Source organism: Pseudomonas sp. NBRC 100443 (assembly GCF_030268185.1).
Lineage (GTDB): Bacteria > Pseudomonadota > Gammaproteobacteria > Pseudomonadales > Pseudomonadaceae > Pseudomonas > Pseudomonas citronellolis.
On record NZ_BSQE01000003.1, the window covers coordinates 327,444 to 383,457 of the forward strand.

General features: G+C 66.6%; 51 protein-coding genes and 1 tRNA gene (2 of these 52 only partly in view). 28 read left to right on the forward strand and 24 right to left on the reverse strand.

Annotated features, from left to right (window positions below; translation table 11 throughout):
• Positions 1–587, reverse strand: the 5' portion of a protein-coding gene (locus QSJ95_RS05715) for a Fic family protein (RefSeq protein WP_285640715.1). It extends 574 nt beyond the left edge of the window; only the first 587 of its 1,161 coding nucleotides appear in the window; its start codon is at positions 585–587; the stop codon falls past the left edge of the window.
• Positions 588–640: 53 nt separating this feature from the next.
• On the opposite strand from QSJ95_RS05715, the gene QSJ95_RS05720 reads away from it, so the two are divergent.
• On the forward strand, positions 641–868 hold the full coding sequence (locus QSJ95_RS05720) for a type II toxin-antitoxin system HicA family toxin (RefSeq protein WP_285640717.1): 228 nt from the start codon (positions 641–643) through the stop codon (positions 866–868).
• A gap of 28 nt (positions 869–896) precedes the next feature.
• A complete protein-coding gene (locus QSJ95_RS05725; protein WP_058073289.1) occupies positions 897–1,319 on the forward strand; it encodes a helix-turn-helix domain-containing protein in 423 nt (140 codons plus the stop codon).
• A gap of 24 nt (positions 1,320–1,343) precedes the next feature.
• On the opposite strand, the gene QSJ95_RS05730 is transcribed toward QSJ95_RS05725, so the two are convergent.
• The 6 genes from QSJ95_RS05730 to rpsU form a co-directional block, all read right to left on the reverse strand.
• Positions 1,344–2,114, reverse strand: coding sequence for a nuclease-related domain-containing protein (locus QSJ95_RS05730; protein ID WP_285640721.1), 771 nt, complete (start codon positions 2,112–2,114; stop codon positions 1,344–1,346).
• Between the two features lie 177 nt (positions 2,115–2,291).
• A tRNA-Ile gene (locus tag QSJ95_RS05735) sits at positions 2,292–2,368 on the reverse strand.
• 16 nt (positions 2,369–2,384) lie between these two features.
• Positions 2,385–6,119 (reverse strand): bifunctional diguanylate cyclase/phosphodiesterase, encoded by a 3,735-nt coding sequence (locus tag QSJ95_RS05740; protein WP_285640723.1) that lies wholly within the window; start codon positions 6,117–6,119, stop codon positions 2,385–2,387.
• 119 nt (positions 6,120–6,238) lie between these two features.
• Positions 6,239–8,089: an RNA polymerase sigma factor RpoD gene (rpoD, locus tag QSJ95_RS05745; protein ID WP_009615539.1), complete on the reverse strand. Its 1,851-nt coding sequence runs from the start codon at positions 8,087–8,089 to the stop codon at positions 6,239–6,241.
• A 78-nt stretch (positions 8,090–8,167) separates the two neighbouring features.
• Positions 8,168–10,177 carry a DNA primase gene (gene dnaG / locus QSJ95_RS05750; RefSeq protein ID WP_285640729.1) on the reverse strand — a complete coding sequence of 670 codons (2,010 nt, stop codon included), beginning with the start codon at positions 10,175–10,177 and terminating at the stop codon, positions 8,168–8,170.
• Positions 10,178–10,366: 189 nt separating this feature from the next.
• Positions 10,367–10,582 carry a 30S ribosomal protein S21 gene (rpsU, locus tag QSJ95_RS05755; protein WP_003085057.1) on the reverse strand — a complete coding sequence of 72 codons (216 nt, stop codon included), beginning with the start codon at positions 10,580–10,582 and terminating at the stop codon, positions 10,367–10,369.
• Between the two features lie 203 nt (positions 10,583–10,785).
• Here rpsU and tsaD point away from each other — a divergent pair, with 203 nt between their 5' ends.
• On the forward strand, positions 10,786–11,811 hold the full coding sequence (gene tsaD / locus QSJ95_RS05760) for a tRNA (adenosine(37)-N6)-threonylcarbamoyltransferase complex transferase subunit TsaD (protein WP_061560564.1): 1,026 nt from the start codon (positions 10,786–10,788) through the stop codon (positions 11,809–11,811).
• A gap of 93 nt (positions 11,812–11,904) precedes the next feature.
• Here tsaD and plsY read toward each other — a convergent pair whose 3' ends face one another.
• Positions 11,905–12,474 (reverse strand): glycerol-3-phosphate 1-O-acyltransferase PlsY, encoded by a 570-nt coding sequence (plsY, locus tag QSJ95_RS05765; RefSeq protein WP_058487631.1) that lies wholly within the window; start codon positions 12,472–12,474, stop codon positions 11,905–11,907.
• An 82-nt stretch (positions 12,475–12,556) separates the two neighbouring features.
• On the opposite strand from plsY, the gene folB reads away from it, so the two are divergent.
• Both folB and folK read left to right on the forward strand, forming a co-directional pair.
• Complete coding sequence (folB, locus tag QSJ95_RS05770) at positions 12,557–12,910, forward strand: dihydroneopterin aldolase (protein WP_009615564.1); 354 nt, start codon at positions 12,557–12,559, stop codon at positions 12,908–12,910.
• Positions 12,901–13,437, forward strand: coding sequence for a 2-amino-4-hydroxy-6-hydroxymethyldihydropteridine diphosphokinase (folK, locus tag QSJ95_RS05775; protein WP_061560565.1), 537 nt, complete (start codon positions 12,901–12,903; stop codon positions 13,435–13,437). The genes folB and folK overlap by 10 nt, the downstream gene beginning before the upstream one ends.
• Positions 13,438–13,662: 225 nt before the next feature.
• Here the strand turns inward: folK and QSJ95_RS05780 are convergent, their stop codons facing one another.
• The 13 genes from QSJ95_RS05780 to ltrA all read right to left on the reverse strand — a co-directional run bounded on the left by QSJ95_RS05780 (position 13,663) and on the right by ltrA (position 30,651).
• Complete coding sequence (locus tag QSJ95_RS05780; RefSeq protein WP_285640738.1) at positions 13,663–14,889, reverse strand: multifunctional CCA addition/repair protein; 1,227 nt, start codon at positions 14,887–14,889, stop codon at positions 13,663–13,665.
• 431 nt (positions 14,890–15,320) lie between these two features.
• Entirely contained in the window at positions 15,321–15,830 is a 510-nt protein-coding gene (locus QSJ95_RS05785) for a DUF4136 domain-containing protein (RefSeq protein ID WP_285640884.1), read from the reverse strand.
• A gap of 58 nt (positions 15,831–15,888) precedes the next feature.
• Positions 15,889–17,442, reverse strand: coding sequence for a SpoVR family protein (locus QSJ95_RS05790; RefSeq protein ID WP_285640739.1), 1,554 nt, complete (start codon positions 17,440–17,442; stop codon positions 15,889–15,891).
• Positions 17,439–18,710, reverse strand: a complete 1,272-nt coding sequence (locus QSJ95_RS05795; protein WP_043269296.1) for a YeaH/YhbH family protein — start codon at positions 18,708–18,710, stop codon at positions 17,439–17,441. The genes QSJ95_RS05790 and QSJ95_RS05795 overlap by 4 nt, the downstream gene beginning before the upstream one ends.
• 123 nt (positions 18,711–18,833) lie before the next feature.
• Positions 18,834–20,756 (reverse strand): PrkA family serine protein kinase, encoded by a 1,923-nt coding sequence (locus QSJ95_RS05800; RefSeq protein WP_009615576.1) that lies wholly within the window; start codon positions 20,754–20,756, stop codon positions 18,834–18,836.
• Positions 20,757–21,004: 248 nt separating this feature from the next.
• Positions 21,005–21,361 carry a thiosulfate sulfurtransferase GlpE gene (gene glpE / locus QSJ95_RS05805; RefSeq protein WP_285640744.1) on the reverse strand — a complete coding sequence of 119 codons (357 nt, stop codon included), beginning with the start codon at positions 21,359–21,361 and terminating at the stop codon, positions 21,005–21,007.
• A gap of 22 nt (positions 21,362–21,383) precedes the next feature.
• Positions 21,384–22,208: a symmetrical bis(5'-nucleosyl)-tetraphosphatase gene (locus QSJ95_RS05810; protein ID WP_043269293.1), complete on the reverse strand. Its 825-nt coding sequence runs from the start codon at positions 22,206–22,208 to the stop codon at positions 21,384–21,386.
• A complete protein-coding gene (gene apaG, locus QSJ95_RS05815; RefSeq protein ID WP_009615581.1) occupies positions 22,208–22,588 on the reverse strand; it encodes a Co2+/Mg2+ efflux facilitator ApaG/CorD in 381 nt (126 codons plus the stop codon). The genes QSJ95_RS05810 and apaG overlap by 1 nt, the downstream gene beginning before the upstream one ends.
• Positions 22,589–22,616: 28 nt before the next feature.
• Complete coding sequence (gene rsmA, locus QSJ95_RS05820) at positions 22,617–23,426, reverse strand: 16S rRNA (adenine(1518)-N(6)/adenine(1519)-N(6))-dimethyltransferase RsmA (RefSeq protein ID WP_058073272.1); 810 nt, start codon at positions 23,424–23,426, stop codon at positions 22,617–22,619.
• Between the two features lie 177 nt (positions 23,427–23,603).
• Positions 23,604–24,602: a 4-hydroxythreonine-4-phosphate dehydrogenase PdxA gene (gene pdxA / locus QSJ95_RS05825; protein WP_285640750.1), complete on the reverse strand. Its 999-nt coding sequence runs from the start codon at positions 24,600–24,602 to the stop codon at positions 23,604–23,606.
• Between the two features lie 132 nt (positions 24,603–24,734).
• Positions 24,735–26,027, reverse strand: coding sequence for a peptidylprolyl isomerase SurA (gene surA / locus QSJ95_RS05830; RefSeq protein WP_281688490.1), 1,293 nt, complete (start codon positions 26,025–26,027; stop codon positions 24,735–24,737).
• On the reverse strand, positions 26,008–28,806 hold the full coding sequence (locus QSJ95_RS05835; protein WP_285640755.1) for an LPS-assembly protein LptD: 2,799 nt from the start codon (positions 28,804–28,806) through the stop codon (positions 26,008–26,010). The genes surA and QSJ95_RS05835 overlap by 20 nt, the downstream gene beginning before the upstream one ends.
• A gap of 132 nt (positions 28,807–28,938) precedes the next feature.
• Positions 28,939–30,651, reverse strand: coding sequence for a group II intron reverse transcriptase/maturase (ltrA, locus tag QSJ95_RS05840; RefSeq protein WP_024128031.1), 1,713 nt, complete (start codon positions 30,649–30,651; stop codon positions 28,939–28,941).
• 1,272 nt (positions 30,652–31,923) lie between these two features.
• Between ltrA and QSJ95_RS05845 the strand changes: the two genes are divergently transcribed.
• The 3 genes from QSJ95_RS05845 to QSJ95_RS05855 are packed head-to-tail and all read left to right on the forward strand — an operon-like array spanning position 31,924 to position 34,370.
• The gene (locus tag QSJ95_RS05845; protein WP_058487624.1) at positions 31,924–32,940 is read left to right on the forward strand and encodes an aminoglycoside phosphotransferase family protein; all 1,017 of its coding nucleotides are present in this window, start codon (positions 31,924–31,926) and stop codon (positions 32,938–32,940) included.
• Positions 32,937–33,611, forward strand: coding sequence for an N-acetylmuramate alpha-1-phosphate uridylyltransferase MurU (gene murU, locus QSJ95_RS05850; RefSeq protein WP_058073268.1), 675 nt, complete (start codon positions 32,937–32,939; stop codon positions 33,609–33,611). Before QSJ95_RS05845 ends, murU begins: the two co-directional genes overlap by 4 nt.
• A complete protein-coding gene (locus QSJ95_RS05855) occupies positions 33,612–34,370 on the forward strand; it encodes a DnaJ domain-containing protein (protein WP_285640758.1) in 759 nt (252 codons plus the stop codon).
• A gap of 14 nt (positions 34,371–34,384) precedes the next feature.
• Here the strand turns inward: QSJ95_RS05855 and QSJ95_RS05860 are convergent, their stop codons facing one another.
• Positions 34,385–35,425: an alpha/beta hydrolase family protein gene (locus tag QSJ95_RS05860; protein WP_285640759.1), complete on the reverse strand. Its 1,041-nt coding sequence runs from the start codon at positions 35,423–35,425 to the stop codon at positions 34,385–34,387.
• 142 nt (positions 35,426–35,567) lie between these two features.
• Between QSJ95_RS05860 and QSJ95_RS05865 the strand changes: the two genes are divergently transcribed.
• From QSJ95_RS05865 to trpE, 10 genes are all read left to right on the forward strand, one after another.
• Entirely contained in the window at positions 35,568–37,991 is a 2,424-nt protein-coding gene (locus QSJ95_RS05865) for a PAS domain-containing sensor histidine kinase (protein WP_285640760.1), read from the forward strand.
• A 38-nt stretch (positions 37,992–38,029) separates the two neighbouring features.
• On the forward strand, positions 38,030–38,659 hold the full coding sequence (locus QSJ95_RS05870; RefSeq protein WP_009615596.1) for a response regulator: 630 nt from the start codon (positions 38,030–38,032) through the stop codon (positions 38,657–38,659).
• Positions 38,660–38,801: 142 nt separating this feature from the next.
• Positions 38,802–39,839 carry an ABC transporter substrate-binding protein gene (locus tag QSJ95_RS05875; RefSeq protein ID WP_141679871.1) on the forward strand — a complete coding sequence of 346 codons (1,038 nt, stop codon included), beginning with the start codon at positions 38,802–38,804 and terminating at the stop codon, positions 39,837–39,839.
• A gap of 345 nt (positions 39,840–40,184) precedes the next feature.
• Positions 40,185–41,294, forward strand: a complete 1,110-nt coding sequence (locus QSJ95_RS05880) for an ABC transporter ATP-binding protein (protein WP_009615598.1) — start codon at positions 40,185–40,187, stop codon at positions 41,292–41,294.
• Between the two features lie 41 nt (positions 41,295–41,335).
• Positions 41,336–42,394, forward strand: a complete 1,059-nt coding sequence (locus QSJ95_RS05885) for an ABC transporter substrate-binding protein (RefSeq protein ID WP_043319244.1) — start codon at positions 41,336–41,338, stop codon at positions 42,392–42,394.
• A gap of 174 nt (positions 42,395–42,568) precedes the next feature.
• Entirely contained in the window at positions 42,569–43,816 is a 1,248-nt protein-coding gene (locus tag QSJ95_RS05890; RefSeq protein WP_009615600.1) for an ABC transporter permease, read from the forward strand.
• Positions 43,817–43,829: 13 nt separating this feature from the next.
• A complete protein-coding gene (locus QSJ95_RS05895; RefSeq protein ID WP_058487620.1) occupies positions 43,830–44,657 on the forward strand; it encodes an ABC transporter permease in 828 nt (275 codons plus the stop codon).
• 230 nt (positions 44,658–44,887) lie between these two features.
• Positions 44,888–45,562 carry a ribulose-phosphate 3-epimerase gene (gene rpe / locus QSJ95_RS05900; protein WP_285640762.1) on the forward strand — a complete coding sequence of 225 codons (675 nt, stop codon included), beginning with the start codon at positions 44,888–44,890 and terminating at the stop codon, positions 45,560–45,562.
• On the forward strand, positions 45,562–46,386 hold the full coding sequence (locus QSJ95_RS05905; protein WP_043269269.1) for a phosphoglycolate phosphatase: 825 nt from the start codon (positions 45,562–45,564) through the stop codon (positions 46,384–46,386). Before rpe ends, QSJ95_RS05905 begins: the two co-directional genes overlap by 1 nt.
• 70 nt (positions 46,387–46,456) lie before the next feature.
• A complete protein-coding gene (trpE, locus tag QSJ95_RS05910) occupies positions 46,457–47,944 on the forward strand; it encodes an anthranilate synthase component I (RefSeq protein WP_285640765.1) in 1,488 nt (495 codons plus the stop codon).
• A 291-nt stretch (positions 47,945–48,235) separates the two neighbouring features.
• Here the strand turns inward: trpE and QSJ95_RS05915 are convergent, their stop codons facing one another.
• Together QSJ95_RS05915 and QSJ95_RS05920 are read right to left on the reverse strand one after the other, a co-directional pair.
• Entirely contained in the window at positions 48,236–48,544 is a 309-nt protein-coding gene (locus QSJ95_RS05915) for a pyocin activator PrtN family protein (RefSeq protein ID WP_043319249.1), read from the reverse strand.
• A gap of 129 nt (positions 48,545–48,673) precedes the next feature.
• Positions 48,674–49,432 (reverse strand): XRE family transcriptional regulator, encoded by a 759-nt coding sequence (locus QSJ95_RS05920; RefSeq protein ID WP_043269263.1) that lies wholly within the window; start codon positions 49,430–49,432, stop codon positions 48,674–48,676.
• Positions 49,433–49,828: 396 nt separating this feature from the next.
• Between QSJ95_RS05920 and QSJ95_RS05925 the strand changes: the two genes are divergently transcribed.
• The 10 genes from QSJ95_RS05925 to QSJ95_RS05970 form a co-directional block, all read left to right on the forward strand.
• Positions 49,829–50,038, forward strand: coding sequence for a TraR/DksA C4-type zinc finger protein (locus QSJ95_RS05925; RefSeq protein WP_043269261.1), 210 nt, complete (start codon positions 49,829–49,831; stop codon positions 50,036–50,038).
• Between the two features lie 17 nt (positions 50,039–50,055).
• Positions 50,056–50,415 (forward strand): PA0613 family protein, encoded by a 360-nt coding sequence (locus QSJ95_RS05930; protein WP_009615611.1) that lies wholly within the window; start codon positions 50,056–50,058, stop codon positions 50,413–50,415.
• Between the two features lie 40 nt (positions 50,416–50,455).
• Positions 50,456–50,962, forward strand: coding sequence for a GNAT family N-acetyltransferase (locus QSJ95_RS05935; protein WP_285640775.1), 507 nt, complete (start codon positions 50,456–50,458; stop codon positions 50,960–50,962).
• A 280-nt stretch (positions 50,963–51,242) separates the two neighbouring features.
• Complete coding sequence (locus tag QSJ95_RS05940) at positions 51,243–51,575, forward strand: phage holin family protein (protein ID WP_256514084.1); 333 nt, start codon at positions 51,243–51,245, stop codon at positions 51,573–51,575.
• A 28-nt stretch (positions 51,576–51,603) separates the two neighbouring features.
• On the forward strand, positions 51,604–52,122 hold the full coding sequence (locus QSJ95_RS05945; protein WP_058073258.1) for a hypothetical protein: 519 nt from the start codon (positions 51,604–51,606) through the stop codon (positions 52,120–52,122).
• Complete coding sequence (locus tag QSJ95_RS05950; RefSeq protein ID WP_285640782.1) at positions 52,119–52,682, forward strand: phage baseplate assembly protein V; 564 nt, start codon at positions 52,119–52,121, stop codon at positions 52,680–52,682. Before QSJ95_RS05945 ends, QSJ95_RS05950 begins: the two co-directional genes overlap by 4 nt.
• A gap of 100 nt (positions 52,683–52,782) precedes the next feature.
• Complete coding sequence (locus tag QSJ95_RS05955; RefSeq protein ID WP_285640784.1) at positions 52,783–53,109, forward strand: GPW/gp25 family protein; 327 nt, start codon at positions 52,783–52,785, stop codon at positions 53,107–53,109.
• Positions 53,106–53,996, forward strand: a complete 891-nt coding sequence (locus QSJ95_RS05960) for a baseplate assembly protein (protein WP_043319259.1) — start codon at positions 53,106–53,108, stop codon at positions 53,994–53,996. Before QSJ95_RS05955 ends, QSJ95_RS05960 begins: the two co-directional genes overlap by 4 nt.
• On the forward strand, positions 53,989–54,603 hold the full coding sequence (locus QSJ95_RS05965) for a phage tail protein I (protein WP_256514087.1): 615 nt from the start codon (positions 53,989–53,991) through the stop codon (positions 54,601–54,603). The genes QSJ95_RS05960 and QSJ95_RS05965 overlap by 8 nt, the downstream gene beginning before the upstream one ends.
• A protein-coding gene (locus tag QSJ95_RS05970) for a phage tail protein (protein ID WP_285640788.1) crosses the window boundary here: on the forward strand, positions 54,594–56,014 show its 5' portion. Its footprint extends 70 nt past the window's final position; 1,421 of the gene's 1,491 nt are visible here — the first part of the coding sequence; the start codon lies at positions 54,594–54,596; its stop codon lies beyond the right edge, outside the window. Before QSJ95_RS05965 ends, QSJ95_RS05970 begins: the two co-directional genes overlap by 10 nt.

Here is a 56,014-nt window from a genome sequence, read left to right on the forward strand (position 1 = left end):
AGCAGTGGGTCCAGAGCGGCATCGGCGCGGCTGCTGGCGAACCAGTCGAGAAAGGCCAGAAGCTGCACTTCCAGCCCCGCGCGTGGCGGTGCCTCGAAATGCACCGTGGGCCGGTCGAGCCGGCCAGAGACCACCTGCATTGGCTCGTCGCCCCGCAGATCGCCGACGTGGATTCGAGCATGTGGAGAGGTGTCGCTCAGTGGAAAAAGCAGGCGGTGCCAATGCAGCAGGCGCTCCAGCGTCAGCGGCTGGGCATGGCCGCGCGTGGCATCCAGCATCAACTCGGCCAGGCCCTCAGAGCGCGGCGTACCGCGCCCGCCACTCTCCAGGCCCAGCCGCCGCGCCAGAGAGGAACGTACTGACTCGACATTCAACTGCTCGCCCTCGATGGCGGAACTGGTGACGATGTTCTGCAACAAGGCATCCAGCGCATTCTCCGCATCACTGCCGGCATCGATCGTCCCAGCCATGCCCAGCAGACGCCCCTGGGCCTGGGCGCAACTGCGTAGTAGCGGCGCGAGACGCTCGGCCTGCCAGCGGAAATCCGGCCAGTCAGGCTGCTGCCAGATCCAGAGGGGCTCGTTCATGGCAAGTCTTCCAGGGGCGGTGAGCCGAATAAATGGATTATTCGGCTCATTGAATGAGCCGATTGTGCAAGCTATTCGGCTCAGCGTCCAGTCAGGTGGTGTCGTCCTGGTTGTTCATCTTGCTCCGCATGCCTCATTCGGTGCTGTCGGAGGCTGATAGTTTTGCCCGTACGGTGGTTTACTTCGGCGACAGCCAGACGATCTTCCCGGACCACGGTGCCAAGGAAATGAGCGAAGGGCTGAGGAAGAAAATAATCAAAGACTTGGGGCTCAAGGATTGAGATCCGGCCCTGCTAGAGGTGGCGAGCTATGTTTGACTATCCCGTGACCGTGCATCATGAGGCAGGCAGCGTGTGGGTCAGCTGTGATGACGTGCCCGAGTTGGCCAGTGCAGGGGATACGGAAGAGGAAGCGCTGCTGGATGCCATCGATGGCCTTGAGACGGCCTTGTCGATGTATGTGGAGCGCAAAGTACCGATTCCGCTTCCCTCGCGAGCTGCGCCAGGCCAGCCAGTGGTGTGCTTGCCTGCGCTTACTGCAGCCAAGGCTGCCCTCTGGAATGCCATGCAGGCACAGGGCGTGAACAAGGCCGAAATGGCTCGCCGGCTGGGGGTGAACCGTCCTCAGGTGGACCGCTTGGTGGATCTGCTGCACCGCTCGAAGATCGAGCAGGTAGAGCACGCGCTGGCGGTACTGGGCCAGCGGATTGCGCTGACAGTTATTGCGGCCTGATGGCGCAGGTTCCTGGCCCATCTCTCAAAGATTCTGCATCGTCCGGCACTTGGGAAAAGTCGAGCAGCCCCAGAACTGCTGCCCTGCTTTCGGGCCTGATTTCAACGTACGGATCACCAAGGCGCTGCCGCATTTGGGGCATTGCCGCTCTGCCGTTGGGTCGCTGCGCCGCTTGAGGTTCTGCACGTGCTCGCGGTGGGTGGCGTATGTCGGCGTGCGGCGCCCGGTTTGGAGGGTATTCAGCATGGCTTCGACTTCGGTCGTACTGAACACTGGTTGCCGGAATGACTTGATGTAGCGGATAAAACCGATGCCCTGGGTGACGTTGGCCGGCACTTCGGTTTTGAAGGTACTGCCGCCGACGAAGGTGATGACCGAATGCAGGTGCTCGGGGTTGACGCCAAGGGTGGCTTCCAGGGCCTTGAGGTGCTTGTAGTTCTGCCGCAGCGGGCTCTGGAATTTGAAGGTGCGTTTGTAGATCTTCTGCGTCCACTGCGCCTGCTTCTCGTTGCCGAAGATCCATCCGCTCATGTTCTTCGTTTCCAGCACGAAGATGCCGTAGGGCGAGAGGAATACGTGGTCGATCTGGGTGGTGCCGTCTGGCGTGCTCAGGGTGACATTGTGCAGGCGGCGGTAGGTCTGCTTGTCCAACTGCCAGTGGGCAAACAGCCGCACCAGGAGTTCGCCGATGTGGCCCTTGGCCCACGGCGACTTGAGCAGGCCGATCAGCAGTATCAGCGGGATGAACCAGGCGGCAGTGCCCCAGACCTGAGCAATGATGGGGGTGAAGTCCATTTCTTGACCTTCGGTGATCCTTTGATTGTGCGGATATTACCGAAAGTAAGCACGAAGGACTTCAAGGGCACGCTGGCGTAACGGTGCTGTACCGTTTTCGTACCTTGGGACCAAAGCGATGATCCAGATACCACGGCTGTAGAAAGCACAAAGCCGCGCAGTGCGCGGCTTTGAAGGTGGTGGGCCCACACGGACTCGAACCGTGGACCAAAGGATTATGAGTCCTCTGCTCTAACCGACTGAGCTATAGGCCCCCAGAAGGCCGGCGGATTATACCGGCGTCCCTTGCGCGGTGCCAATCGGATGCAGTGGGGTGAGGAAGCGGGCTGCGAACTGTTCCGCAGGCAGGGGCGGGCTGAGGGCGTAGCCCTGGACCTGGTCGCAGCCTTCTTCGGCGAGGAAGCGTTCCTGTTCTTCGCGTTCCACGCCTTCGGCGATGATGGTCAGGTTCATGCTGCGGCCCAGGGCGATGATGGCGCGGGCGATGGCGGCGTCGTGCGGGTCGTCCGGCAGGCCGTGGACGAAGGACTGGTCGATCTTGAGGATGTCCAGCGGCAGTTGCTTGAGGTAGCTGAGCGAGGAGTAGCCGGTGCCGAAGTCGTCGATGGCCAGTTGCACGCCCAGGCGCTTCAGGGCGTGCAGGGTGGTCAGGGCCTCGTCGGTCTGGTGCATCAGGAAGTTCTCGGTGATCTCCAGTTGCAGCCTGGGGGCGTGCAGGTTATAGCGCTGCAGCAGCTCGCGCACCTGGTCGACCACGTCGTGCTGGTAGAGTTGGGCGCCGGCCAGGTTCACCGACAGCGGGCCGAAGGCGGCGTGGCTCTGTTGCCAGCGGCTCATCTGCCGGCAGGCTTCTTCCAGTACCCAGGTGCCCAGGGGCAGGATCAGCCCGGTTTCCTCGGCTAGGGGGATGAAGCGGTCCGGGGGGATGGCGCCGTACTTGGGGTGGCTCCAGCGGATCAGCGCTTCGGCGCCGACCAGCGCGCCGGTATCCAGGGCCTGCTTGGGCTGGTAGTACAGCTGCAGCTGGTGGGTTTCCAGGGCGCGGCGCAGTTCGTGTTCCAGGGCCACGCGTTCGTTGGCCTGGAAGGTCAGCTCGCGGGTGTAGAACTCGACGCGGTTGCGGCCTTGGGCCTTGGCCCGGTACATGGCCGCGTCGGCGTTCTTCACCAGGGTGGCGACGTCCTTGCCGTCCACCGGGAACAGGCTGATGCCGATGCTGGCGCTGACGAAGAATTCCTTGTCGTCGGCGACGAAGGCGTGGCTGAAGCAGTTCAGCAGTTTTTTCGCCACGTGTTCGGCGTCGGCGCTCTGGTGCAGGCCGGGCAGCAGGATGATGAATTCGTCGCCGCCCTGGCGGGCTACGGTGTCGATGTCGCGCAGCTGTTCGCGCAGGCGCCGGGCGATGGATTTCAGCAGTTGGTCGCCGACCGGGTGGCCGAGGCTGTCGTTGATGTGCTTGAAGCGGTCCAGGTCGAGGAACAGCACGGCGCCCAGCTGCTGTTCTTCCTGGCTTTCCTTCAGGGCGGAGGTCAGGCGCGATTCGAACAGCAGGCGGTTGGGCAGGCCGGTGAGCGGGTCGTGGTGGGCCTGGTAGTCGAGGCGGGCCTGGGCGTACTTGAGCGTGGAGATGTCGGCGAAGACGCCGACGAAGTGGCTGGTTTCGCCGTTGTTGCCCCGCACGGCGCTGATGGTCAGCCATTCCGGGTAGAGTTCGCCGCTCTTGCGCCGGTTCCAGATCTCGCCCTGCCAGTGGCCTTCGGCGTTGAGGTGGTGCCACATGGCGACGTAGAAGCTGCTGTCGTGCTGCCCCGAGGCCAGCAGGCGCGGCGATTGGCCCAGCACTTCGTCCTCGCCGTAGCCGGTGATTTCGCTGAAGGCGCGGTTGACCGCGATCATGCGCTGGCTGGCGTCGGTGATCATCACGCCTTCGGCGGTGCTTTCGAACACGGTGGCGGCCAGGGTGAGCTTTTCCTGCATCTGCTGGCGTTCGGTGATGTCGCGGGCGATGGTCAGCAGGCAGTCTTCGCCGCTGATGACGATGTGGTGCGCCGAGAGTTCGCAGAGCCGGGCGGCGCCTTCGCGGGTGCGGATGAAGGCGGTGAAATCCTGCACCGTCGAGCGTTCGCGGATCATCTGCAGCAGGCGCTCGCGGTCCTGCGGGTCGGCCCACAGGCCCAGTTCCAGGGTCGAGCGCTCGCTGGCGCTCTCGCGGCCGTAGCCGGTGATGCGGGTGAAGCCTTCGTTGGCCTCCAGCAGCAGGCCGTCGCGGATGCGGGTGATGAGCATGCCGTCGGGGGAGGCGTGGAAGGCCTTGGCGAATTTTTCCTCGGAGGCGCGCAGTTGCTCCTGGGTCTGCTTGAGCTGGGAGATGTTGCGCGCCACCACCACCAGGGCGGGCGTGTCGTCCAGGGCCACGCGCTGGGCCGAGAGCAGGGCGGTGAAGCGGCTGCCGTCGCGGCGGCGCAGGCTGATCTCGATGTTGTTGAGGTTCTCGCCCTGCAGGCGTTCGAGCATGCGCGGGCCCATGCCCGGTTCGCTCCAGATGTTCAGCTCGGTGGCGGTCTTGCCCAGGGCTTCGCTGGCGGGGATGCCGACCTGCTGTTCGAAGGTGCTGTTCACCGCCAGCAGGCGCCCGTCGATGCGCCGGGCGAGGACGATGATGTCCGGGCAGTGGTGGAACACCGAGGCGAACTTCTGCTCGGACAGGCGCAGCGCCTGCTCGGTGCGCTTGGCCTCGGTGATGTCGATCATCAGGCCGCGCAGGATGAGTTCGTCGCCGTGGCGGATGAGGGTGACGATGTCGCGTATCCACACCACGCGGCCATCGGCGGCGAGCATCCGGTAGTCCAGGCTGTGGTTGCGCCCGGCCCGGCTTTCCGAGAAGCAGAAGCTCATGGCCTGTTCGGCATCGGCCGGGTGCAGGGTGCGCTGCCAGAAGCCCGGCTGCAGCCATTCGTGCTGCGGGTAGCCCAGCAGTTCCTGGGCGTGGGGCGAGACGTAGGTGAAGCGGTTTTCCGACAGGCGCATTTCCCAGGCGATGGCGGCCATGCTCTCGACCAGGCCGCGGAAGTGCTGCTCGCTGTCGCGCAGGGCCTGTTCGAGCCTCACTCGCCGCGCCACTTCGCCGCGCAGGCGGCGGTTCATCGCTACCAGGATGGCGACTATCGCCAGGCTCACCAGCAGGGCCGGCAGGCCGATGCTCAGCAGGTGGTGCGACCAGGCCGGGCGGTTGTCCAGCAGGCCGCCGACCCAGGGTGTCTGCAGGGCTTCGACTTCGTCGCTGCTGAGTTCGGCGAAGAGCTTGTCGAGGATGCCGGCGAGCATCGCGTCGCTGCGCGGCACCGCCATGGCCAGTTGGTAGCGATAGGGCGTTTCGCCGCTGATCTGGATGCCTTCGAGCTTGAGCTGGCGCAGGCTCCAGACGCTGGAGGCGAAGTCGCCGACGAAGGCGTCGACCTGCCCGGTGGCCAGGGCCTGCAGGGCCGCCGCGACGCTCGGCAGGGGCAGCAGGTTGAGGTCCGGGTGCTTGGCGATCAGCAGTTCATGGGGCGCGTAGTGGTCGACCACGCCGACCTTCAGGCCGTACAGCTCGCGCAGGTTTTCCGGGTTGGGGCCATCCTTGCGGGCGAGGATGACGATGGGGAAGTCCAGGTAGGGGCGGGTGAAGGTCAGGTATTCGCTGCGTTCGGGCGTGGCCATGATGCCCGGCAGCAGGTCGACCTGGCCGTTGCGCGCCTGTTGCAGGACTTCGTTCCAGCTGCTCGGTTCGCTGGGCTGCATGCCGACCTGCAGGCGGTCGCTGATCAGTTGCACGTAGCTGGCGGCGAGCCCCTGGTAGCGGCCCTGGTCGTCGCGGAACTCGAAGGGCGGCCAGGAGGCGTCCACGCCCAGGCGCAGCTGCGGGTGCTGGCGCAGCCAGGCCTGTTCTTCCGGCGTTAGGGTGAGCGCCTGCGCCTGGAGGACCCAGCATGCCAAGCACAACAGAAGAGCCTGCAGACGCGGCATGGGAGCCTCGGACCCGGGGAGTGGATATGCCGAAGTGTAGTCGGGCCCCGGCCGCTCCAGTAGCCCCCTGCCAGTATCCCTGAAAGAAAAACCCCCGGGCTGTGCCGGGGGTTCTTCGATCACTCGTCGAGGAAGGAGCGCAGGTGCTCGCTTCGCGACGGGTGGCGCAGCTTGCGCAGCGCCTTGGCTTCGATCTGGCGGATACGCTCGCGGGTCACATCGAACTGCTTGCCGACTTCCTCGAGGGTGTGGTCGGTGTTCATGTCGATGCCGAAGCGCATGCGCAGCACCTTGGCTTCCCGGGCGGTGAGGCCGGCGAGGACTTCGCGGGTGGCTTCCTTGAGGCTCTCGCTGGTCGCCACTTCGATGGGCGACTGCATGGTGGAGTCCTCGATGAAGTCGCCCAGGTGCGAGTCTTCGTCGTCACCGATCGGGGTTTCCATGGAGATCGGTTCCTTGGCGATCTTCAGGACCTTGCGGATCTTGTCTTCCGGCATGTCCATGCGTTCGCCCAGCTCTTCCGGGGTCGGTTCGCGGCCCATTTCCTGCAGCATCTGGCGGGAAATGCGGTTGAGCTTGTTGATGGTCTCGATCATGTGCACCGGGATACGGATGGTGCGCGCCTGGTCGGCGATCGAGCGGGTGATCGCCTGGCGGATCCACCAGGTGGCGTAGGTCGAGAACTTGTAGCCGCGGCGGTATTCGAACTTGTCCACCGCCTTCATCAGGCCGATGTTGCCTTCCTGGATCAGGTCGAGGAACTGCAGGCCGCGGTTGGTGTACTTCTTGGCGATGGAGATCACCAGACGCAGGTTCGCCTCGACCATTTCCTTCTTGGCGCGGCGGGCCTTGGCCTCGCCGATGGACATGGCGCGGTTGACGTCCTTGATCTCGGAGACCTTGAGGTCGACGTTGCTTTCCAGCGCGGACAGCTTCTGCTGGTTGCGGATGACGTCGTCCTTCACGCGCTCCAGGGCTTCGGCGTACTTCGGCTTGGCCTTGAGCACGCTGTCGACCCAGGCTTCGTCGGTTTCCCGGCCGGGGAACAGGCGCAGGAAATCGGCGCGCGGCATGCGGGCGTCACGCACGCACAGTTGCATGATGGCGCGTTCCTGGCGGCGCACCTGGTCCAGGGCGTCGCGCACGCGGGTGACCAGGGCGTCGAACTGCTTGGGCACCAGCTTGATCGGCATGAACAGCTCGGCCAGGGCGAGCATTTCCGCATCGGCCTGCTTGCTGCCGCGGCCGTGCTTCTTCAGCGCCTTCTTGGTCTTGTCCAGCTGGTCGGCGACCAGGCCGAAGCGGCGCGCGGCCTCTTCCGGGTCCGGACCGCCGTCGCCTTCGTCTTCGCTGTCGTCGTCGGACTCCTCGTCCTCTTCCTCGTCATCCTTGGCCTTGGCGTCGCCGCCCTTGTCCTTGAGGTCGAGTTCGACTTCCTCGGCGGGAACCGAGCCGTCGTCCGGGTCGATGTAGCCGCTGAGGATGTCGGACAGGCGGCCGCCTTCGCTGACCACCCGCTGGTATTCGTCGAGGATGCCGTCCACCGCGCCAGGGAACTGGGCGATGGCGCTCATGACTTCGCGGATGCCTTCCTCGATGCGTTTGGCGATTTCGATCTCGCCTTCGCGGGTCAGCAGTTCCACGGTGCCCATTTCGCGCATGTACATGCGCACCGGGTCAGTGGTGCGGCCGACGTCGCTCTCCACCGCGGCCAGGGCGGCGGCGGCCTCTTCGGCTGCGGCTTCGTCGGTATCGGTTTCGGCCAGCAACAGGGCATCCGCATCCGGGGCTGTCTCGAATACGTTGATCCCCATGTCGTTGATCATGCGGATGATGTCTTCCACCTGTTCCGGATCGGAAATATCCTCCGGCAGGTGGTCGTTGACCTCCGCGTAAGTCAGGTAGCCCTGCTCACGACCACGGCTGATCAACTCTTTGAGACGAGATTGCTGTTGCGCTTTTCCGGACATAACACCCTATCCACTGAAGGTCTTGGCGGGCTGAAATAAGCCGAGGATTATACCAGCTTCGAGGCTTCAGGCGCCAGTTCAGCTCTGGGGGCCTGGTGAAGAGGCATTGCTGAAGTGTTCCCTCAATAGAGCTTTCTCTTCGTCAGTCAGTTCACTGGGGCTCTTCTGCATCACGCTGCGCAGCCGCGCCTCGCGGCTGTTGTGCAGTTGACTGTGTGCAAGTGTAGTAATGGTGTCGCAGAACTGCTTTTCAAGATTGCCCTGGTCGATCAGCCATTCCTTTTCCGCCAGGGCCTGCAGCAGGCGTCCTTGCGGGGTGCCGTGCCAGCGCGCGATCAGTTGCATCGAGCGCTGCTTCGGGTTCTTCTGCAGCGCTTCGACGAGCGCTGCCAGCAGCTGCGAGTAGGTCTGCCCTTCGTTGGCGAAATGGCTGGCGTCCTCGACCTTCTGCGCCAGCTGCGGGTGGTGCAGCAGGGTGCGCAGCGCAGTCAGGGTGGGCGATTCGACGCTGATCTCGGTGCGCGGCTGGCGCGGGGCGAAGTCGCCGCGCTTGCCGCCCTTGCCACCTTTGCCGTCCCATTTGCGCTCGCCCTTCCAGGGCTTCTTGCCCGCTTTGCCGCCAGCGAAATCCGACGGCGCCTCGAAATAGCTGGCGCTGTCCTGGTAGCTGGGCTCGCCGTGATCGGCGAAGTGGCCTACATCGTAGTCGCTGTATTCATGCGCGTGGCTGTCCGGGGCGACGCTTGGCGTGGCTTGGCCGTGCCCTTGGCCACTACTGCTTGAGCGTGGCGCGTTCAGGTGGTTGAGCGCCTCGCCGCTCAGGCCGGTGAGCTGGCCCAGGCGCTGGCGCATCAGCAGGCGCAGGGTGTTGCCGGGGATCTTCTCCAGCAGCGGGCCGGCCAGGGTCGCCAGGTGCGCCTTGCCTTCCAGGGTGCTGGGGTCGGCTTCCTGCATCAGTTGCTGGAAGAAGTAGTCGGCCAGCGGCTGGGCTTGCTGCACCAGGCGCGCACGGAAGGCGTCGGGGCCTTCGGCGCGGACCAGGCTGTCCGGGTCCTCGCCCTCGGGGAGGAACAGGAAGCGGATCTTGCGGCCGTCCTGCAGGTTCGGCAGGGCCGATTCCAGGGCGCGCCAGGCGGCCTTGCGTCCGGCCTGGTCGCCGTCGAAGCAGAACAGGATGTTCGGCACCAGGCGGAACAGGCGCTTGATGTGTTCCTCGCTGGTGGCGGTGCCGAGGGTGGCCACGGCGTTGCGGATGCCCTGTTGCGCCAGGGCGATCACGTCCATGTAGCCTTCCACCACCATGATTTCGTCGAGGTCGCGGTTGTTCTTGCGCGCCTCGAACAGCCCGTAGAGTTCCTGGCCCTTGTGGAATACCGGGGTTTCCGGGGAGTTCAGGTACTTGGGCTTGTCGTCGCCCAGCACCCGGCCGCCGAAGGCGATCACCCGCCCGCGGCTGTCGCGGATGGGGAAGATCACCCGGTCGCGGAAGCGGTCGTAGCGCTTGCCGCTGTCGGGGTTCTCCACCAGCAGACCGGCGTCGAGCATGGCCTTGAGCTGCAGGTTGTCGCCGCCCAGGTGCTTGAGCAGGTTGTCCCAGCCCGGCGGGGCGAAGCCCAGGCCGAAGTCGCGGGCGATCTCGCCGGTCAGGCCGCGGCCCTTGAGGTATTCCACCGCGGCCTTGCGCGCCGGGTGGCTCTTCAGCGCCTGGCGATAGTAGTCGGCGGCGGCGCTCAGCAGCGGGTACAGCGGCGAGTCGGTCGGCTGCCGCGGCTTGCCGCGCCGGCCTTCCTCGCGGGGGATGTCCATGCCGGCGCGCTTGGCCAGGTCCTCCACGGCCTGGACGAAGTCCAGGTTGTCGTGGTCCATGATGAAGCCCAGCGCGTTGCCGCCGGCGCCGCAGCCGAAGCAGTAGTAGAACTGTTTGTCGGGGCTGACGGTGAAGGAGGGTGTCTTCTCCTTGTGGAACGGGCAGCAGGCGCTGTAGTTCTTGCCGGTCTTCTTCAGCTGGATGCGCGAGCTCACCACATCGAGGATGTCGGTGCGGTTGAGCAGGTCATCGATGAAGGATTGCGGAATCAGGCCGGCCATAGACTCGTCGGGACGCAGGATGGACCCAGGCATACACCCAAGGCTGGCTTGGAGTATGGCATTTCATGGGGCGTGAAAAGCAAAAAACTCCGAGCTTCGCCAGGTGCGAATCGGAGTGCGGTGTAGCTTTTCAGGCACTCGCCCGGCGAGTGGGCCGGGCGATGTGCAGAGCGTGCGGCTGAGTCGAACTCAGTACAGACGCTCGCGGCGGCGCTGTTCGCGCTGCACTTTCTTGGCGTGACGCTTGACGGCGGCAGCGGCCTTGCGCTTGCGCTCGGCGGTGGGCTTCTCGTAGAACTCGCGGCTACGGACTTCAGCCAGTACACCGGCTTTTTCGCAGGAGCGCTTGAAACGACGCAGGGCTACGTCGAAGGGTTCGTTCTCTTTAACTTTGACGGCGGGCATCCAGGTCGTACCTTCAATGATTACCGGGGATTTATCGCGCTCCTGGCAGTAGGCACTGGAGACGGCGGTTTTCAAGGGTTGCGGATATTAACGGTTCGGGCTCAGGAATGCAAAGCCTCCGATCGAAAAACGCTGGTCGGTACCCGCAGCGGGCGATTATCATGCGCCGCTTCCCATTTGCCCAGAGTTGAAGGCTCGAACCCATGCGTGTGCTGGGGTTGGAAACCTCCTGCGACGAAACCGGCGTCGCCCTCTACGACAGCGAACACGGCCTGCTGGCCGATGCGCTGTTCAGTCAGATAGACCTGCATCGCGTCTACGGCGGGGTCGTGCCCGAGCTGGCCTCGCGCGACCACGTCAAGCGCATGCTGCCGCTCATCCGCCAGGTGCTCGACGAGGCCGGCTGCCAGAGCGGCGGCATCGACGCCATCGCCTACACCGCCGGCCCCGGCCTGGTGGGCGCGCTGCTGGTCGGCGCCTCCTGCGCCCAGGCCCTGGCGTTCGCCTGGGGCATACCGGCGGTCGGCGTGCACCACATGGAAGGCCACCTGCTGGCGCCCATGCTGGAAGAGCAGCCGCCGCAGTTCCCGTTCGTCGCCCTGCTGGTCTCCGGCGGCCACACCCAACTGGTGCGGGTAGACGGCATCGGCCGCTACCAACTGCTCGGCGAGTCCCTGGACGACGCCGCCGGCGAGGCCTTCGACAAGACCGCCAAGCTGCTCGGCCTGGGCTACCCCGGTGGCCCGGAGATCGCCCGCCTGGCGGAACAAGGCACGCCGGGGCGCTTCGTCTTCCCGCGGCCGATGACCGACCGTCCGGGCCTGGACTTCAGCTTCAGCGGCCTGAAGACCTTCGCCCTGAACACCTGGCAGCGTTGCCGGGAGGCGGGCGACGACGGCGAGCAGACGCGCTGCGACATCGCCCTGGCGTTCCAACAGGCGGTGGTCGAGACGCTGACCATCAAGTGCCGCCGCGCCCTCAAGCAGACCGGCCTGAAGAACCTGGTGATCGCCGGCGGGGTGAGCGCCAACCGCGCCCTGCGCGAGCACCTGCAGAAGATGCTCGGCGAACTCCGCGGCCAGGTGTTCTATGCCCGCCCGCGGTTCTGCACCGACAACGGCGCGATGATCGCCTACGCCGGCTGCCAGCGCCTGCTGGCCGGCCAGCACGACGGCCCGGCGATCGACGTGCGCGCGCGCTGGCCGATGGAGTCGCTGCCGGCGGTATAAAAAGATGGCTGCAAGCGACAGGCGGCAAGCTGCCAGCGGCGTGTCGCCACTTTTCGCTTGCAGCTTGTCGCTGGTGGCTTGAAGCTCCCTGCCCTAGAAATGCCGTTCGCGCCCGGCCACCAGGTCGCGCAGGTTGCCGCGGTGGCGCCAGACGATCAGCCCGGTCAGCACCGTCATCGGCAGCAGCGCCGCCGGCAGTTGCCAGGCCAGCAGCGGCAGGGTGAGCGGAGTGGCGACCAGCGAGGCGAGCGAGCTGGTGCGCGAGAGCCTGAAGGTGAGCAGCCAGGCCACCGCGGCGAGCAGCGCGGCCGGCGGGTAGAGCGCCAGGAGCATGCCGGCGGCGGTGGCCACGCCCTTGCCGCCGCGGAAGTTGAAGTACAGCGGGTAGAGGTGGCCGATCACCGCCGCCACGCCGACCCAGGCCTCCTGCATCGCGCCCAGGCCGAACAGGCGGGCGACGAGCACCGGCACCAGGCCCTTGGCCAGGTCGCCGACGAGGGTGAGGATGGCGGCCTTCTTCCCGGCCAGGCGCAGCATGTTGGTGGCGCCGGGGTTGCCGGAGCCGCCGGCGCGCGGGTCGGCGGTGCCGAAGAGGCGACTGAGGAGTACCGCGAAGGACAGCGAGCCGAGCAGGTAGGCGAGGATCGCCAAGAGCCAGACCATGGTTTCCACCGGGGACGAGACTGTCCCCGATTCTAGCGGGGTGGCGTACGCTTGTCGTGCACTGGCCTTGGAGCAGCAGTAAGTGGACAGAGTTTTTATCGAGGGCCTGGAAGTGGACACCGTGATCGGCGTCTACGACTGGGAGCGGGGGATACGCCAGTGCCTGCGTCTGGACCTGGACCTGGGCTGGGACATCCGCCCGGCGGCGGCCGACGACGACATCGCCAAGGCGCTGGACTACGCGGTGCTCTCCGAGCGCATCGGCGAGTTCGCCCGTGACGCGCACTTCCAGTTGGTGGAAACCTTCGCCGAGCGCCTGGCCGCGCTGCTGATGGGCGAATTCGGCATCCGCTGGCTGCGCCTGCGGGTGACCAAGCCGGGGGCGGTCGCCGCTGCCGCCGGCGTTGGCGTGGAGATCGAACGCGGATGCCGCTGACCACCGTTTTCCTCGGCCTGGGGAGCAACATCGAGCGCGAGCGTCATCTGCACGCCGGGCTCGAGGCGCTCACCGGCTTCGTCCGCAACCTGCGCTGCTCGCCGGTGTTCGAAAGCGAGCCGGTGGGCATCCGCAGCGGCCCCTTCATCAACCTGGTGGTGACCGGCGAGACCGAGCTGCCGCTGGCCGAGCTGAGCCTGCGCCTGAAGCACATCGAGGCCGACAATGGCCGCTATGCGCCGGAGCGCAAGGGCCTGCCGCTGGACATCGACGTGCTGCTCTATGGCGACCTGCACGGCGAGTTCGACGGCCTGGTGCTGCCGCGCGCAGAGGTGCTGAAGAACGCCTTCGTGCTCTGGCCCCTGGCGCTGCTGGCGCCCGATGTGCGTCATCCGGGCGCCGGGCGTGATTTCGCCAGCCTATGGGCCGAGGCGGACATCGACCAGCGCCTGTGGCCGGTGCCCTTCCAGTGGCGCGGCGCCGAGCTGACGCCGGCGGAATTGATCGCGGCGCACCCGGCGGCCTGATCCCGTCTGCCTTTCGTAGGAGCGAGCTTGCTCGCGAACCTTGGCCTTGCTCGGTGCCGGGGCTGTTCGCGAGCAAGCTCGCTCCTACAGGAGGGCGGGGCGTAGGGCGGATAACGTTCGACGTTATCCGCCGTTTGACCTGGGGCCCAGGTCACTCCGGGTTCAGCCTTGGAGTTGGCGGTGGTCTGGGGTGTGGCGGCGTATGACCGCGAACGGTTATACGCCCTACGTCTGGGCTTCCTTGTAGGCCTTGAGTGCCTTCAGGCGTTCGCGCTTGAGCGCTTCGCCCAGTTCCGCGCCCTTGAATCCTTTCTCCAGCAGCGGTTGCACCGCCACTTCGCGTGCCGCCCTGGCGGCACCGCGCAGGTAGTCGGCCTGTGGGTAAGCGCGGTTTTCCAGACCGTGGCGGCCGCGGGCGTCCATTTCGCTGGCGGCGATGAATTCCTCGAAGCGCTGCGGCCGGCGGTAGACGTCGAAGGCCTGCAACAGCTCCAGCAGGGTGCTGGGCCGCAGTTCCAGGGCGCGGTGGGCATGGGTGTGGTACTCGCCGACCAGGCGCGCCAGTTCCTGGCAGTCGCGCGGCGCCTTGAAGCGGGCGTTGACCGCGTCGATCAACGGCAGGCCCAGGTGTTCGTGGGCGATGTGCCGGGGCCAGTCCTCGCGGCGGGTGCGCGCCTTGCCCAGGTCATGGAGCAGGCAGGCCCAGCGCACGGTCAGCGGCTGGCGGTGCTCGGCACACTGGCGCAGCACGGCCAGCAGGTGTTCGCCGGTGTCGATTTCCGGGTGGTGCTGGGCCGGTTGCGGCACGCCGAACAGGGCGTCGACCTCGGGCATCAGTACGGCCAGGGCGCCGCAGTCGCGCAGCACCTGGACGAACACGTCGGGGCGGGCTTCCATCAGGGCGCGGGCGATTTCCTTCCAGCTGCGTTCGGGCGTCAGGGCTTCCAGCTCGCCGGATTCGGACAGCTCACGCATCAGCGCCAGGGTTTCGTCGGCGACCTTGAAGCCCAGCGGCGCGAAGCGTGCGGCGAAGCGGGCTACGCGCAGCACGCGCAGCGGGTCTTCGACGAAGGCCGGGGAGAGGTGGCGCAGCAGGCGGGCTTCGAGGTCGCGCTGGCCGCCGTAGGGGTCGATCAGTCGGCCGTTATCGTCCTCGGCCATGGCGTTGATGGTGAGGTCGCGGCGCACCAGGTCTTCTTCCAGGCTCACGTCGGGGCTGGCATAGAAGGTGAAGCCGCCGTAGCCGCGGCCGCTCTTGCGTTCGGTGCGGGCCAGGGCGTATTCCTCGCCCGTCCTGGGATGGAGGAATACCGGAAAGTCCGCGCCCACCGGGCGATAGCCCTTCTCGAGCATGTCTTCGGCGCTGGCGCCGACCACCACCCAGTCGGTATCGCTGACCGTTTGGCCGAGCAGACGGTCGCGAACGGCGCCGCCTACCTTGTAGATCTGCATGAAGCTTTCTCCTGTCAGGGGGATAGCTTCGGGCTTCGGGGCGTGGGGGGCAAGCCTGTAGGAGCGCGCCCTGCGCGCGAATCGCGGGCAGGGCCCGCTCCTACAGGGGAATGGCGTGGAGCGGATCTCATCCGCGAATCGCGCTGGAACCTCCGGCCATCGCGGACAAGGTCCGCTCCTACGAGGAAACTCCATACCTCACAGCAAATTGTAGGAGCGGGCCCTGCCCGCGAAATCGCGCGCAGGGCGCGCTCCTACAGGGGAATGGTACGGGTGGGGCGGCGTAAGCGGATCTCATCCGCGAATCGCGCCGGAACATCCGGCTATCGCGGACAAGGTCCGCTCCTACGGCAAACACGCACCGTAGGATGGGTTGAGCTTGCGAAACCCATGCGGTTGTGGTGATGGGTATCGCTTCGCTCAACACCATCCTACGGGGTGGCCTGGGGAATCTGGCTTACCAGCGCTTCGACCGCGTGCTGCAGCAGTTCGCTGCTGGCGTGGGCCGGGCTGAGCCCGGTGCTGACGGTGCCTTCCCAGAGCACCTGGTCCTGCTGGTCGGTCAGGCGCACGCGCAGGGTGCCGGTTTCGTCGCGCAGGCGGTGGATGGCCAGGTAGGGGCCGAGGGATTGCGGCGGCGGCACGTCGACCTTGAATTCCAGCGGCGCGTCGCGCAGGGCCAGCCAGTAGTAGACGCGCAGTTGCGCGGCGCCGGCCTCGCGGTAGCCGCGCTGCTCCAGGCCCTGGCGCAGCCAGGCGTTGATCAGCGGGTAGCGGCTGGCGTAGGGCAGGGCGTCGACGGCGTTTTCCGGGGGCATCAGCCGGAAGGCCTGCAGGCCGGCCAGGCGGCTGTCCGCCGCCTGGGTCACCCGGGCCTGGGGGATCTGCGTGGTGCAGGTCGCGAGAGCGAGGCAGAGCAGGAGGATGGCGAAAAGACGCATGGCGACCTCGGCTGGGCTTGGCGTCATGCTCGGTCCTGCCCCGGGGAGGGTCAACCGATCAAATGGGCGGGATGATCAGGTCCAGCCGCGGGTAGCCGTCCTCGTTCTCGCGTTCACCCTTTGGGGGCATGTGGTGGGTCTGCACGACCAGCTCGCCGTTGAGGGTTTCCAGGTGGATGTCGAAGCCCCACAGGCGGTGCAGGTGCTTCATCACGTCCTCGGTGGATTCGCCCAGCGGCTGGCGGTCGTGCTGCTGGTGGCGCAGGGTCAGGGAGCGGTCGCCGCGGCGGTCGACGTTCCAGATCTGCACGTTGGGCTCGCGGTTGCCCAGGTTGTACTGCGCGGCGAGGGTCTCGCGGATCTTGCGGTAGCCGTCGTCGTCGTGGATGGCGTCGACCAGCAGGTCGTCCTTCTGGTCGTCGTCGAGGATGCTGAACAGCTTGAACTCGCGGATCACCTTGGGCGAGAGGAACTGCAGCACGAAGCTCTCGTCCTTGAAGCTCTTCATGGCGAACTTGAGGGTGGCCAGCCAGTCGCTGCCGGCGATGTCCGGGAACCAGCGGCGGTCTTCCTCGGTGGGCTCCTCGCAGATGCGGCGGATGTCGCGGTACATGGCGAAGCCCAGGGCGTAGGGGTTGATGCCGCTGTAGTAGGGGCTGTCGAAGCCGGGCTGGTAGACCACGCTGGTGTGGTACTGGAGGAACTCCATCATGAAGCCGTCGGTGACCAGGCCCTCGTCGTAGAGGTCGTTGATCAGGGTGTAGTGCCAGAAGGTCGCCCAGCCTTCGTTCATCACCTGGGTCTGGCGCTGCGGGTAGAAGTACTGCGCCACCTTGCGCACGATGCGCACCACTTCGCGCTGCCAGGGTTCCAGCAGCGGGGCGTTCTTCTCGATGAAGTAGAGGATGTTCTCCTGCGGCTCGCTGGGGTAGCGCGCCAGTTCCTGTTCCTTGTCCTTGCCGGCGGCGCGCGGGATGGTCCGCCACAGGTCGTTGACCTGGCGCTGGATGAGTTCCTCGCGTTCCTTCTGGCGCTGCCGCTCTTCCTCGGCGGAGATGGGGTAGGGCCGCTTGTAGCGGTCGACGCCGTAGTTCATCAGGGCGTGGCAGGAGTCCAGCAGGTCTTCCACCGCGTCGATGCCGTAGCGCTCCTCGCACTGCATGATGTACTGCTTGGCGAACACCAGGTAGTCGATGATCGAGCTGGCGTCGGTCCAGGTGCGGAACAGGTAGTTGCCCTTGAAGAAGCTGTTGTGTCCGTAGCAGGCGTGGGCGATCACCAGCGCCTGCATGCACTGGGTGTTTTCCTCCATCAGGTAGGCGATGCAGGGGTCGGAGTTGATGACGATCTCGTAGGCCAGGCCCATCTGCCCGCGCTTGTAGTTCTTTTCCGTGCTGAGGAAATGCTTGCCGTAGGACCAGTGGTTATAACCGATGGGCATGCCGACCGAGGCGTAGGCGTCCATCATCTGCTCGGCGGTGATGACCTCGATCTGGTTCGGGTAGGTGTCCAGCGCGTAGCGCTCGGCGATACGGCTGATCTCCCGGTCGTACTGGCGGATCAGCTCGAAGGTCCATTCCGAGCCGGTGGCGATGGGCTGGCGCTTGCTCATGCGACTAGCCTCCTCTGGAACAGTTCGCGGAACACTGGGTAGATGTCCGCGGCGGAGACGATCTGCTGCTGGGCGAAGCTGTCTTCGAAGGCTTCGCGCACCCGTTCGTACTCGAACCACAGCGCCTGGTGCTCGCGCGGGGTGATCTCGACGTAGGTGTAGTACTGCACGAACGGCATGATCTGTTTCATCAGGATATCGCGGCAGACGGGCGAATCGTCATTCCAGTTGTCGCCGTCGGAGGCCTGGGCCGCGTAGATGTTCCACTCGTGGGTGGGGTAACGCTCGGCCATGATCTCCTGCATCATCTTCAGCGCGCTGGAGACGATGGTGCCGCCGGTCTCCCGGGAATAGAAGAATTCCTCCTCGTCCACCTCGCGGGCGCTGGTGTGGTGGCGGATGAACACCACTTCGATCTTCTCGTAGTTCCGCTTGAGGAACAGGTACAGGAGGATGAAGAAGCGCTTGGCGATGTCCTTGGTCGCCTGGGTCATGGAGCCGGAGACGTCCATCAGGCAGAACATCACCGCCTGGGAGGTGGGGTTGGGCTGCTTGATCAGCAGGTTGTACTTGAGGTCGAAGGTGTCCAGGAAGGGCACGCGGTCGATGCGCGCGCGCATGCGGTCGATTTCCTGCTCCAGCGCCTGGATGTCGCCGAGGTTGTCCGGTTCCTCGCGCTTGAGCCGTTCCAGTTCGGCCACGGCGGCGCGCAGCTTGCCGCGGGTGGAGCCGGTCAGGGCGATGCGCCGGGCGTGGGCCGAGCGCAGGGTGCGGACGATGTTGATGCGCGAGGGGTTGCCATCGTTGCTGATGCCGGCGCGCACGGTCTTGAAGGTGTCGCTGCCGGTGATGTGGCGCTTGACCAGGTTGGGCAGTTCCAGGTCCTCGAACATGAAGTCGAGGAATTCCTCCTGGGTGATCTGGAAGACGAAGTCGTCCATCCCCTCGCCCTGGTTGCTGGCCTTGCCGGCGCCACGGCCACCGCCGCCGCCCTGGGGCCGGGCGATGTGCTCGCCGGTGGTGAATTCCTTGTTGCCCGGGTGGACGATGGTCTGCCGCCCGCCACGGCCGTGGTGGAGGATGGGTTCGTCGATGTCGCGGCCGGGGATGCTGATCTGCTCGCCGTGCTCCATGTCGGTGATCGAGCGCCGGCTGACGGCCTCCTCGACCGCCTTCTTGATGTGCTCACGGTAACGCCGCAGGAAGCGCTGGCGGTTCACCGTGCTTTTGTTCTTGCCGTTCAGACGCCGGTCGATGACGTAGCTCATACAGGCCCTCCGGGCTGAGCTGGAAGCTGGAAGCTGGAAGCGGTAAGCTGGAAGCAGGCCGCAACCGGGGGTTACGGTATGCCTCTGGCTTCCGGCTTCCAGCATCCGGCTTTCAACTGCTTTTTACTGCGACTTACGTACGCGCAGATACCATTCCGACAGCAGGCGCACCTGCTTCTCGGTGTAGCCGCGCTCGACCATGCGCCGGACGAAGTCGTTGTGTTTCTGCTGGTCCTCCTTGCTGGCCTTGGCGTTGAAGCTGATGACCGGCAGCAGGTCCTCGGTGTTGGAGAACATTTTCTTCTCGATCACCACGCGCAGCTTCTCGTAGGACAGCCAGCTGGGGTTCTTGCCGTTGTTGCCGGCGCGGGCGCGCAGCACGAAGTTGACGATTTCGTTGCGGAAATCCTTCGGGTTGCTGATGCCGGCCGGTTTCTCGATCTTCTCCAGCTCCTCGTTGAGGGCGGCGCGGTTGAGGATTTCGCCGGTTTCCGGGTCGCGGTATTCCTGGTCCTGGATCCAGAAGTCGGCGTAGAGCACGTAGCGGTCGAAGATGTTCTGGCCGTATTCGCTGTAGGACTCGAGGTACGCGGTCTGGATTTCCTTGCCGATGAATTCCACGTAGCGCGGCGCCAGGTATTCCTTGATGAAGCGCAGGTAGCGCTCGCGGGTTTCCGGCGGGAACTGTTCCTGCTCGATCTGCTGCTCCAGCACGTAGAGCAGGTGCACCGGGTTGGCCGCCACTTCGTGCGGGTCGAAGTTGAACACCTTGGAGAGGATCTTGAAGGCGAAGCGGGTGGAAAGCCCGGCCATGCCTTCGTCGACCCCCGCGGCATCGCGGTATTCCTGGATCGACTTGGCCTTGGGATCGGTGTCCTTGAGGTTCTCGCCGTCGTAGACGCGCATCTTCGAGTAGATGTTGGAGTTGTCCGGCTCCTTCAGGCGCGACAGCACGGAGAACTGCGAGAGCATCTTCAGGGTGTCCGGGGCGCAGTGCGCGTGGGCCAGCGAGCTGTTGATCAAAAGCTTGTCGTAGATCTTGATCTCGTCGGTGACGCGCAGGCAGTACGGGACCTTGACGATGTAGATACGGTCGATGAAGGCCTCGTTGTTCTTGTTGTTGCGGAAGCTGTGCCACTCCGATTCGTTGGAGTGGGCGAGGATGATGCCGCTGTAGGGCAGCCCGCCCAGGCCCTCGGTGCTGTTGTAGTTGCCCTCCTGGGTGGCGGTCAGCAGCGGGTGCAGGACCTTGATCGGCGCCTTGAACATCTCGACGAATTCCATCAGGCCCTGGTTGGCCCGGCACAGCGCGCCCGAGTAGCTGTAGGCGTCGGCGTCGTTCTGCGGGTACTCCTCGAGCTTGCGGATGTCCACCTTGCCCACCAGGGCGGAGATGTCCTGGTTGTTCTCGTCCCCCGGTTCGGTCTTGGCGATGGCGATCTGGTTGAGGATCGAGGGGTGCAGCTTGACCACGCGGAACTGGCTGATGTCGCCGCCGAACTCGTTGAGCCGCTTGGTCGCCCACGGCGACATGATCGAGCGCAGGTAGCGCCGCGGGATGCCGTAGTCTTCCTCGAGGATGGCGCCGTCCTCATCCGGGTTGAACAGCCCCAGGGGCGATTCGAACACCGGCGAGCCCTTGATGGCGTAGAAGGGCACCTTCTCCATCAGTTGCTTGAGCTTTTCCGCCAGGGACGACTTGCCGCCGCCCACCGGGCCGAGCAGGTAGATGATCTGTTTCTTTTCTTCCAGGCCCTGGGCCGCGTGGCGGAAGAAGGCGACGATCTGGTCGATGCATTCTTCCATGCCGTGGAAGTCGGCGAACGCCGGGTAGCGGCGGATCACCTTGTTGGAAAAGATTCGCGACAGCCGTGGGTCGGTGGAGGTATCCAGCAGTTCCGGCTCGCCGATGGCCATCAGCATGCGCTCGGCCGCGGTGGCATAGGCGGTCTTGTCCTGCTTGCAGATATCCAGGTACTCCTGCAGGGAGTATTCCTCCTGGCGGGTCGCTTCGAAGCGTTCCTGGAAGTGACTGAAAATACTCATGACGTCTCCTCGCTCGATGCATGGAGCCGGCACGGGATCGGTGTGAGTGGGTGCGGGCGGGCTGCCAGCGTGGCCGGCGAATTTCCCCCAGAACTCCAACGGTACCTGGCTTGCGCCCTGAACCGCCCCAAATGGTCACTGCCGATTCCCGGAAGCCGGTGGGCCGGCTCTCCCCTTTTGGATGGCCTGAGGAAAAGGATAGTTCGTTATCCGGCCTGTAAAGGGGAATCGGGTGAGAAGTTACAGATTTATTTGTGGAACCTCGGCCGGGCCCCTCCGTCCGCCTGGCCGCTGCTGGTATCCGCGGGATAGACGCTGCGCCACAGTTCGAAGCCGCCGTCGACGCTGTACACGTCGGTGAAGCCCTGCTGGACGAAGTAGGCGGCCGCGCTCTGGCTGGAGTTGCCGTGGTAGCAGAACACCAGCAGCGGCGCATCGAGGTCGGCCTGGCGGATGAAATCGGCCACCGAGTAGTTGTCGATGTGGCGGGAACCGGTGACGTGGCCCATCGCGTAGCTCTGCGGGTCGCGGATGTCCACCACCTGGGCGCCGGCCTGGCGCAGCTGGTGGGCCTGTTCGGGGGCGATGCGCTTGAATTCGCTCATGTTCTCTGCTCTGTGGGTGGGCTCAGCCGGCGTTGCCGGCGCAGCTGCAGGCGATGCGTTCGCCGCTGTCGACGTTCAGCAGGGTCATGCTACCGCCCCACACGCAGCCGGTGTCCAGTGCGTAGAGGCCGGGCACGTCGCACTGGCCTTCCAGCGCCGCCCAGTGGCCGAAAATGATCTTGCGCCCGGCGGCCTTGCGCTCGGGGTAGCTGAACCAGGGGGCGTAGCCGGCCGGCGCGGTATCCAGGCCTTCCTTGCTCTTGAGGTCGAGCTTGCCGTCGGGGGTGCAGAAGCGCATGCGGGTGAAGTAGTTGGTGATCACCCGCAGGCGGTCGATGCCGTGCAGCTTCTTGTCCCACTTGGCCGGCTCGTTGCCGTACATGCCTTCGAGGAACAGCGGCAGGCGCTGGTCGTCGCGCAGGGCTTCCTCCACTTCGGCGGCGCGCTGCAGGGATTTCTCGATGCTCCACTGCGGCGGGATGCCAGCGTGCACCAGGGTGACGTCGCGCTGGGCGTCGTGGTGCACCAGGGGCATGTTGCGCAGCCAGTCGAGCAGGTCGTCGCGCTCCGGCGCCTCGAGGATTTCGCGCAGGGTGTCGGCCTTCTTCAGGCGTTCGGCGTTGTAGGCCACGGCCAGCAGGTGCAGGTCGTGGTTGCCCAGCACGCAGACCACCGAATCGCGCATGGCGTAGAGGAAGCGCAGGGTTTCCAGCGACTGCGGGCCGCGGTTGACCAGGTCGCCCACCAGCCACAGCTTGTCGCGGGCGGGGTCGAAGGCAACCCGCTGCAGCAGTTGTTTCAGTGGCTCCAGGCAACCCTGCAGGTCGCCCACGGCGTAGGTGGCCATCAGTGCAGCGCCCCCGGCACGGCGAGGCGGAACACCGGGATCTCGGCGTCGAAATGGTGGCCATCGGCGGCGACCATCTGGTAACTGCCGGACATGCTGCCCACCTTGGTGGCCAGCACGGTGCCGCTGGTGTAGGTATGGCTGGTGCCCGGCTCGATCAGCGGCTTCTCGCCCACCACGCCGGCGCCGCGTACTTCCTGCACGTGGCCGTCGCCGTCGGTGATGATCCAGTGGCGGCTGAGCAGCTTAGCCGCCTGCTCGCCCTGGTTGTGGATGGTCACCGTGTAGGCGAAGACGTAGCGCTGCTGCTCCGGCTGCGATTGCTCGGGCAGGTGGCGGGTGGTGACGCTGACGGAAATCTGGTATCGGGGATCGCTCATGCTCGGCTCGGGCGTCTCGTCGAGGGTTTCACTGCTCGGGGGCCAGTTCCGCCAGGCGGTTGGCCAGGCGCACGAAGTCGGCCACGTCCAGCTGTTCCGGGCGCAGGCTGGGGTCGACGCCGGCGGCCTCGATGTCCTCGATGGACATCAGGCTGCGCAGGGTGTTGCGCAGGGTCTTGCGGCGCTGGTTGAAGGCTTCGCGGACGATGCGTTCGAGCAGGCGGTGGTCCTTGGCCGGGTGCGGCGGCTCGGCGTAGGGCGCCAGGCGGACGATGGCCGACTCCACCTTGGGCGGCGGGTTGAAGGCGCCGGGGCCGACGGTGAACAGGTAGTCCACCTTGCAGAAGTACTGGACCATGATCGACAGCCGGCCCCAGTCGCCGCCGCCGGGCTCGGCGGCCAGGCGCTCGACCACTTCCTTCTGCAGCATGAAGTGCATGTCCTGGATGATCCCGGCGTGCTCCAGCAGGTGGAAGATCAGCGGCGTGGAGATGTTGTAGGGCAGGTTGCCGACCACCCGCAGCTTCTCGCCGGCCTGGGGCAGGGTGGCGAAGTCGAACTTCAGGGCGTCGCCCTGGTGCAGGCGGAAGTTCGGCTTCAGGCCGAAGCGCCACTTCAGCTGCGGGATCAGGTCGAGGTCGAGCTCGATCACGTCCAGCTGCGCGCCGCTGTCCACCAGGCCTTCGGTCAGGGCGCCCTGGCCCGGGCCGATCTCCAGCAGGTGCTGGCCTTCCTTGGGCGCGATGGCGCGCAGGATGCGGTGGATCACCCCGGCGTCGTGCAGGAAGTTCTGGCCGAAGCGCTTGCGCGCGCGATGTTGGAAAAGCTCGGAAGACATAGGGAGTTCCAGGGAGCAGCTAGAAGCCTGAAGCTAGAAGCTGGAAGAGAAAGACGCGTACGCCGATGTTACCAGCCTGGCGCTGGTACGAAAAATGCGCTTTCGTCCTGGCTTCCAGCTTCCAGCTTCCAGCTTCCAGCTTCCAGCTTCCAGCTTCCAGCTTCCAGCTTCCAGCTTTCAACTATCAATCCGACTAGCCGCCATCTGGTAAGCCGTCTCCAGCGCCACCTGCAGGCTGCCGCCGTCGATGCGGCCGGTGCCGGCCAGGTCCAGGGCGGTGCCATGGTCCACCGAGGTGCGGATGATCGGCAGGCCCAGGGTGACGTTCACCGCCGCGCCGAAGCCCTTGTACTTGAGCACCGGCAGGCCCTGGTCGTGGTACATGGCCAGCACCGCGTCGCAGTGCTCCAGGTGCTTGGGGGTGAACAGGGTGTCGGCCGGCAGCGGGCCGATCAGCTGCATGCCTTCGCCGCGCAGGCGCTCCAGGGTGGGCTCGATGACGTCGATTTCCTCGTGGCCCAGGTGGCCGCCCTCGCCGGCGTGGGGGTTGAGGCCGCAGACCAGGATGCGCGGCTTGGCCAGGCCGAACTTGTCGCGCAGGTCGGCATGCAGGATGCGGGTGACGCGCGCCAGGCGCTCGGGCGTGATGGCGTCGGCCACCTCGCGCAGCGGCAGGTGGGTGGTCACCAGCGCCACGCGCAGGCCGCGGGTGGCGAGCATCATCACCACCTGCGGGGTGTGGGTCAGCTCGGCGAGGAACTCGGTGTGCCCGGAGAAGGCCACGCCGCCTTCGTTGATCACGCCCTTGTGCACCGGCGCGGTGATCATCCCGGCGAAGCTGCCGTCCAGGCAGCCCTGGCCGGCGCGGGTCAGTGTCTGCAGCACGTAGCCGGCATTGGCCGGGTCGAGCTGGCCGGCTTTTACCGGCGCGCCCAGCGGGGTGTCCCAGACATAGAGCGAGCCTGCCGGGGCGGGCGCCTGCGGCCACTGGCCGGGGCCGGCTTCCAGCAACTGGATGTCCAGGCCCAGCAGGGCGGCGCGCTCGGCCAGCAGTTGCCGGCTGGCGATGGCCACCAGCGGCTGGGGCTGGGCCTGGCGGGACAGCAGCAGGCACAGGTCCGGGCCGATGCCGGCCGGCTCTCCGGGGGTGAGGGCGAATGGCTTGGAGGCTTGCATGGCGGGTGTCTCTAAGGCATCGGCCGCGCCGGCGGCCGGGGTTGTTCGGGATGGGCCCACTCTACGCCCAAGTGGGGCGCGGATAAAAAGAAACCCGGCCTTGGGGCCGGGTTCCTGTGTTGCGCGTGGGGCTTACAGCTTGATCTCGACGTAGGCTTCGTCGCGGATCTGCCGCAGCCAGGCCTGCAGTTCCTCGTCGTACTTGCGGTTGCGCAGGACCTGGGCGGCCTGCTGCTCGCGGAACTTGTCGCTGCTGTCGGTGGCGCGGCGACCGAGGACTTCCAGGATGTGCCAGCCGAACGGCGAGCGGAACGGCTTGGACAGCTGGTTCTGCGGGATGCTGTTCATCACGTCGCGGAATTCCGGCACCAGGGATTCCGGATCGACCCAGTTGAGGTCGCCGCCGTGCAGCGCCGAGCCCGGGTCTTCGGAGAACTGCTTGGCCAGCTTGCCGAAGTCTTCGCCGCTCTGGATGCGCTCGTAGAGCTTCTGCGCCAGCTTCTGGGTTTCCTCGTCGCTGCGGATTTCGCTGGGCTTGAGCAGGATGTGGCGGACATGCACCTCGTCACGCACCATCTTGCTGCCGCCGCGCTTCTCTTCCAGCTTGAGGATGATGAAGCCGCCGGGGGTGCGCACCGGCTCGGTGACGTCGCCCACGGCCAGGCTGCCGATCATGCCGTCGAACGGCGAGGGCAGCTGGGCGGCCTTGCGCCAGCCGATCTCGCCGCCTTCCAGGGCGTTGTCGCCGGCCGAGCGGGAAATCGCCAACTGGTTGAAGTCGGCGCCCTGCTTGAGCTGCTGGTAGATCTCCTGGGCCTGCCTGCCGGCGGCCTGGAGGGTTTCCGGCGAAGCGCCGTCCGGCACCGGGATGAGGATGTTGGCCAGGCGGTACTCTTCGGAGAGCTGGATCTTGCCCAGGTCGGAGGCCAGGAAGTTCTGCACTTCCTGGTCGCTGACCTGGATGCGCTCGGCCACGCGGCGCTGGCGCACGCGGCTGATGATCATCTCGCGGCGCACCTGCTCGCGGGCGTCGTCGTAGGACAGGCCGTCGCGGGCGAGGGCGGCGCGGAACTGGTCCAGGCTCAGGTTGTTGCGCTGGGCGATGGTGCCCATGGCCTGGTTCAGCTCCTCGTCGGTGATGCGGATGCCGGAGCGTTCGCCGATCTGCAGCTGGATGTCCTCGATGATGAGGCGCTCGAGCACCTGCTGTGTCAGCACGTGCTCGGGCGGCAGCGGCGCGCCGCGCTTCTCGATGGTCTGGCGGACTTCGCGCAGGCGTTGGTCGAGCTGGCTCTGCATGACCACGTCGTTGTCGACGATGGCCACGACACGGTCCAGCGGGGTGACTTCGGCGTGGGCTGCGGAACAGACCAGCAGGGCGCCCAGCATCAGCGGGCGCAGGGCATTACATAGAGCTGTCTTCACGTTGACGATAACCTTGGATGCCTTGGTCGAGGAAGCCTTCGACTTGGTTGCCTACAACGCCGCCAAGGCCCTTGAGGATGATTTGCAGGAAGATGCCGCGGTCGGCCTTGGAGTCGGACGTGTAGAAGTTGTCGTCGTCGTACTTCAGCCAGTAGCGGTTGACCAGTCGCAGTTTCCAGCAGCAGCTGTCGTATTCGAAGCCGCCGAGGGCCTCGAGGGTGCGGTTCTGGTTGTAGTCGTACTGCCAGCGGGCGATCGCGCTCCACTGCGGGACGATCGGCCAGATGACCGAGAAGTCGTGCTGCTCGATCTTGTACTCGTCGCTGTTGTAGCTGAAGCGGCCGAGGTTCGGGTCGAACGACTTGCTGTCCGCGCGGTAGCGGTAGCCGGCGTTGAACACCTTCTGCGGCTCGGCTTCGGGCTGGTAGTGGAACATCACGCTGCCGCTGTCGGTGTGGTGCGTGTTGGGGTTCCAGTTGTAGTCCGAGCTCAGGCGCCAGTCGTGGTTGAAGCGATAGACGCCCTGCAGGGCATAGGGCGAGCGCCAGGTGTCCGCGTCGGGGTTGTCGATCGGGTTGTTCGGGTTCGCCAGGTTGTAGTTGCGGATGTACTTCTCGGTCAGGCCCGGCAGTTGCACGCGGCGGTCGGAGAAGTAGTAGATCTGGCCGGCGCTGACGGAGGCGCGCTCGAAGCCGTTGTCCTCGATGAAGCGCGAGGTGGCGCCCAGGGACAACTGGTTGGCGTCGCCGATGCGGTCCTTGCCGGTGAAGCGGTTCTCGCGCCACAGCGAGTCGTAGCTGAAGTTGAACTCGCCGGTGTCGAAGCTCGGCAGGTTGTCCTGGTTGCGGTACGGCACGTACAGGTACATGGCGCGCGGCTCCAGTGTCTGGCGGAACTTGGTGCCGCCGAACGTGGTGTCGCGGTCGAAGTACAGGCCGCCGTCGAGCTTGGCCAGCGGCAGCGAGCGGTCGGGGCTGCTGTCGTAGCTGACTTCGCCGTAGTTGGTCGAGCTGTTCAGCTGCGCCTTGCCGGTGCCGTCCAGGTCCAGGTCGTACTTGGTGTACATCGCCTTCAGCGTCGGCGTCAGGAAGCCCCAGCTGCTGGCCAGCGGCAGGCTGACACCCGGCTCGAAGTGCGCACGGTCGCCGGTGGCGCGGGCCAGGCCGGAGATGTTCACGTCCGGGCGCTGACCGAGCACGTTGCCGTCGGTATCGAAGTAGACGTCCTCGTCCAGGTCGCGGTCGAAGCGCACCAGTTCGCTGCCGTAGGTGAACTCCAGGCCGCCCGGGTGGTAGGGCAGGCGACCGTCGAGGGTCAGCTGCGGCAGGCGGTCGTACGGCGTCACGTCGGTCACGGTGGCCAACTGGTAGGCCTGGGCGTTGAGGCGCGCGGTGAAGTCGTCGCCGCGGTAGGTCAGGGCGCCCTGCTGGTTCACGTAGGTCGGCGAGCCCAGGCCCAGGGAGGTGTCCAGGTCCTGGAAGTAGTACGGGTCGCTGATCTTGGTGTAGTCCACCTGCGCCAGCCAGCGCGAATCCAGGCCGCTGGTGTTCTTCCAGCCGTACATCCAGCGCTGGTCGGTGAAGTGCGGCTGGCCTTCGCGGTCGTCGTCCTTGTCGTTCAGGTAGGCGGCGGTGACCTGGCCCTCGCTGCTGTGGGTCAGGTAGCGGAACTCGCCTTCCATCATCAGGCCGCGCTTGGCCATGTAGCGCGGGAACAGCGTGGCGTCGTAGTTCGGCGCCAGGTTGAAGTAGTACGGGGTGACCACGAACATGCCGGTGTCGCTGGTGCTGCCCAGGGTGGGCGGCAGGAAGCCGGACTGGCGGCGATCGTCGATCGGGAAATAGATGTAGGGGGTGTAGAACACCGGAATGTCCTTCACCCGCAGGGTCGCGTTGGTCGCGGTGCCGAAGCCGGTGGCCGGGTTCAGCTTGATGTTGTTGCCCTTGACGTACCAGGAGTTGCTGCCCGGCTCGCAACGGGTATAGGTGCCGTCCTTGAGCTGGATGATGGCGTCTTCCTGGCGCTTGGCGTAGAGCGCGCTGCCGCGGACCTGGGCCTGGTGCATGACGTACTCGGCGTTGTCGATCTTCGCCTCGCCGTTGTCCAGCTGCAGGTCGGCGTGGTCGCCGACGATCAGCGCGCCGTTGTCGCGCAGGCGCACGTTGCCGGCCAGCTCGCCGCGGTTCTCGGCCTGGTGCAGGTTGGCCTCGTCGGCCTCCACCTGCATGCTGCCCTGGCGCAGGACCACGTTGCCGGCCAGGGTCGCGACCTGCGACTCCTGCTCGTAGCGCGAGACCTTCGCCGAGACGTAGGTCGGGGCCTCGTCGCGCGGGGTCTTGTCGTTCATGCCCGGGCGGGCCGGTTCGATGTAGGCGCCGCTGCAGTACGGGCCGACTTCCGCCAGCTGGGCGGCGGTGAGTTTCTCCCGCGGGACCCAGTCGAGGTGGCTGTAGTCGGCGCTGCGCGACTTGAGGCCTTTGCCGCCGCTCTCGGTGACCAGCTTCTGCCTGGGCTCTTCGGCGCCGGCAGCCGCACCGGCGACGGCAGCGCCTTCACCGCCGCTGGCGGGGGTGCTGACCGAGCTTTCGGTATGCTCCGGACGCGGCGGCAGGGCGCTGGCCGGCTGCTGCGAGGAGCAGTCCCAGCTGCCGCCGGAGGGGGTGCAGTTGAACTGTTCGGCCGCCGTGGCGGTCGAGGAAGCGAGCGGCTGCATAGCCAGCAGGCCACCGGTCACCAGTAAGGGGAACTTTCTACGGAACACGGGGAGAATCACTGCCATCTTGTTAATCCGGGCTTCCTGCGAGCCATCGGCCAGATTCGGCCATAGCCACTCGATGGGCTCAAAGTCGGGTGGGAACCAGCCATTACTGGCTGATCCCCCCCTAAGAACCGTACGTGCACCTTTCAGCGCTTACGGCTCAGGCCTATCCAAAACCCCCAAGGGGGCCGGTTTGCTCACATGCAGACCACGTGCGTGGAGCTGTTGGTGACAAATGGGGTGCAATAGTACCCGGTTCTCCAGGGAGTCTCCACCGCCTTGTGAGCGGTAGATAATGTGGTGATCGTGCCACCCGGTTTCCCTGGATATCGGCTGTTTGCATAGCGCGCATAACCCACTTTGGCTGGTGAATAGACTGGCGATTTGCTTCCGGTACTTCAGCTTGTTCAGCATCCGTTCCATGCGCAGTTTTTCGCCTGCCGCCTCCATGGTCGGGTCGTAGGGGTTGTATTCCCCACTCACCTTTTTGTGCCGCTCGATCGGTGTCCCTGCAAGCTGGTACAACTCGACTTCCCGTTTTGTTCCGTTCGCTTCCAGAACCGTGGTGGCGAACACCCATCCGCGTTCCCCTTGTGGACGGAAATACTTCTTCCGTATCCAGTCCAGGGACTTGTTTGGATGCCGCCTTTTGGCCCAGCGCCAGAGCTTAACAAACGCCCTGTTATCCATCCGGCTATACGCCTGTTTGGCCACTACTGGCTGATGGTAAAGCGCCCACCCCCGCAGGATTGGATTTAGCAGTCGGATCAAGTCCTCCTGCTTACTCGTCTTGTGGGTGTCGATCACCTCTCTGACCTTGCCGTAGAACGCCTTGACGTTCTTCTTGCTCGGCTTGATCAACAACGTTCCGTCGTACTTTCGGAAGTTCCATCCAAGGAAGTCGAAGCCTTCGTCGATGTGGACGATGCGGGTTTTCTTGGGAGAAAGCCGCAGCCCGCGTACCGCCAGGAACTGCTCCACCCAGGGTTTGACCTCGTTTTCCAGTACCTCCGGGGAGGCGCCAGTGATCACGAAATCATCCGCGTAACGCACCACGTTGATCTTCAGCCTCTTCGCCCTCGTCACCCCCAAATGTTGCTTGAGGAGTGATTCCAGCCCATCCAGCGCCAGATTTGCCAAGGTTGGGGAGATGATCCCCCCTTGTGGCGTACCTGCATCCGTTGCGTGCAACTGCCCTCGGTGTACAACACCGGCCTTTAACCATTGCCGGAGTACTCGTGTATCCGTGGGGACATTCCTTATCAGCCAATCATGGTTGATGTTGTCGAAGAACCCTTCGATGTCCGCGTCCAGCACCCATTGAGCGGAAGCTCGCTTGGATAGGCATACGAACAACTGCGCCATCGCGTCCGCCGTGGAGCGTTCGATCCTGAAGCCGTAGCTATTCGGATCGCCCCGGGTTTCTGCGACAGGAGACAGCGCCAGCAGATATAGCGCCTGCATGGCTCTATCCGTCATGGTCGGGATACCCAAAGGGCGTTCCCGGCCATCCGACTTCGGGATAAAGACGCGCCGTAGAGGCCGCGCCTTGTATCCCCGCGTCTTCAACTGACCAACCGCTTCCCATTTCGCGTTGGGTGTATCCCAGAGTTGCTTATCGACTCCCGTCGTGCGGCTCCCCTGATTTTCCGTGACTCTCCGTACGGCCAAGTATCTGGCCGACTTCGAGCGGGTCAGCATCCGTTGCAAGGCTTTCACCCTGCGCCATTTGCCTTCCCGGCAAGCCTTCGCAATCCGCACCTGCATTCCCCGGACGTTCCGCTGGACACGACTCCAATCGACGTCGTGCCATTGCTGTGGAGCGCCGGAAAGCGCAGGCCCGGCCTGTTGGCTGAGCTCTTTCATGCTGCTTTCCTCTCAAGTGAACTACCCGAGCGGAAGGTGCACGCCGCCCCTGACGGGGTGGGGCACCCGCCAGGGTAGGTTTGTTAAGGGCCGGTGGAAGCTGGCCCTGGGTTGATTGAGACGGTCTCTGTCAGAGCTGTTGCGACGGAAGACCACGCAGAAGTCTGCCCGGTTTCCCGTGGGGTGATGTCTCAACCCCTATCCAGACCATTACAGCCCGGCATTCGCTTTCTCTGCGATCCCATACCCGCACCACCAACAGTTCGCCTTGCGGCTCCCCTGCCCAGAGGGCGGCGATACGGGCTTACCACGTTCCCTATCTGTCACACGACTGGGTTAGGACTCGCCTTTTCACCGGTGGTCTTGAAGGCGACGTATCCCCACATCCCACGGAGATAACCGACCACATACCTTTTGGTTCATGCCTGACAGCAGTTTTGGCATGGCTATCCTTACGGTGTTTATCAGCGATTCACATGTGTTGCCCATACCAGCCAGCCTGGCGCCTCAACCCGGTACTGCTCCGAGTATCTGCAGTCTGCCTCGCGGAAGGACTGCACCCTGGATAGGGGGCTACGTTGTCGGACGAGCTTCGCACAACGCCGTTACCAGCGATGCACGTCGTCGTAGGCTACCGTTGGTCGCACAACGAGTCCGCTACCGCACCCTGATGGGCGTGGTTGGACAATGACAGACAGAGCTTCCGCCCATGTCTCCAGTTTGATGTGAGCAGGTACTGCGGGCGCAGCGTGCTCTCGGGGAAGGTTTCCTCCTGTTTTGAGGCAGGAGGAACCCCAGCGGGGATTCTCTCCCGCAAGGGTTAGGCCACAAGGGCCGGGGTTAGTGCTTGGAGGGCGGTCGTTTGAGGTAGCTTTTGATCCTCGGCCAATCCGCCCAGGCTGCCATCCCTAAACAGACGAGAAGCAAGCCGGTGAGCATGATTATGCCGAAGGTATCTTGGCTCATCTCATTCATAACACCCTCCATTGGGCATGCACTCCAGAACCGAAAAGAGCCGGTTCGCAGTCGCGCTTCCGAGTGCTAGGCGACCTTGGGGTTGCCACCGCCGCTGCGGCAAGTCCTTGAAGGCAATGGACTTCTGGGCGGGTTTTGGTTCCTGGGGATGGATACCCAAGCGTGCGATTTCCTCTCGGAAATCCTCCAAGCTGGCCCTACAGCTTGGAGTCGGAGACACGCTACGCGTGTCGCACAAGATGCTGGATAATAAAGCATGACCCGCGCAACGGCTAGGGCCGTGGAGAACCCCCAAAGATGTCTGAGGATGCCCGTTACCAGCTCCTGAATCGCTGGTTGGACTCTTGTTTACCCGTAGTGTTCAGTGCCGAGGGATGGGGGCCGGTGCCGCCCGCCGAGCTCACCCCGGCCAGCAGCGACGCCAGCTTCCGCCGCTATTTCCGCTGGCAGGGCGAGGGCCGCACGCTGATCGTCATGGACGCGCCGCCGCCCCAGGAGGACTGCCGCCCCTTCGTCAAGGTGGCCGGCATGCTCGCCGAGGCCGGCGTGCACGTGCCGCGGATTCTTGCCCAGGACCTGGAGCAGGGCTTGCTGCTGCTCGACGACCTGGGCCGCCAGACCTACCTGGACGTGCTCAACCCGCAGAACGCCGAGGAACTCTTCGAGGATGCCCTGGATGCCCTGGTGGCCTTCCAGCAGGTGCCGGCCGAAGGCCGTCTGCCGGCCTACGACGAGGCGCTGCTGCGCCGCGAGCTGGGCCTGTTCCCCGAGTGGTACCTGGGCCGTCACCTGAACATCGAGCTGCAAGGCGAGCAACTGGCGCGCTGGCAGCGCACCTGCGACCGCCTGGTGAGCAGCGCGCTGGAGCAGCCGCGGGTGCTGGTGCACCGTGACTACATGCCGCGCAACCTGATGCTCAGCGAGCCGAACCCCGGCATCCTCGATTTTCAGGATGCGGTGTACGGCCCGGTGACCTACGACGTCACCTGCCTTTATAAGGACGCCTTCCTCAGTTGGCCCGAGCCGCGCGTGCACGACGGCCTCAGCCGCTACTGGCGCAAGGCCCAGGCCGCCGGCATTCCGTTGCCGCCGACCTTCGAGGAGTTCTTCCGCGCCAGCGACCTGATGGGCGTGCAGCGCCACCTGAAGGTGATCGGCATCTTCGCGCGCATCTGCCACCGCGACGGCAAGCCGCGCTACCTGGGCGACGTGCCGCGCTTCTTCCGCTACCTCGACAGCGTCGTCGCCCGCCGCCCCGAGCTGGCCGACCTGGGTGCGCTGCTCGCCGAGCTGCCGCAACCGGTGGCGCCATGAAGGCGATGCTCCTCGCCGCCGGCAAGGGCGAGCGCATGCGCCCGCTGACCCTGCACACGCCCAAGCCGCTGGTGCCGGCCGGCGGCCGGCCGCTGATCGAGCACCAGCTGCTGGCCCTGCGCCGCGCCGGCTTCCATGACCTGGTGATCAACCACGCCTGGCTGGGGCAGCAGATCGAGGACTACCTCGGTGACGGCTCGCGCTTCGGTGTCGCCATCCGCTACTCCGCCGAAGGCGAGCCGCTGGAGACCGGCGGCGGCATCTTCCGCGCCCTGCCGCTGCTCGGCGAAGCGCCCTTCGCCCTGGTCAACGGCGACATCTGGACCGACTTCGACTACGCGCGCCTGCAGGGCGCGCTGGCCGAGGGCGACCTGGCGCACCTGGTGCTGGTGGACAACCCCGGGCACAACACCCGCGGCGACTTCCGCCTGGAGGGTGAACGCGTCGGCGACTATCGCGAAGGCGAGCCCAGCTACACCTACAGCGGCATCGCCGTACTGCACCCGGCGCTGTTCGCCGCCTGCACGGGCGGCGCCTTCAGGCTGGCGCCGCTGCTGCGCGAGGCCATGGCCGCCGGCCGTGTCAGCGGCGAGCTGCACCGCGGGCGCTGGGTGGACGTCGGCACCCACGAGCGCCTGGCCGAAGTCGAACGTCTGCTGGCGGCCGGCTGAATGTTCTGGCCGGGCACCCTGATAGGCATAGTCGCCGGCTGGGCGCTGGCGAGCATCCCCGGGGCCATGCTCGGCGGCCTGCTCGGCCAGGTGCTGGACCGTCGCCTGCGCCGGCGCAGCTGGCGCGAACTGCTCGATGAACTGCGCGGCGACGCGCGGGTGCCGGAGGAGGAACTGCTGTTCCTCCTGCTCGGCCGGGTGGCCAAGAGCCGTGGCCGCGTGCAGGACGCGCACATCCAGCAGGCGCGGGCGGAAATGTTGCGCCTGGGCCTGGACGAGTCCGGCCGCCTGCGCGCCATCGATGCCTTCAACCGCGGCAAGCAGGGCGGTTCGCGCCTGGAGGAGGGCGTGCAGCAGTGCCGGGGCCAGCGGCCCAGCGTCGACGGCCTGCTGCAAGCCTGCTGGCGCATGGCCTGGGCGGCTGGCGCGCCGAGCGCGGCGGAGAAGGCGCTGATCCTGCGCTGGGGCGAGAGCTTCGGCCTGCCGCGCGCCACCGTGCTGTCCCTGGCCGCCGGCGCCGAGGCCCTGCGCGCGCCGCCGAGCCGGGCGGAAAGCTATCGCCAGGCGCTGCGTTTATTGGGCGTGGAGGACGACAGCCCGGTGGAGGAGATCAAGCGCGCCTACCGCCGGCTGATCAGCCAGCACCACCCGGACAAGCTGGCCGGCGCCGGCGAGGCGCGCATCGCCGCCGCTACCGAGAAGACCCGCGAGATCCAGCAGGCCTATGCCCTGGTGCGCGAGCGCCGCGGCTTCCGCTAGGGCTCGGGGCCGGTTTACTCGGCGGGCGCCTGCTTGATGTGCAGCGACAGCCAGCCGCGGATGCGCCGGTAGAGCTGGTCCTGCTCGGTGGCGCGGTCGGCCGGCAGGGCGTTCATGCCGATCTGCACGTAGGTCTTGCCGGTCTCGCGCCGGCTCGCCTGCAGGCGGGCCTTGGCGGCTTCGCGGTCGACGCGCCTGTCCTTGTAATAGAAGTCGCCGGTGGCCAACTGCAGGCGCGGCACCATGTCTTCCAGCGCCGGGCGGAAGTCCCGCGGCACTTCGGCGTCGACGATCAGCAGGTTGTGGATTTCGCCGGGTTCGCGCTCGGCCAGGTAGCGTGCCGCCCAGTAGGCGCCGGTGCCGTGGCCGAGGAGGACGATGCTCCTGGGCTTGCCTTGCAGGGCGAAGTCGAGGCCGGCCTGGATGCGCGCCATGACCCGCTCGGCATAGGCCTTGCGCCGCTCGATGGCCGCATCCGGCGCCGGCGGCGCCTCGCTGCTGGCCTGGGCCGGTTCGCCGCTGCCGGCCTCGGCGGTGCTTTCCGGGGTGGGCGTGGCGGCGCCGGATTCGCCCTGGACGTCCTTGCTGCTGGCGCCGGCGTCGCTGTCGGCGGCGGCCTTGTCCGCGCTTTCCTTGCGCGGCACCGGCTGGCTGTCCTGCGGGTCGGGCAGGCCGAGGGCGATGGTCTGCCAGCCGGCGTCGGGCAGCTTGCGCCGCAGCGGGCCCACCGTCACCGGCCAGTCGGGGTTCTCGCCGTCGCCGGGGACGATGATCACCACGCCTTCGGCCTGCGGCGCGTTGGCCGGCAGCCACAGGGCGAGGAAGCTTTCCTCGCCGGCCTGCAGCGTCTGTTGCTGCTTCTGCGGCAGGCGCTGCTGCAGGGCGCTGGCTTCGTCCTGGCTGCGTTCCTCCAGGGCCGGGCGCGCGGGCGCTGCCGGCGCCACCGCCGGGCCGGGCGGGCTGGCCGGTGTGTCTTCGGCCCAGCCCGGCACCAGGGGCGCCAGGCTCAGGGCCAGGCAGAGGGCGAGGCGGGTAGGCTGTGCGGGACGGGACATGGGGCGGGTTCCTTGCGTGGCTCGGGCTGGCCTGGCAAAACGGCCAGACTAATCCCTTGTTTCTGCTTTGTCAGGCGCCGGCCTTTCCGGGTTCCCCCCGCCATGGGGTAATGTAGGCGCGCTTTTTTCTCGGGGAGCGGGCATGGGACGACTGTGCTGGAACGCCGTGGCGGCGTTCCTGTTGTGCATTCCATTGTGGGGCGCCGCGCAGGACGCGCCGCCCGGCGTGCCCCTGGACGCCGCCCAGCGCGCCTGGCTGCAGGCGCACCCGCAGCTGCGCGTCGGCGTGGTCCTGGATGCGCCCTACGCCCAGCAGGACCGGCGCCTGCAGCAGCTCTCCGGCGCCCACGTCGAGCTGCTCGACTGGATCGCCAATGCGCTGCAGGTGAGCCTGCAGTGGCGCGTCTATGCCGACCAGGACGAACTGGAGCGTGCCGCCCGCGCCGGCGAAATCGACCTGGCGCCGGGGCTCGGCCAGACCCCTTCCAGCCTGCGCGACTGGCTGTTCTCCGACCCCTACCTGCGGGTGCCGCGGCTGCTCATCGGCTTCCGCGACGGCCCCGGCTCCGTGGAGCTGGAGCGCCTGGGTGTGCTCGAACCCGTGGCGCTGCGCGGCCCGGGCGCGGTATCCGACTACCTGCGCGGCACCTACCCGGCCCTGGAGCTGCAGCTCACCGACAGCGACCGCGAAGCCCTGCGCCGGGTGCTCGGCCAGGAGGCCAGCTACGCGGTGGTCGACGAGGCGCACCTGGCCCGCCTCAGCCGCGAGGTCGAGTTCTCCGGCTTCCGCGTGCTGGCCGACATCGGTTATCCACAACTGCTGCGCCTGGCCACCCGCCGCGACCTGCCCGAGCTGGCCGGCATCCTCGACGCCAGCCTGCGCGCGCTGCCGGCCAAGCAGCTGGACCAGTTGCACGAGCGCTGGCTGCAGCCGCAATACCCGCGCCTGGGACAGTCCCCCGGCTTTTGGCAGAACCTCTGCATCCTCCTCGGCCTGTTGCTGCTCATGGCCCTGGCCACCGCGCTGTGGCTGCGCCACCAGCGCAACGTGCTGGAGCAGCGCCTGCTCGCCGCGCGCCGCGACATGGAGCTGCGCCAGGCGGCCGAGGAAGCCCTGCGCCTGACGCAGTTCGCCATCGACAGCAGCACCGTGGGCATCCTCTGGGTCAACTGGGACAGCCACGTGCGCTACGCCAACCGCGCCGCCGAGGACATGCTCGGCTACGCCCCCGGCGAGGTGATCGAGCGGCCCCTGGCGGACTTCGAGCCCGGCCTGGACATGGACGCCTGGCTCGACCTCTGGCGCCGCGCGCGCAACAGCGAAGAAGGCCCGCTGAGCTTCGAAAGCCACCTGCGCCGCGCCGACGGCCAGTGGCTGCCGGCGGAAGTGTCGCTGAGCTTCCTGCGCTTTGGCGGCTCGGAATACCTGCTGGTGTTCCTCAACGACGCCACCGAGCGGCGCCGCGCCCGCGCCGCCCTGGAAGAGAGCGAGGCGCGCCTGCAGGGCATCGCCGCCAACGTCCCCGGCCTGGTGTTCCGCCTGGAGCCCAGCGCCCCGGGCGGCTCCGACTTCGCCCACCTCAGCTTCATCAGCGGCGGCAGCGAGGCCTCGCTGGGCTATTCCCCCGGCTACCTGCGCGAAAGCGGCCTGGGCATCCTCGGCCTGGTGCACCCGGGCGACCGCGACGGCTACCTCGCGAGACAACTGGAAGCGGTGGCCGGCGGCAAGAACTGGCACTGGCAGGGGCGCATCCTGACCCGTTCCGGCGAGCCGCGCTGGGTGGACATCAAGGCCACCGCGCGGCGCCTGGACGACGGCCGCCTGGCCTGGGACGGCGTGGTCTGGGACATCAGCGAGAACAAGCAGATCGAGCTGGAGCTGGCGCAATCGCGGGCGCAGCTGCGCGAGCTGTCGGCGCACCTGGAGAGCGTGCGCGAGGAAGAGAAGGCGCGCATCGCCCGGGAAGTGCACGACGAGCTGGGCCAGGTGCTGACCGTGCTCAAGCTGGAGACTTCCATGTGCGAGCTGGGCTACGGCGAACTGGACCCCGGCCTGAGCGAGCGCCTGGGCAACATGAAGAAGCTCATCGCCCAGCTGTTCCAGCTGGTGCGCGACGTGGCCTCGGCCCTGCGCCCGCCGATCCTCGACGCCGGTATCGGCTCGGCGCTGGAGTGGCAGGCGCGGCGCTTCGAGACGCGCACCGGCATCCCCTGCCTGGTGGAGGTGCCGGAGAACCCGCCGCGCCTGGGCGACGCCAAGGCCATCGGGCTGTTCCGCATCCTCCAGGAGGCGCTGACCAATGTCATGCGCCACGCGCAGGCGCATACTGTGGAACTGGCCCTGCGGGTGGAGGGCGACGAACTCTGCCTGAGCATCAGCGACGATGGCCGCGGCTTCGACACCGCGGCGGCCTGGGGCGGCAGCTCCTTCGGCCTGGTCGGCATGCGCGAGCGCGTGCTGATGCTCGGCGGCGAGCTGGAGATCGACAGCCAGCCGGGGGAGGGCAGCAGCCTGCGGGTGCGCGTGCCGCTGGATGCGGGGGAATTGCCGGAGCCGGGGCCGTAACGGGGCCGGCGCGGTTTTGTCTGTTCGGGGAGGGCAGCGTGATTCGAGTACTGGTGGCCGAAGACCACACCATCGTCCGTGAGGGCATCAAGCAACTGATCGGCATGGCCAAGGACCTGCAGGTGGTGGGCGAGGCCACCAACGGCGAGCAGTTGCTCGAAACCCTGCGCCATGTGCCCTGCGAGGTGGTCCTGCTGGACATCTCCATGCCCGGCGTCAACGGCCTGGAGGCCATCCCGCGGATCCGCGCGCTGAACGATCCGCCGGCGATCCTCATGCTGTCCATGCACGACGAGGTGCAGATGGCCGCCCGCGCGCTGAAGATCGGCGCCGCCGGCTACGCCACCAAGGACAGCGACCCGGCGCTGCTGCTCACCGCCATCCGCAAGGTCGCCAGCGGCGGCCGCTACATCGACCCGGAACTGGCCGACCGCATGGTCTTCGAGGTCGGCCTGACCGACTCGCGGCCGCCCCACGCGCTGCTCTCCGAGCGCGAGTTCTCGGTGTTCGAACGCCTGGTCAAGGGCGAGGGCGTCAACGAGATCGCCCAGCACCTGGCGGTCAGCAGCAAGACCATCAGCACCCACAAGGCGCGGCTGATGCAGAAGCTCGGCGCGCATTCGGTGGCCGACCTGGTCAAGTATGCCGTGGAGCACAAGCTGGTCTGAGCCGGTGCGCGGCGGGGCGATTCGCCGATGCTTATGTGAGTCCCTTCCGGTTTTTGCAACGCCCGGCTACCTCGCCGGCTGGCGAAAGGGAATCATTGCCCGCTCAGTGGGGTACTTCATCAGAACAAGGAGAAGAAGGATGTTGTTGCGAGCGGTACGGGGCGGGCTGCTGGCCGGCCTGCTGGGGACTGTCGCCACGCCGGCGCTGGCGGACTACGTGACAGTGATTTCCTTCGGTGGGGCCAACAAGGCGGCCCAGGAGAAGGCCTTCTACGAACCCTTCAAGGCGGCCACCGGCACGGCGGTGGTGCATGGTTCCTACAATGGCGACCTGGACAAGCTCAGGCAGATGGTGGAGATCAGCCATGTGTCCTGGGACGTGGTCGAGGTGGAGGCGCCGGAGCTGGCGCGCGGCTGCCAGGAGGGCCTGTTCCAGAAGCTCGACCAGCGCCTGATCGGCGACCCCGCCGACTTCGTGCCCGGCGCGGTGCAGCCCTGCGGCGTCGGCATCTTCGTCTGGACCACCCTGCTGGCCTACAACCAGGACAAGCTGCAGGGCAAGCCCCAGGGCTGGGCCGATTTCTGGGACCTGAAGAAATTCCCCGGCAAGCGCGGCCTGCGCTGGGGCGCCAAGTACAGCCTGGAGTTCGCCCTGATGGCCGACGGCGTGGCGCCCAAGGACGTCTACCAGGTGCTGGGCACCCCGGGCGGCGTCGACCGCGCCTTCCGCAAGCTCGACGAGATCAAGCCGAGCATCCACTGGTGGAAGTCCGGCCAGGACCCGGTGCGCGACCTGTCCGACGGCACCGTGGTCATGAGCTCGGCCTACAACGGCCGCATCGCCGCGGCCCAGCCCGAGCAGAAGGGCCTGCGCATGGCCTGGGCCGGCGGCATCTACGACTTCGACTTCTGGGCGTTGCCGTCCGGGGCGTGGAAGAAGGAGCTGGCGGAGAAGTTCATCGCCTTCGCCAGCCAGCCCGAGCAGCAGAAGGTCTATGCGCAGAACATCGCCTACGGCCCGACCAACCGCAAGGCGGTGGAGCAGCTCGACCCGCAGGTGGCCGCCAACCTGCCCACCGCGCCGCGCAACATGGCCGACGCCCTGGGCATGAACGTGGCCTTCTGGGCCGAGCATGGCGATGCCCTGGAGAAGCGCTTCCAGGACTGGGCCAAACGCTGAGAACCTGCCTACGATCTGCTGCGCGTCGGCATGACTGCGTTAAGAACAGGCGAGCGATGCTCATTTAGCGGCCTGAACTCCGCTCACTCGCCTGTTCCCGCCTTGTCCTGCTCTAGCTCGCGAGATCGTAGACAGGCTCCAGGTCGCTTTCGGATATGCCGGTGTCGCAGTCAATGCGACGCCGGCTTTCTGCGACTGATAGCCACACTTTTCGTGTAGGGATCGCCCTACAGACGATCCTCTTCTACCCTTATAGCAAGTTCTCTTCCCGCCCGATTTGCGCGCGCTGCAGGCTTCTCTAGTCTTGCTTCACGGCAACTTCTTACAAATACAAAAGGTGCGGTTATGGCCGAGACTCAGGCGAACGATGTGCTGGTGAGCTTCCGTGGCGTCCAGAAGAGCTACGACGGCGAGACGCTCATCGTCAAAGACCTCAACCTGGATATTCGCAAAGGCGAATTCCTCACCCTGCTGGGGCCGTCCGGTTCCGGCAAGACCACCAGCCTGATGATGCTGGCCGGTTTCGAAACCCCCACCTCCGGCGAGATCCAGCTGGCCGGCCGCTCCATCAACAACGTCCCCCCGCACAAGCGCGACATCGGCATGGTGTTCCAGAACTATGCCCTGTTCCCGCACATGACCGTGGCGGAGAACCTGGCCTTCCCGCTTTCCGTGCGCGGCATGAGCAAGACCGACGTGGCCGAGCGCGTCAAGCGCGCGCTGTCCATGGTCCAGCTCGACGCCTTCGGCGGGCGCTACCCGGCGCAGCTCTCCGGCGGCCAGCAGCAGCGCGTGGCCCTGGCCCGGGCGCTGGTCTTCGAGCCGCAGCTGGTGCTGATGGACGAACCCCTGGGTGCGCTCGACAAGCAGCTGCGCGAGCACATGCAGATGGAGATCAAGCACATCCACCAGCGCCTGGGCGTGACCGTGGTCTACGTGACCCACGACCAGGGCGAGGCGCTGACCATGTCCGACCGCGTGGCGGTGTTCCACCAGGGCGAGATCCAGCAGATCGCCCCGCCCCACGAACTCTACGAACACCCGCGCAACTCCTTCGTGGCCAACTTCATCGGCGAGAACAACCGCATCGCCGGGCAACTGGCGAGCCACGAGGGCGAGCGCTGCGTGGTGACCCTGGCGCGTGGCGAGAAGGTCGAGGCGCTGGCGGTGAACGTCGGCCAGCCCGGCGACCCCGTCAGCCTGTCGATCCGTCCCGAGCGGGTGCGCCTGAACGGGCACAGCGAAAGCTGCGTGAACCGCTTCTCCGGCCGTGTGGCCGAGTTCATCTATCTTGGCGACCACGTGCGCATCCGCCTGGAGGTTTGCGGCCGCACCGATTTCTTCGTCAAGCAGCCGATCGCCGAGCTCGACCCTGCGCTGAGCGTGGGTGATGTGGTACCGCTGGGCTGGGCCGTGGAGCACGTGCGTGCCCTCGACCCGCTGTCGGCGGCCTGATTCGAAGAAAAACAAACCAGCACACTGTGGAGAGAAGAATAATGTCGAAGTCCCCGTTCCACCCGTCGAAGGCCGGCCTCAAGCTCGCCGCGCTGACCCTCGGCCTGGCTTGCGCCGCGCAGTCCATGGCGGCCACCGATCTGACCGTGATCTCCTTCGGCGGCGCCAACAAGGACGCCCAGACCAAGGCCTTCTACCAGCCCTTCGAGAAGGCCACCGGCAACAAGATCGTCGCCGGCGAGTACAACGGCGAGATGGCCAAGGTGAAGGCCATGGTCGACACCAACAGCGTGACCTGGGACCTGGTCGAGGTGGAATCGCCGGAACTGGCCCGCGGCTGTGACGAAGGCATGTTCGAGGAAATCGACCCGGCCATCCTCGGCAAGGCCGAGGACTACGTCCCGGGCGCCGTGAGCAACTGCGGCGTCGGCTTCTTCGTGTGGTCCACCGTGCTGGCCTACAACGCCGACAAGCTCAAGACCGCCCCCACCGGCTGGGCCGACTTCTGGGACCTGAAGAAGTACCCGGGCAAGCGCGGCCTGCGCAAGGGCGCCAAGTACACCCTGGAATTCGCCCTGATGGCCGACGGCGTCGCGCCCAAGGACGTGTACAAGGTGCTGGCCACCAAGGAAGGCCAGGACCGCGCCTTCAAGAAGCTCGACGAGATCAAGCCGAGCATCCAGTGGTGGGAAGCCGGCGCCCAGCCGCCGCAGTACCTCGCCTCCGGTGACGTGGTGATGAGCTCGGCCTACAACGGCCGCATCGCCTCGGTGCAGAAGGAAAGCAACCTGAAGGTCGTGTGGAACGGCGGCATCTACGACTTCGATGCCTGGGCCATCCCGAAAGGCGACAAGAAGAAAGAAGAAGCCCTGAAGTTCATCGCCTTCTCGGTCAAGCCCGAGCAGCAGAAGATCTACGCCGAGAACATCGCCTACGGCCCGGTGAACAAGAACACCGTGAGCCTGCTGGACAAGAGCGTGCAGGCCAACATGCCGACCACCCCGGAAAACATCGCCAACCAGGTGGGCATGGACGTGACCTTCTGGGCCGACTACGGCGAGCAGCTGGAACAGCGCTTCAACGCCTGGGCCGCCAAGTAAGGCAGGCCCCGCCGCCCGCCCGGGCGGCAACCGCGGCAGCGATGCCACGGCCCGCAGGCCCTGCGGGCCGTTCCCGCCGGGAAAAGCTCCCGGCGCGGCGGCGCTCGCCGTGACACACCCGATACACCACACCTTGGCCGCCCTCGCGGGCGGCCCGTTTTACCGGAGTTCGCTATGGCCACCGCTGTGTCCTTGAACGAGGTCGCCGGCCCCACCCTGAAGCAGCGCCTGGCGCGTGCGGAGCGGATGAATCGCCTGAAATCCCAGGCGTTGGTCCTGCCGCTGCTGCTGTTCCTCCTGCTGACCTTCCTGGTGCCGATCGCCGCGCTGCTCTACAAGAGCGTGTACAACCCCGAAGTGGTCGGCTCGCTGCCCAAGACGGTCAACGCCATCACCACCTGGGACGGCAAGTCGCTGCCGCCGGACGCGGTCTACCAGGCCCTGAGCGAAGACCTCTACGCCGCGCGCAAGAACCAGACCATCGGTGACCTCTCCAAGCGCCTGAACATGGAACTGGCCGGCTACCGCAGCCTGATGGCCAAGACCGCCCGCGCCCTGCCGTTCAAGGAGCAACCGGCTTCCTACAAGGACGCCATGGAGACCATCGACGAGCGCTGGGGCGACCCGGCCTACTGGCAGGTGATCCGCCGCAACGCCAGCAGCATCACCCCCTATTACCTGCTCGCGGCCCTCGACCACCGCATCGACGACCTCGGCGAGCTGGCCCCGGCCACCCCGGACCAGTCCATCTACCTGGACATCTTCGCCCGCACCTTCTGGATGGGCGCGGTGATCACCGTCATCTGCCTGCTGCTGGCCTACCCGCTGGCCTACTTGCTGGCCAACCTGCCGACGCGCAAGAGCAACCTGCTGATGATCCTGGTGCTGCTGCCGTTCTGGACCTCCATCCTGGTGCGCGTGGCGGCCTGGATCGTGCTGCTGCAGTCCGGCGGGCTGATCAACGGCGCGCTGCTCAAGCTGGGCCTGATCGACCAGCCGCTGCAACTGGTGTTCAACCGCACCGGCGTGTACATCGCCATGGTGCACATCATGCTGCCGTTCATGATCCTGCCGATCTTCAGCGTGATGAAGAGCATCTCGCCCAGCTACATGCGCGCGGCCATCTCCCTGGGCAGCCACCCGTTCGGCGCCTTCTGGAAGGTCTACTTCCCGCAGACCGTGGCCGGCGTCGGGGCCGGTTGCCTGCTGGTGTTCATCCTGTCGATCGGCTACTACATCACCCCGGCCCTGCTGGGCAGCCCGAACGACCAGATGGTCAGCTACTTCGTCGCCTTCTACACCAACACCACCATCAACTGGGGCATGGCCACGGCCCTGGGCGGCCTGCTGCTGTTCGCCACCCTGGTGCTGTACGTGATCTACGGCTGGCTGGTGGGCGCGAGCCGCCTGCGCCTGAGCTGAGGAGAGAAAGACGATGCTGAGTCCCTACATGTCCCCGGTCGAGCGCCTGTGGTTCTACACCCTGCGCATCCTCTGCGGCCTGGTGCTGCTGTTCCTGGTGCTGCCGGTGCTGGTGATAGTGCCGCTGTCGTTCAACTCCGGCACCTTCCTGGTCTACCCGCTGCAGGGCTTCTCGCTGCGCTGGTACGCCGACTTCTTCCACAGCGCCGAATGGATGCGCTCGCTGACCAACAGCATGATCGTGGCCCCGGCGGCCACCTTCCTGGCGATGGTCTTCGGCACCCTGGCGTCGATCGGCCTGACCCGCGGCGAGTTCCGCGGCAAGGCCCTGGTGATGAGCCTGGTGATCTCGCCGATGGTGGTCCCGGTGGTGATCATCGGTGTGGCCGCCTACCTGTTCTTCGCCCCGCTGGGCCTGGGCAACAGCTACATCTCGCTGATCATCGTGCACGCGGTGCTGGGCGTGCCCTTCGTCATCATCACGGTGTCGGCGACCCTGCAGGGCTTCAACCAGAACCTGGTGCGCGCCGCCGCCAGCCTGGGCGCGCCGCCGCTGCTGACGTTCTTCAAGGTGACCCTGCCGCTGATCGCCCCCGGGGTGATCTCCGGCGCGCTGTTCGCCTTCGCCACCTCGTTCGACGAAGTGGTGGTGACGCTGTTCCTCGCCGGCCCCGAGCAGGCCACCCTGCCGCGGCAGATGTTCAGCGGCATCCGCGAGAACCTCAGCCCGACCATCGCCGCCGCGGCGACCCTGCTGATCGGCTTCTCGGTCCTGCTGCTGCTGACCCTGGAATGGCTGCGCGGCCGCAGCGAGAAACTGCGTACCGCCCCCTCCACCTGATCCGCCGCTCCTACGCCGCAGGCGGGGACGGCTTTTCGTAGGATGGCGTTGAGCGAAGCGATACCCATCACTGCAACCGCATGGGTTTCGCAAGCTCAACCCATCCTACGAAAAGCGCCTCGGCGCAGCTTGCAAGACAGTTGCTCCTACAACCATCGCCTCGATCCCCCTCGCTCGCTCCGAGCGGCTACAATGCGCGCCATCCGTGATTCCGCCCACAGAGGTGCGCCATGCAAGCCTACGCCATCGCCCCGTCGATTCTCTCCGCCGACTTCGCCCGCCTGGGCGAGGACGTGGACAAGGTGCTCGCCGCCGGCGCCGACATCGTCCACTTCGACGTGATGGACAACCACTACGTGCCGAACCTGACCATCGGCCCGATGGTCTGCTCGGCGCTGCGCAAGTATGGCGTCACCGCGCCCATCGACGTGCATCTGATGGTTTCCCCGGTGGACCGCATCATCGGCGACTTCATCGAGGCCGGCGCCACCTACATCACCTTCCACCCGGAAGCTTCGCAGCACATCGACCGCTCCCTGCAACTGATCAGGGACGGCGGCTGCAAGGCCGGCCTGGTGTTCAACCCGGCCACCTCGCTGGACGCGCTCAAGTACGTGATGGACAAGATCGACATGGTCCTCCTGATGAGCGTGAACCCCGGCTTCGGCGGGCAGAAGTTCATCCCCGGCACCCTCGACAAGCTGCGCGAGGCGCGCGCGCTGATCGACGCCTCCGGCCGCGACATCCGCCTGGAGATCGACGGCGGGGTGAACGTGAAGAACATCCGCGAGATCGCCGCGGCGGGCGCCGACACCTTCGTCGCCGGCTCGGCCATCTTCAACGCCCCCGACTACGCCGAGGTCATCCGCGCCATGCATGCCGAGCTGGCGCAGGTCGGCAAGTGATGAGCGCTGCCCAAGCGCTGTTCGCCGGGCGCCTGCCGCGCCTGGTGATGTTCGACCTGGACGGCACCCTGGTGGACTCGGTGCCGGACCTGGCCGCCGCGGTGGACAAGGCCCTGATCGGTATGGGCCGCGCGCCCGCCGGGCTGGAGCAGGTGCGCCACTGGGTCGGCAACGGCGCCCGGGTGCTGGTGCGCCGCGCCCTGGCCGGCGGCATCGAGCATGAAGGCGTTAGCGAGGAAGATACCGAGCGCGCCCTGGCGCTGTTCATGGACGCCTACGCCGACAGCCACGCGCTCACCGAGGTCTACCCCGGTGTGGTGGACACCCTGAAATGGCTGAAGAAACAGGGCGTGGAACTGGCGCTGATCACCAACAAGCCCGAGCGCTTCGTCGCTCCGCTGCTGGACGAGATGGGCCTGGGCAAGTTCTTCCGCTGGATCGTCGGCGGCGACACCCTGCCGCAGCAGAAGCCCGACCCGGCCGCGCTGCTGTTCGTGATGAAAGCCGCGGGCGTTGCGCCCGGCGAGGCGCTGTTCGTCGGCGACTCGCGCAACGACGTGCTGGCCGCCAAGGCCGCCGGGGTGCGCAGCGTCGGCCTGACCTACGGCTACAACCACGGCCGGCCGATCGCCGAGGAGCAGCCGAGCCTGGTGCTGGACGACCTGCGCCAACTGCTGCCTTGCTTCGACCCGGGCAAAGCGATAGTGTTGCCGGACGACGGTTCCAACCCCGCCCATCGAGACTCCAACGTGCTGGACACGGCTCCCCGCAAACTCTGGATGAAAGTCATCAAGGCCCTGGCCCGCTGGCGCTGGCGCGCCTGACATTCCTCCGGCCGGATCTCCCGGCGCCCGTTTGCCACTGCCCGTTCCACCTCCTCGCACGAGACCGCTCATGAACCGCGACGCATTCCAGCGGCTGGCCGCCGAAGGCTACAACCGCATCCCCCTGACCTGCGAAACCCTCGCCGACTTCGACACCCCGCTGTCGATCTACCTGAAGCTCGCCGACGGCGCCAACAGCTACCTGCTGGAATCGGTGCAGGGCGGCGAGAAGTGGGGCCGCTACTCCATCATCGGCCTGCCGTGCCGCACCGTGCTGCGGGTGTACGGCCACAACGTGAGCATCAGCGTCGACGGCGTGGAAAGCGAGCGCTTCGACTGCGAGGACCCGCTGGCCTTCGTCGAGCAGTTCAAGGAGCGCTACCGCGTACCGACCCTGCCGGGCCTGCCGCGCTTCAACGGCGGCCTGGTCGGTTACTTCGGCTACGACTGCGTGCGCTACGTCGAGCCGCGCCTGGCGCAGTGCCCGAACCCGGACCCGCTGGGCAACCCGGACATCCTGCTGATGGTCTCCGACGCCGTGGTCGTCTTCGACAACCTGGCCGGCAAGCTGCACGCCATCGTCCTCGCCGACCCGGCCGAGGCGGACGCCTACGACAAGGGCCAGGCGCGTCTGGAGGAACTGCTGCAGCGCCTGCGCCAGCCGATCACTCCGCGCCGGGGCCTGGATTTCGCCGCGGTCAACGCGCCCGAGCCGCAGTTCCGCGCCAGCTTCACCCGCGAGGACTACGAGCGCGCGGTGGACACCGTCAAGGAATACATCCTGGCCGGCGACTGCATGCAGGTGGTGCCCTCGCAACGCATGTCCATCGACTTCAAGGCCGCGCCCATCGACCTGTACCGCGCGCTGCGCTGCTTCAACCCGACGCCCTACATGTACTTCTTCAACTTCGGCGACTTCCACGTGGTGGGCAGCTCGCCGGAAGTGCTGGTGCGCGTGGAGGACGGCGAGGTCACGGTGCGCCCGATCGCCGGCACCCGCCCGCGCGGCGCCACCGAGGAAGCCGACCGCGCCCTGGAGCAGGACCTGCTGTCCGACGCCAAGGAAATCGCCGAGCACCTGATGCTCATCGACCTGGGCCGCAACGACGTCGGCCGCGTGTCGCAAACCGGCTCGGTGAAGGTCACCGAGCAGATGGTCATCGAGCGCTACTCCAACGTCATGCACATCGTTTCCAACGTCAACGGCCAGCTCAAGCCCGAGCTGAGCGCCATGGACGCCCTGCGCGCGATCCTGCCGGCCGGCACCCTGTCCGGCGCGCCGAAGATCCGCGCCATGGAAATCATCGACGAGCTGGAGCCGGTCAAGCGTGGCGTCTACGGCGGCGCGGTGGGCTACCTGGCGTGGAACGGCAACATGGACACCGCCATCGCCATCCGCACCGCGGTGATCAAGAACGGCGAACTGCACGTGCAGGCCGGCGGCGGCATCGTCGCCGACTCGGTGCCGGCGCTGGAGTGGGAAGAAACCATCAACAAGCGCCGCGCGATGTTCCGCGCGGTGGCCCTGGCCGAACACACCGCGCGCCTCGAAGACTGAGCGCTGCTGCCGTAATGCAGAACGCCGTTTCTCCGGGAGGGGAAACGGCGTTTTCGTTGGTGCCCGCAGTTTTCCCGTAGGAGCGGACCTTGTCCGCGATGGTTGAGCCCGTGCCGGGCAATCGCGGATAAATCCGCTCAGGAAGCACGGCTTTTCGTAGGATGGCGTTGAGCGAAGCGATACCCATCACCACGACAGCATGGGTATCGCAAGCTCAACCCATCCTACGGAGGGCACCTCGGCGCAAGACTGTTGCTCCTACGATGCGAGCGCGGCATTTCGCTCACCCCATCACGCCTGCTGTCCCGCCCGGCGCCGGGCCAGGGCGGCATCCGCCAGGCTGGCGCGCTGCTCGACGTAGGCCGCCAGGTGATCCACCGCCACGTACTGCATGGCCTTGTGGCTGTCGTCCAGGGTGGTCACCGGCAGGGCGATGCGTCCGCAGGCCAGGGCCTTGCCGAAGTTCTCCCGGTTGAGGTTGCGGAACCAGCGCTCGCGCACCTGCTCCAGGGGCACCAGCACGTCGCCGAAGATCTGGTAGACCAGCGCCACGGTTTCCTGGCGTGGCGCCGGTTGGGTGTCGGAGTTCGACGGCAGCATGGCTTCCTCCTGCTTGCGGTTGTCGTTCGATGGAGGAAATATAGCTTTTGTTGTTTTTTCTGGCAATCGCTGTTCGCCCGGCTTTCCTTCGCGCAGAAGAAACCCCGCGGCGGCGGGGTTGGGGAGGGCTCAGCGAACCAGCGTGGGCGCGCGGCGATGGCGCACCGTCGACCACCAGAACACCCAGCCGATGATGCTCAGCTGGCTGGCCTGGATGGCCTGGGCGTCGTATTCCTCGTCGCCGTACTCGTCGCGGTTGAAGCTGCGCAGGCGGATGCCGCCGCCGGGCAGGCGGTAGAGGAACTTCACCCGCAGCATGCCCTCGTGCTCCAGGGCGTAGATCTCGCCGTCGGTGATGTGCGTCGTCGCCGTATCGATGCCGATGGTGGAGCCATCCATGATCAGCGGCTCCATGCTGTTGCCGGTGAGCTGGGCGCAGATGGCCGCGTCCGGGTCGACCCCGGCGGCGCGCAGGGTGGCGTAGGAGAAGCGCAGCTTGCGCCCCTCGATCTGGCGCACCGCGGTGCGCCCGGCGCCGGCGGACATTTCCACTTCCTTGTACAAGGGCAGTTCCACCTCGTCTTCGTCCAGCGGCGTGCTGCTGTCCCAGGGATGCAGCGGTTCCAGGCGCAGCGGGCTGCCGTCGGCCGGTGGCGTGGCGGCCTGCGGCGAGCCCTCGCCGGTGCCCAGCCAGACCGGCGAGACGCCCAGGGCCGCGGCGATCTCGATCAGCTTGCGGGTGCTCTGGGCCTTGCCGGCGGTCAGCTTGTGGATGGTGTTCTGCGAGACCCCGGCCGCTTCGGCGAGGCTCTCCTGCTTGAGGTTGCGCGCGGCCATGGCCTGCTTGAGGCGCTCGGCGAGCGTGGAGGGGCGGGCTGTGCTGTTCATGGCGGCACTCTACCGCCCGTCCCGGGAAAGTGTAAATAGCTTTGGTGTTGACTATAAATAGCTTTGGTTGTAGTTTTTTCCTTCGCCGGCCTTCTGAAGGTTGTTTCCGAGCCGGCGGCGGACGCGATCCGACACGAGGGTGCCGGCGCCTCCGTCTTCCGCGGCAGGGAAGCCGTGGGTTGCCTGCGGCCCGTGCGTCACGGGGCAGGCTGACGGCGGAAGCGGGCGAGGAGCGCACCGCTTCCGCGCGGCGAGTGGCGTCCACCTGGGCGCCACGCATCGACAAACAGCACGCGAATGACCTGGCAGCGCGGCCGCGGGATGGCACGCGCAGGGCGGGTCGTCGCCCGGAGAAAAGCATGAACGCACCAGCGCAACACCACGGGGAGGTCGCCCATGGCTGATCTCGCCGATTACGCCAACGACCTGGCCCTGGAACGCCTCGACGCCCTGCTGGCGGCACGGCGCGGCAACGAGCCGGAGCCAGCCGCCGCCGACTGCCAGGTCTGCGGCGAGCCCATCCCCGAGGCCCGCCGCCTGGCGGTGCCCGGCTGCAACCGCTGCCTGGACTGCCAGGCCCTGGACGAACTGGAACGGCGCCGCTGAAGGCGCGGGAGGCAAACGTGATCAAGCCGATCGATGAAATGCTCAGGCTCTGGGCCGAGGAAATGCACAGCCCGGGCGTGGCCGGTGGCGGCTATGCCGGCGGCAACCTGCTGGCGCTGATGATCGCCAACAAGGGCGAGATGATCCGCGGCACCCGCGGCAGCCGGGTACTGCTCGACCGCGTCGCCGAGCTGGACCTGATCGTCAACGGCCTGCCCGAGCAGCAGAAGCAGGTGGTCAGCGAACACTACCTGAACCGCGACAGCGAACCCGAGCAGAAGTACCGCCACTGCCGCTGCAGCCGCAACACCTTCTACCTGCGCCTGCACGTGGCGCACCAGAGCATCCAGGCCCGCCTGCTGCGCCGCGTGGCCTGACCCCGCCAAGCCCGGCCCCCGCGCCGGGCTTTCTCCACCCATGCGCCGCTGCGCTATGCTCGCGGCCATGGACAGCACCTCCCTCACCCTGCGCCCCGCGAGCCCGGCCGATACCGAGGCGATCCTGCGGATACTCGGCGAAACCTACGAAACCACCTGGAAACCCCAACTGACCGCCGAGGCGCGAGCGCGCTTCGAAGCGGCAGGGCGCACCCGCGCCTACGTCCAGGCGCGCCTCGGGCATTTCCACCTGGCCTGCCTGGGCGGCGAGGTCGTCGGCCTGGTCGACTGGCGCGACGACTTCATCGATGCCCTGCATGTCTCGCCCCGCGCCCAGCGCGCCGGCGCCGGCAGCGCCCTGCTGCGCTTCGCCGAACGGCGGATGGCCGTGGCCGGCCATGCGCAGGCGCGCCTGGAGACCGACACCTTCAACAGTCAGAGCCGCGCCTTCTACGCCAGGCACGGCTACGCCGAAATCGACTTCTACCCCGACGAGGAATGGCACAGCGGCTTCACCACGGTGCTGCTGAGCAAGCCCCTGGGCTGAATCGCGGTGCATCGCCGGTGCGTTGCCGGTGCATTGCCCACCTATTGTGGTGCCAGGGCGGAAATGCCTTGTCCGGCCGGGAATCGGGGGGTACAAAGTCATCAATCTTGCAAAGGTGCGTCCCCAGGGAGCACCGCTGAAAACCTCGTCGAGCCCGGCCCCAGCGCCGGGCTTTTTCGTTTCCGCTGCCCGCTTCCGCGGCCTGCGGCCGTAATCCCCGGCTGGCTGATAGCCGCCGGTTCCGCCCGCCGGCGCGGGCGTTTGTCTTCAAGGTGAACCCATGGGCAATGAACCCGAGATGCCGCTGTGGGTATCGATCCTGCTGGCCGCCGTGGGCGGCATCAGCGGTGAGATGTGGCGGGCCGACAAGGCCGGCCTGGGCGGCTGGGGGCTGCTGCGGCGCCTGGCGTTGCGCTCCGGCGCCTCGATCGTCTGCGGCGTGGCGGTGATGTTCCTGGCCCTGGCCTGCGGCGCCTCGCTGCTGCTCAGCGCCGCCGTCGGCAGCCTGACCGCGGCGGCCGGCGCCGAGATCGCCGTCGGCCTCTACGAACGCTGGGCGGCCCGCCGCCTGGGTGTCTGCCAATTGAGCGACAGCGACCACGAGCGTCGCTGAACGAATCCATCGGAAACAGGGAGGCGCCATGCCTGACCAGGAGTTGACCCTCGAAAGCCTGCTGGCCGCCGTCGAACAGCGGCTGCGCGCGGTACTGCCGGAGGCCGTGCAGATACTGCGCGGCCCACTGGGCACGGCCACCCCGCAGCTACCCGCGCTGCTGCTGGAATACGCCGCGCTGGCGCCGGGCCGCGACCCCGGCACCGGCGAGACGGCGCTGCTGTGCCGGCTGCAGGCACGCCTGCTGCTGCAGCGCGACGACGCCGAGGCGGAAGTGCTGGCGCTGCAGCTGGCTTCGCTGATCGCCGTCCTGCTGCGTGCGCAGACCTGGGACCTGCCGCTGGAGCCGGCCGGCTTCGTCCAGGCCCGGCCCGAGGCCAGCGAGGCCTACCGCGTCTGGCTGCTGGAGTGGGACCAGCCGCTGCTGCTGGGTACGCCGGAATGGCCCTGGGAGGACCAGCCGCCGGGCTCGCTGCTGCTGGGCATCGAGCCGCAGACCGGCCCCGGCCACGAGGCCGACTACTTCGCCCCGGAGGACCTGGCATGAATCCGACCTACGTGAGCGCCGAGCACGACCGCATGCTCGCCTCGCTGATCGTGCCCTGCGTGGTGGTGGCCGTGGACCTGGCCGCCGCCAAGGTGCGGGTGCGCAATGGCGACTGGACCAGCGCCTGGGTGCGCTGGCACGCCCAGGGAGCAGGCCCGGCGCGGCACTGGCGGGCGCCGGGCATCGGCGAACAGGGCGTATTGCTCAGCCCGTCCGGGGTGCTGGCCATGGGCACCTTCGTGCCCGGCCTGTACGGCGACGCCGGCACCCCGGCGGACAGCCGCGACCACGTCGAGACCTGGCGCTTCGCCGACGGCGGCAGCCTGAGCTACGACTGGGCGGCGCACAGCTACAGCATCGAGCTGCCCAGCGGCAGCGTCACGGTGAAGGTGGGTGGGGCGCAGGTACTGGTCAGCGATTCCAGCGTGACGGTCAAGGCCGGGCAGATCAGCCTGCAGGGCGAGGTGGCCATCCAGGGCAACCTGGCGGTGCAGGGCAACGTCACCAGCAGCGGCTCGATCATGGACACCACCGGCAACAGCAACCACCACACCCACTGAACCGCCACTTTCATCCACAGGCCCGCCACGTGCGGGCCTCTTCGTTTCTGGAGAACAGCATGGGCAAGCACAACCGCCCGCCACAGGGGAGGGCGCGGCCATGATCGGCATGGACAGGCGCAACGGCCAGCCCCTGGGCGGCCTGGCGCACCTGAAACAATCCATCGAGGACATCCTCAGCACGCCCCTGGGCAGCCGGCGCATGCGCCCGGAGTACGGCAGCCAGCTGCGGCGCATGGTCGACCTGCCGCTCAGCGAAGGCTGGAAAAGCGCGGTGCAGGCCGAGGTCGCCCGTTCCCTCGGGCGCTGGGAGCCGCGCATCCGCCTGCAATCGGTGAAGGTCAGCGCGGTGCTCGATGGCCGCGTCAGCCTGCTGTTGAGCGGGCTCTACCAGGGTGACGGTTTCCAGCTGGAGGTGCAGGCATGAGCATCATCGACCTGTCGCAGCTGCCGCCGCCGGATGTGGTGGAAAGCCTGGACTTCGAGAGCCTCTACCAGGAGCTGCTGGAAGCCTTCCGCGCGGCCATGGGCGAAGGCTGGGACGCCGCGCTGGAGTCCGATCCGGTGGTCAAGCTGCTGGAGCTGGCGGCCTATCGCGAGCTGCTGCTGCGCGCCCGCATTAACGATGCCGCGCGGGCAGTGATGCTTGCCTACGCCACGGGCAGCGACCTCGAGCAACTGGCCGCCGGCTACAACGTGGCGCGCCTGGTGATCCAGCCCGCCGATCCGTCGGCGGTGCCGCCGCTGGAGGCGCTGCTGGAGAGCGACGACTCGCTGCGCAACCGCACCCAGCTGGCGTTCGACCAACTCTCGGTGGCCGGGCCGCGCAATGCCTACGTGGCCTTCGCGCTGGGCGCCGACGGGCGCATCGCCGATGTCTCGGCGATCAGCCCCGCGCCCTGCGAGGCGCTGATCAGCGTGCTGTCCCGCGAAGGCGATGGCAGTGCTACCGAGGATATCCTCGAAGCGGTGCGCCTGGCGCTGTCCGACGAGGACGTGCGGCCGGTGGGCGACCGCGTCACCGTGCAGTCGGCGAGCATCGTCGACTACCGGGTGGAGGCGGTGCTCTACATCTACCCGGGGCCCGAGGCCGAGCTGATCCGCCAGGCGGCAGAAGCCTCGCTGCAAGGCTACATCGCTACCCAGCGCCGGCTCGGCCGCGACATCCGCCGCTCGGCGCTGTTCGCCGCGCTGCACGTGGAGGGCGTACAGCGCGTGGAGCTGGCGCAACCGGCCGCCGACGTGGTGCTGGACGCCACCCGGGCCGCCTATTGCACCGGCTACGCCATCAGCGTGGGAGGCTCCGATGAGTAGCCGGCTGCTGCCCAGCAACGCCACGCCGCTGGAACGGGCGCTGGCCGACGTGCAGGTGAGCGACCTGCCGATCCCGCTGCGCGAGCTGATGGACCCGCAGCGCTGCCCGCTGGCGCTGCTGCCCTACCTGGCCTGGGCCTGGTCGGTGGACCGCTGGGACCCGGACTGGGCCGAGCCGGTGAAGCGCAAGGCGATAGCTGCGGCGTTCCGCATCCACCAGCACAAGGGCACCATCGCCGCGCTGCGCCGGGTGATCGAGCCGCTGGGCTACCTGATCGAGGTGATCGAGTGGTGGCAGGGCACGCCCATGGGCGAGCCGGGCACCTTCCGCTTGCGCATCGGCGTGCTCGACAGCGGCATCAGCGAAGCCATGTACCAGGAGGTGGAGCGCCTGATCGACGACGCGAAGCCGCTGACCCGCCACCTCATCGGGCTGGACATCAGCCTGGAAACCCAGGGGCCGATCTACGTCGGCTCCGGCCAATACGACGGCGACATCACCACCGTCTACCCCTATCTCCCGGACGTCATCGAGACCCGCGGCGGCTACGGCCTGCCCGGCCGGGAACACACCATCGACCAACTGAGCGTCTACCCATGGCCGTGACCTACTACGCACTCCTGACCACCGTCGGTGCCGGCAAGCTGGCGAATGCCACTGCGCTGGGCACCACCCTGAAAATCACCCAGCTGGCCGTCGGCGACGGCGGCGGCAACGTCCCGACCCCGGACGCCAGCCGCACCGCGCTGGTCAACGAAGTCCGCCGCGCGCCGCTGAACCAACTGAGCGTCGACCCGGCCAACGCCGCGCAGATCATCGCCGAACAGGTCATCCCCGAGGACGTCGGCGGCTGGTGGATCCGCGAGATGGGCCTGTACGACGAGGCCGGCGCACTGATCGCCTACGCCAACTGCGCGCCGTCCTACAAGCCGCAACTGGCCGAAGGCAGCGGCCGCACCCAGACCGTGCGCATGGTGCTGATCGTCAGCAACACCGCTTCGGTGGAGCTGAAGATCGATCCGAGCGTGGTGCTGGCTACCCGCGAGTACGTGGATAGCGCCATCGTCAGCGCGATGAACAAGCTGGACCAGAAGCAGTCGGTGCGTGCGGCGACCACCGCGAATATCACCCTGAGCGGCTTGCAGACGCTGGATGGCGTGGCGCTGGCTGCTGGCGACCGGGTGCTGGTGAAGAACCAGACCAACGCGCCGGACAACGGCATCTACCTGGCGGCCAGCGGCGCCTGGAAGCGTGCGGGCGATGCGGATGCAAGCGCCGAGGTAACGCCGAACCTGACTGTTGCGGTGGAGGAGGGCAGTACCCAGGCGGACAGTATCTGGCAGCTCACCACCAATGCCCCGATCGTGCTGGGGACCACTGCGCTGGTGTTCCAGAACATCACTACCGGGCTGGCGCCGCTGGCTTCGCCGGTGTTTACCGGGAATCCGACGGCGCCGACGGCGGCGCAGTTCGATAATGATACTTCGTTGGCGACTACTGCGTTTGTGCAACGGGCCTTGGGAAGTTTCGCAGGTGTAAATACCTATAGTGGTAGCCAGACACTGTCTGCTGTTGATGTTGGAAAAGTCGCAAGCTTCAGTCTATCGGTCAATGCGACAGTCACTCTGCCTAGTACAACTTCGTTCCCCGATGGAGCGACTCTGAGCGTATTCAACGCCTCGCAAAACTTTTCCATCACGTTGGCTGGACCAATTGCCGGGCCAACAAGCGAGACTCGAGTGATTACGGGCCAGGGAATAAGGCAGTTCTGCAAGATGGGCGCTTCCTGGGTTGCCTACTCGGGTGAGAGCCTATCTCTATTGGCTCCGACGGGCTATCAGCGTCTGCCCTCTGGCCTGATTCTGCAGTGGGGAGCTTTTTCCTTGGGGGCTGCGGCGGGTGCCAGTCAGAATATTTTGTTCCCTGTCGCTTTCCCAAATACAGGGCTCGCTGTATGGACAGGAGTCATCAATGCAGCTTTTGACATGATTGGTTCTTCTGCTCTGACTAAGACCGG

Excerpts from the sequence above, each read along its gene's own strand:
- pdxA (WP_285640750.1), bottom strand. The coding sequence starts at position 24,602 with ATGCAAGCCTCCAAGCCATTCGCCCTCACCCCCGGAGAGCCGGCCGGC.
- QSJ95_RS05810 (WP_043269293.1), bottom strand. The coding sequence starts at position 22,208 with ATGGCCACCTACGCCGTGGGCGACCTGCAGGGTTGCCTGGAGCCACTG.
- QSJ95_RS05880 (WP_009615598.1), top strand. The coding sequence starts at position 40,185 with ATGGCCGAGACTCAGGCGAACGATGTGCTGGTGAGCTTCCGTGGCGTC.
- trpE (WP_285640765.1), top strand. The coding sequence starts at position 46,457 with ATGAACCGCGACGCATTCCAGCGGCTGGCCGCCGAAGGCTACAACCGC.
- QSJ95_RS05945 (WP_058073258.1), top strand. The coding sequence starts at position 51,604 with ATGCCTGACCAGGAGTTGACCCTCGAAAGCCTGCTGGCCGCCGTCGAA.
- ltrA (WP_024128031.1), bottom strand. The coding sequence starts at position 30,651 with ATGAAAGAGCTCAGCCAACAGGCCGGGCCTGCGCTTTCCGGCGCTCCA.
- rpsU (WP_003085057.1), bottom strand. The coding sequence starts at position 10,582 with ATGCCCGCCGTCAAAGTTAAAGAGAACGAACCCTTCGACGTAGCCCTG.
- QSJ95_RS05795 (WP_043269296.1), bottom strand. The coding sequence starts at position 18,710 with ATGAGCTACGTCATCGACCGGCGTCTGAACGGCAAGAACAAAAGCACG.
- folK (WP_061560565.1), top strand. The coding sequence starts at position 12,901 with ATGCCGCTGACCACCGTTTTCCTCGGCCTGGGGAGCAACATCGAGCGC.
- QSJ95_RS05865 (WP_285640760.1), top strand. The coding sequence starts at position 35,568 with ATGGGACGACTGTGCTGGAACGCCGTGGCGGCGTTCCTGTTGTGCATT.
- dnaG (WP_285640729.1), bottom strand. The coding sequence starts at position 10,177 with ATGGCCGGCCTGATTCCGCAATCCTTCATCGATGACCTGCTCAACCGC.
- QSJ95_RS05895 (WP_058487620.1), top strand. The coding sequence starts at position 43,830 with ATGCTGAGTCCCTACATGTCCCCGGTCGAGCGCCTGTGGTTCTACACC.
- QSJ95_RS05725 (WP_058073289.1), top strand. The coding sequence starts at position 897 with ATGTTTGACTATCCCGTGACCGTGCATCATGAGGCAGGCAGCGTGTGG.
- QSJ95_RS05730 (WP_285640721.1), bottom strand. The coding sequence starts at position 2,114 with ATGGACTTCACCCCCATCATTGCTCAGGTCTGGGGCACTGCCGCCTGG.
- QSJ95_RS05860 (WP_285640759.1), bottom strand. The coding sequence starts at position 35,425 with ATGTCCCGTCCCGCACAGCCTACCCGCCTCGCCCTCTGCCTGGCCCTG.
- QSJ95_RS05920 (WP_043269263.1), bottom strand. The coding sequence starts at position 49,432 with ATGAACAGCACAGCCCGCCCCTCCACGCTCGCCGAGCGCCTCAAGCAG.
- QSJ95_RS05785 (WP_285640884.1), bottom strand. The coding sequence starts at position 15,830 with ATGCGTCTTTTCGCCATCCTCCTGCTCTGCCTCGCTCTCGCGACCTGC.
- QSJ95_RS05890 (WP_009615600.1), top strand. The coding sequence starts at position 42,569 with ATGGCCACCGCTGTGTCCTTGAACGAGGTCGCCGGCCCCACCCTGAAG.
- QSJ95_RS05720 (WP_285640717.1), top strand. The coding sequence starts at position 641 with ATGAGCCGATTGTGCAAGCTATTCGGCTCAGCGTCCAGTCAGGTGGTG.
- murU (WP_058073268.1), top strand. The coding sequence starts at position 32,937 with ATGAAGGCGATGCTCCTCGCCGCCGGCAAGGGCGAGCGCATGCGCCCG.
- QSJ95_RS05950 (WP_285640782.1), top strand. The coding sequence starts at position 52,119 with ATGAATCCGACCTACGTGAGCGCCGAGCACGACCGCATGCTCGCCTCG.
- plsY (WP_058487631.1), bottom strand. The coding sequence starts at position 12,474 with ATGGTCTGGCTCTTGGCGATCCTCGCCTACCTGCTCGGCTCGCTGTCC.
- QSJ95_RS05845 (WP_058487624.1), top strand. The coding sequence starts at position 31,924 with ATGTCTGAGGATGCCCGTTACCAGCTCCTGAATCGCTGGTTGGACTCT.
- QSJ95_RS05935 (WP_285640775.1), top strand. The coding sequence starts at position 50,456 with ATGCGCCGCTGCGCTATGCTCGCGGCCATGGACAGCACCTCCCTCACC.
- QSJ95_RS05790 (WP_285640739.1), bottom strand. The coding sequence starts at position 17,442 with ATGAGCAAGCGCCAGCCCATCGCCACCGGCTCGGAATGGACCTTCGAG.
- apaG (WP_009615581.1), bottom strand. The coding sequence starts at position 22,588 with ATGAGCGATCCCCGATACCAGATTTCCGTCAGCGTCACCACCCGCCAC.
- rsmA (WP_058073272.1), bottom strand. The coding sequence starts at position 23,426 with ATGTCTTCCGAGCTTTTCCAACATCGCGCGCGCAAGCGCTTCGGCCAG.
- rpoD (WP_009615539.1), bottom strand. The coding sequence starts at position 8,089 with ATGTCCGGAAAAGCGCAACAGCAATCTCGTCTCAAAGAGTTGATCAGC.
- QSJ95_RS05955 (WP_285640784.1), top strand. The coding sequence starts at position 52,783 with ATGATCGGCATGGACAGGCGCAACGGCCAGCCCCTGGGCGGCCTGGCG.
- QSJ95_RS05915 (WP_043319249.1), bottom strand. The coding sequence starts at position 48,544 with ATGCTGCCGTCGAACTCCGACACCCAACCGGCGCCACGCCAGGAAACC.
- QSJ95_RS05800 (WP_009615576.1), bottom strand. The coding sequence starts at position 20,756 with ATGAGTATTTTCAGTCACTTCCAGGAACGCTTCGAAGCGACCCGCCAG.
- QSJ95_RS05965 (WP_256514087.1), top strand. The coding sequence starts at position 53,989 with ATGAGTAGCCGGCTGCTGCCCAGCAACGCCACGCCGCTGGAACGGGCG.
- QSJ95_RS05740 (WP_285640723.1), bottom strand. The coding sequence starts at position 6,119 with ATGCCGCGTCTGCAGGCTCTTCTGTTGTGCTTGGCATGCTGGGTCCTC.
- QSJ95_RS05960 (WP_043319259.1), top strand. The coding sequence starts at position 53,106 with ATGAGCATCATCGACCTGTCGCAGCTGCCGCCGCCGGATGTGGTGGAA.
- QSJ95_RS05855 (WP_285640758.1), top strand. The coding sequence starts at position 33,612 with ATGTTCTGGCCGGGCACCCTGATAGGCATAGTCGCCGGCTGGGCGCTG.
- QSJ95_RS05905 (WP_043269269.1), top strand. The coding sequence starts at position 45,562 with ATGAGCGCTGCCCAAGCGCTGTTCGCCGGGCGCCTGCCGCGCCTGGTG.
- QSJ95_RS05885 (WP_043319244.1), top strand. The coding sequence starts at position 41,336 with ATGTCGAAGTCCCCGTTCCACCCGTCGAAGGCCGGCCTCAAGCTCGCC.
- QSJ95_RS05780 (WP_285640738.1), bottom strand. The coding sequence starts at position 14,889 with ATGCAGATCTACAAGGTAGGCGGCGCCGTTCGCGACCGTCTGCTCGGC.
- glpE (WP_285640744.1), bottom strand. The coding sequence starts at position 21,361 with ATGAGCGAATTCAAGCGCATCGCCCCCGAACAGGCCCACCAGCTGCGC.
- rpe (WP_285640762.1), top strand. The coding sequence starts at position 44,888 with ATGCAAGCCTACGCCATCGCCCCGTCGATTCTCTCCGCCGACTTCGCC.
- tsaD (WP_061560564.1), top strand. The coding sequence starts at position 10,786 with ATGCGTGTGCTGGGGTTGGAAACCTCCTGCGACGAAACCGGCGTCGCC.
- QSJ95_RS05940 (WP_256514084.1), top strand. The coding sequence starts at position 51,243 with ATGGGCAATGAACCCGAGATGCCGCTGTGGGTATCGATCCTGCTGGCC.
- QSJ95_RS05835 (WP_285640755.1), bottom strand. The coding sequence starts at position 28,806 with ATGGCAGTGATTCTCCCCGTGTTCCGTAGAAAGTTCCCCTTACTGGTG.
- QSJ95_RS05925 (WP_043269261.1), top strand. The coding sequence starts at position 49,829 with ATGGCTGATCTCGCCGATTACGCCAACGACCTGGCCCTGGAACGCCTC.